Origin of the sequence: Klebsiella sp. NPDC088457, from assembly GCF_044900465.1 — a bacterium.
Classification (GTDB): Bacteria; Pseudomonadota; Gammaproteobacteria; order Enterobacterales; family Enterobacteriaceae; genus Klebsiella.
In genome coordinates this window covers 1-56,678 of sequence record NZ_JBJDNH010000036.1, presented here as the reverse complement: position 1 = coordinate 56,678, position 56,678 = coordinate 1, and the positions used below count along the sequence as shown (strand labels likewise).

Annotated in this window: 53 protein-coding genes, 1 tRNA gene and 1 pseudogene (1 of these 55 running past the window's edge); 32 read left to right on the top strand and 23 right to left on the bottom strand. The window is 58.9% G+C overall.

Annotated elements, in window-relative coordinates; all coding sequences use genetic code 11:
- Both glnE and ACI2JR_RS20665 read right to left on the bottom strand, forming a co-directional pair.
- Positions 1–623, bottom strand: partial view of a bifunctional [glutamate--ammonia ligase]-adenylyl-L-tyrosine phosphorylase/[glutamate--ammonia-ligase] adenylyltransferase gene (gene glnE / locus ACI2JR_RS20670; protein WP_165905719.1) — the 5' portion only. The gene continues 2,215 nt to the left of window position 1, outside the view; 623 of the gene's 2,838 nt are visible here — the first part of the coding sequence; the start codon lies at positions 621–623; its stop codon lies beyond the left edge, outside the window.
- A 21-nt stretch (positions 624–644) separates the two neighbouring features.
- Positions 645–1,943 (bottom strand): inorganic triphosphatase, encoded by a 1,299-nt coding sequence (locus ACI2JR_RS20665; RefSeq protein WP_462479360.1) that lies wholly within the window; start codon positions 1,941–1,943, stop codon positions 645–647.
- Between the two features lie 214 nt (positions 1,944–2,157).
- Between ACI2JR_RS20665 and ACI2JR_RS20660 the strand changes: the two genes are divergently transcribed.
- Positions 2,158–2,778, top strand: a complete 621-nt coding sequence (locus ACI2JR_RS20660; protein ID WP_132729679.1) for a TIGR04211 family SH3 domain-containing protein — start codon at positions 2,158–2,160, stop codon at positions 2,776–2,778.
- 61 nt (positions 2,779–2,839) lie between these two features.
- Positions 2,840–4,081 carry a multifunctional CCA addition/repair protein gene (locus ACI2JR_RS20655; protein WP_132729678.1) on the top strand — a complete coding sequence of 414 codons (1,242 nt, stop codon included), beginning with the start codon at positions 2,840–2,842 and terminating at the stop codon, positions 4,079–4,081.
- Positions 4,082–4,100: 19 nt separating this feature from the next.
- Here the strand turns inward: ACI2JR_RS20655 and bacA are convergent, their stop codons facing one another.
- Positions 4,101–4,922 (bottom strand): undecaprenyl-diphosphate phosphatase, encoded by an 822-nt coding sequence (bacA, locus tag ACI2JR_RS20650; protein ID WP_132729677.1) that lies wholly within the window; start codon positions 4,920–4,922, stop codon positions 4,101–4,103.
- Between the two features lie 311 nt (positions 4,923–5,233).
- Positions 5,234–5,587, bottom strand: coding sequence for a bifunctional dihydroneopterin aldolase/7,8-dihydroneopterin epimerase (gene folB / locus ACI2JR_RS20645; protein ID WP_132729676.1), 354 nt, complete (start codon positions 5,585–5,587; stop codon positions 5,234–5,236).
- Between the two features lie 230 nt (positions 5,588–5,817).
- Here folB and plsY point away from each other — a divergent pair, with 230 nt between their 5' ends.
- Together plsY and ACI2JR_RS20635 are read left to right on the top strand one after the other, a co-directional pair.
- Positions 5,818–6,438 (top strand): glycerol-3-phosphate 1-O-acyltransferase PlsY, encoded by a 621-nt coding sequence (gene plsY, locus ACI2JR_RS20640; RefSeq protein WP_132729675.1) that lies wholly within the window; start codon positions 5,818–5,820, stop codon positions 6,436–6,438.
- Positions 6,439–6,650: 212 nt separating this feature from the next.
- Positions 6,651–8,120 (top strand): MFS transporter, encoded by a 1,470-nt coding sequence (locus tag ACI2JR_RS20635; protein WP_462479359.1) that lies wholly within the window; start codon positions 6,651–6,653, stop codon positions 8,118–8,120.
- A gap of 85 nt (positions 8,121–8,205) precedes the next feature.
- Here the strand turns inward: ACI2JR_RS20635 and ACI2JR_RS20630 are convergent.
- Positions 8,206–8,304 (bottom strand): annotated as a pseudogene (locus ACI2JR_RS20630) (short-chain dehydrogenase); the annotation flags it as partial.
- Here ACI2JR_RS20630 and ACI2JR_RS20625 point away from each other — a divergent pair.
- The 8 genes from ACI2JR_RS20625 (at position 8,258) to ACI2JR_RS20590 (ending at position 14,979) form a co-directional block, all read left to right on the top strand.
- Positions 8,258–9,082: an urease accessory protein UreD gene (locus ACI2JR_RS20625; RefSeq protein ID WP_462479358.1), complete on the top strand. Its 825-nt coding sequence runs from the start codon at positions 8,258–8,260 to the stop codon at positions 9,080–9,082. The pseudogene ACI2JR_RS20630 and the gene ACI2JR_RS20625 sit on opposite strands and share 47 nt — an antisense overlap.
- A 9-nt stretch (positions 9,083–9,091) precedes the next feature.
- Positions 9,092–9,394 carry an urease subunit gamma gene (locus tag ACI2JR_RS20620; protein WP_132729672.1) on the top strand — a complete coding sequence of 101 codons (303 nt, stop codon included), beginning with the start codon at positions 9,092–9,094 and terminating at the stop codon, positions 9,392–9,394.
- Between the two features lie 9 nt (positions 9,395–9,403).
- On the top strand, positions 9,404–9,724 hold the full coding sequence (locus tag ACI2JR_RS20615) for an urease subunit beta (protein WP_462479357.1): 321 nt from the start codon (positions 9,404–9,406) through the stop codon (positions 9,722–9,724).
- The gene (gene ureC / locus ACI2JR_RS20610; protein ID WP_462479356.1) at positions 9,717–11,420 is read left to right on the top strand and encodes an urease subunit alpha; all 1,704 of its coding nucleotides are present in this window, start codon (positions 9,717–9,719) and stop codon (positions 11,418–11,420) included. Before ACI2JR_RS20615 ends, ureC begins: the two co-directional genes overlap by 8 nt.
- 9 nt (positions 11,421–11,429) lie before the next feature.
- Positions 11,430–11,918 (top strand): urease accessory protein UreE, encoded by a 489-nt coding sequence (gene ureE / locus ACI2JR_RS20605; protein WP_132729669.1) that lies wholly within the window; start codon positions 11,430–11,432, stop codon positions 11,916–11,918.
- A complete protein-coding gene (locus ACI2JR_RS20600; protein ID WP_462479355.1) occupies positions 11,919–12,593 on the top strand; it encodes an urease accessory protein UreF in 675 nt (224 codons plus the stop codon).
- A gap of 8 nt (positions 12,594–12,601) precedes the next feature.
- Positions 12,602–13,219, top strand: coding sequence for an urease accessory protein UreG (gene ureG / locus ACI2JR_RS20595; protein ID WP_462479354.1), 618 nt, complete (start codon positions 12,602–12,604; stop codon positions 13,217–13,219).
- 152 nt (positions 13,220–13,371) lie between these two features.
- The gene (locus tag ACI2JR_RS20590; protein WP_462479353.1) at positions 13,372–14,979 is read left to right on the top strand and encodes a purine-cytosine permease family protein; all 1,608 of its coding nucleotides are present in this window, start codon (positions 13,372–13,374) and stop codon (positions 14,977–14,979) included.
- A 45-nt stretch (positions 14,980–15,024) separates the two neighbouring features.
- On the opposite strand, the gene tsaD is transcribed toward ACI2JR_RS20590, so the two are convergent.
- Positions 15,025–16,038: a tRNA (adenosine(37)-N6)-threonylcarbamoyltransferase complex transferase subunit TsaD gene (gene tsaD, locus ACI2JR_RS20585; RefSeq protein WP_462479352.1), complete on the bottom strand. Its 1,014-nt coding sequence runs from the start codon at positions 16,036–16,038 to the stop codon at positions 15,025–15,027.
- Between the two features lie 361 nt (positions 16,039–16,399).
- On the opposite strand from tsaD, the gene rpsU reads away from it, so the two are divergent.
- From rpsU to rpoD, 3 genes are all read left to right on the top strand, one after another.
- Positions 16,400–16,615 carry a 30S ribosomal protein S21 gene (rpsU, locus tag ACI2JR_RS20580; protein WP_001144069.1) on the top strand — a complete coding sequence of 72 codons (216 nt, stop codon included), beginning with the start codon at positions 16,400–16,402 and terminating at the stop codon, positions 16,613–16,615.
- A gap of 239 nt (positions 16,616–16,854) precedes the next feature.
- Positions 16,855–18,600 (top strand): DNA primase, encoded by a 1,746-nt coding sequence (gene dnaG / locus ACI2JR_RS20575; protein WP_132729664.1) that lies wholly within the window; start codon positions 16,855–16,857, stop codon positions 18,598–18,600.
- Positions 18,601–18,751: 151 nt separating this feature from the next.
- Positions 18,752–20,596, top strand: a complete 1,845-nt coding sequence (rpoD, locus tag ACI2JR_RS20570; RefSeq protein ID WP_032690659.1) for an RNA polymerase sigma factor RpoD — start codon at positions 18,752–18,754, stop codon at positions 20,594–20,596.
- Positions 20,597–20,672: 76 nt separating this feature from the next.
- Here the strand turns inward: rpoD and mug are convergent, their stop codons facing one another.
- The gene (gene mug, locus ACI2JR_RS20565) at positions 20,673–21,179 is read right to left on the bottom strand and encodes a G/U mismatch-specific DNA glycosylase (RefSeq protein WP_132729662.1); all 507 of its coding nucleotides are present in this window, start codon (positions 21,177–21,179) and stop codon (positions 20,673–20,675) included.
- 124 nt (positions 21,180–21,303) lie between these two features.
- On the opposite strand from mug, the gene ACI2JR_RS20560 reads away from it, so the two are divergent.
- A tRNA-Ile gene (locus tag ACI2JR_RS20560) sits at positions 21,304–21,379 on the top strand.
- A 119-nt stretch (positions 21,380–21,498) separates the two neighbouring features.
- On the opposite strand, the gene ACI2JR_RS20555 is transcribed toward ACI2JR_RS20560, so the two are convergent.
- The 7 genes from ACI2JR_RS20555 to ACI2JR_RS20525 are packed head-to-tail and all read right to left on the bottom strand — an operon-like array spanning position 21,499 to position 27,255.
- Positions 21,499–21,954 (bottom strand): phosphatase domain-containing protein, encoded by a 456-nt coding sequence (locus ACI2JR_RS20555; protein ID WP_132729647.1) that lies wholly within the window; start codon positions 21,952–21,954, stop codon positions 21,499–21,501.
- The gene (locus ACI2JR_RS20550; RefSeq protein WP_132729646.1) at positions 21,944–22,501 is read right to left on the bottom strand and encodes a histidine phosphatase family protein; all 558 of its coding nucleotides are present in this window, start codon (positions 22,499–22,501) and stop codon (positions 21,944–21,946) included. Before ACI2JR_RS20550 ends, ACI2JR_RS20555 begins: the two co-directional genes overlap by 11 nt.
- A complete protein-coding gene (locus ACI2JR_RS20545; protein WP_462479351.1) occupies positions 22,492–22,905 on the bottom strand; it encodes a hypothetical protein in 414 nt (137 codons plus the stop codon). Before ACI2JR_RS20545 ends, ACI2JR_RS20550 begins: the two co-directional genes overlap by 10 nt.
- A complete protein-coding gene (locus tag ACI2JR_RS20540; protein WP_462479350.1) occupies positions 22,845–23,549 on the bottom strand; it encodes an MBL fold metallo-hydrolase in 705 nt (234 codons plus the stop codon). Before ACI2JR_RS20540 ends, ACI2JR_RS20545 begins: the two co-directional genes overlap by 61 nt.
- Positions 23,546–24,574, bottom strand: a complete 1,029-nt coding sequence (locus ACI2JR_RS20535; protein WP_132729644.1) for an ABC transporter ATP-binding protein — start codon at positions 24,572–24,574, stop codon at positions 23,546–23,548. The genes ACI2JR_RS20540 and ACI2JR_RS20535 overlap by 4 nt, the downstream gene beginning before the upstream one ends.
- Positions 24,562–26,265, bottom strand: coding sequence for an ABC transporter permease (locus ACI2JR_RS20530; protein WP_462479349.1), 1,704 nt, complete (start codon positions 26,263–26,265; stop codon positions 24,562–24,564). Before ACI2JR_RS20530 ends, ACI2JR_RS20535 begins: the two co-directional genes overlap by 13 nt.
- A 12-nt stretch (positions 26,266–26,277) precedes the next feature.
- The gene (locus tag ACI2JR_RS20525; RefSeq protein WP_462479348.1) at positions 26,278–27,255 is read right to left on the bottom strand and encodes an ABC transporter substrate-binding protein; all 978 of its coding nucleotides are present in this window, start codon (positions 27,253–27,255) and stop codon (positions 26,278–26,280) included.
- 134 nt (positions 27,256–27,389) lie between these two features.
- Between ACI2JR_RS20525 and ACI2JR_RS20520 the strand changes: the two genes are divergently transcribed.
- The 10 genes from ACI2JR_RS20520 (at position 27,390) to ggt (ending at position 37,139) form a co-directional block, all read left to right on the top strand.
- A complete protein-coding gene (locus ACI2JR_RS20520; protein ID WP_462479347.1) occupies positions 27,390–28,172 on the top strand; it encodes a DeoR/GlpR family DNA-binding transcription regulator in 783 nt (260 codons plus the stop codon).
- 429 nt (positions 28,173–28,601) lie between these two features.
- On the top strand, positions 28,602–29,300 hold the full coding sequence (locus ACI2JR_RS20515; protein ID WP_462479346.1) for a GntR family transcriptional regulator: 699 nt from the start codon (positions 28,602–28,604) through the stop codon (positions 29,298–29,300).
- Positions 29,297–30,031, top strand: a complete 735-nt coding sequence (locus ACI2JR_RS20510; RefSeq protein ID WP_462479345.1) for an ABC transporter ATP-binding protein — start codon at positions 29,297–29,299, stop codon at positions 30,029–30,031. The genes ACI2JR_RS20515 and ACI2JR_RS20510 overlap by 4 nt, the downstream gene beginning before the upstream one ends.
- Position 30,032: 1 nt before the next feature.
- Complete coding sequence (locus ACI2JR_RS20505; RefSeq protein ID WP_207896651.1) at positions 30,033–30,800, top strand: ABC transporter permease; 768 nt, start codon at positions 30,033–30,035, stop codon at positions 30,798–30,800.
- 25 nt (positions 30,801–30,825) lie between these two features.
- Entirely contained in the window at positions 30,826–31,803 is a 978-nt protein-coding gene (locus tag ACI2JR_RS20500) for an ABC transporter substrate-binding protein (RefSeq protein ID WP_462479344.1), read from the top strand.
- 16 nt (positions 31,804–31,819) lie between these two features.
- Positions 31,820–32,824 (top strand): zinc-binding dehydrogenase, encoded by a 1,005-nt coding sequence (locus tag ACI2JR_RS20495; RefSeq protein ID WP_462479343.1) that lies wholly within the window; start codon positions 31,820–31,822, stop codon positions 32,822–32,824.
- Positions 32,825–32,838: 14 nt separating this feature from the next.
- Positions 32,839–33,249 carry a PaaI family thioesterase gene (locus tag ACI2JR_RS20490; RefSeq protein WP_132729635.1) on the top strand — a complete coding sequence of 137 codons (411 nt, stop codon included), beginning with the start codon at positions 32,839–32,841 and terminating at the stop codon, positions 33,247–33,249.
- Positions 33,246–34,016: a VOC family protein gene (locus ACI2JR_RS20485; protein WP_462479342.1), complete on the top strand. Its 771-nt coding sequence runs from the start codon at positions 33,246–33,248 to the stop codon at positions 34,014–34,016. Before ACI2JR_RS20490 ends, ACI2JR_RS20485 begins: the two co-directional genes overlap by 4 nt.
- Entirely contained in the window at positions 34,009–35,520 is a 1,512-nt protein-coding gene (locus ACI2JR_RS20480) for a class I adenylate-forming enzyme family protein (protein ID WP_462479341.1), read from the top strand. The genes ACI2JR_RS20485 and ACI2JR_RS20480 overlap by 8 nt, the downstream gene beginning before the upstream one ends.
- Complete coding sequence (gene ggt / locus ACI2JR_RS20475) at positions 35,517–37,139, top strand: gamma-glutamyltransferase (RefSeq protein ID WP_462479340.1); 1,623 nt, start codon at positions 35,517–35,519, stop codon at positions 37,137–37,139. The genes ACI2JR_RS20480 and ggt overlap by 4 nt, the downstream gene beginning before the upstream one ends.
- Before the next feature lie 209 nt (positions 37,140–37,348).
- Here ggt and ACI2JR_RS20470 read toward each other — a convergent pair whose 3' ends face one another.
- From ACI2JR_RS20470 to ACI2JR_RS20435, 8 genes are all read right to left on the bottom strand, one after another.
- On the bottom strand, positions 37,349–38,677 hold the full coding sequence (locus ACI2JR_RS20470; RefSeq protein WP_132729631.1) for an HlyD family type I secretion periplasmic adaptor subunit: 1,329 nt from the start codon (positions 38,675–38,677) through the stop codon (positions 37,349–37,351).
- Positions 38,674–40,476 (bottom strand): type I secretion system permease/ATPase, encoded by a 1,803-nt coding sequence (locus ACI2JR_RS20465; RefSeq protein ID WP_132729630.1) that lies wholly within the window; start codon positions 40,474–40,476, stop codon positions 38,674–38,676. Before ACI2JR_RS20465 ends, ACI2JR_RS20470 begins: the two co-directional genes overlap by 4 nt.
- Positions 40,477–40,526: 50 nt before the next feature.
- Positions 40,527–41,090 carry a heme acquisition protein HasA gene (locus tag ACI2JR_RS20460; RefSeq protein WP_132729629.1) on the bottom strand — a complete coding sequence of 188 codons (564 nt, stop codon included), beginning with the start codon at positions 41,088–41,090 and terminating at the stop codon, positions 40,527–40,529.
- A 77-nt stretch (positions 41,091–41,167) separates the two neighbouring features.
- Positions 41,168–43,846 carry a TonB-dependent hemoglobin/transferrin/lactoferrin family receptor gene (locus ACI2JR_RS20455; protein WP_462479339.1) on the bottom strand — a complete coding sequence of 893 codons (2,679 nt, stop codon included), beginning with the start codon at positions 43,844–43,846 and terminating at the stop codon, positions 41,168–41,170.
- A gap of 146 nt (positions 43,847–43,992) precedes the next feature.
- Entirely contained in the window at positions 43,993–44,961 is a 969-nt protein-coding gene (locus ACI2JR_RS20450) for a FecR family protein (protein ID WP_462479338.1), read from the bottom strand.
- A gap of 73 nt (positions 44,962–45,034) precedes the next feature.
- Positions 45,035–45,532 carry an RNA polymerase sigma factor gene (locus ACI2JR_RS20445; protein ID WP_462479337.1) on the bottom strand — a complete coding sequence of 166 codons (498 nt, stop codon included), beginning with the start codon at positions 45,530–45,532 and terminating at the stop codon, positions 45,035–45,037.
- Positions 45,533–45,684: 152 nt separating this feature from the next.
- On the bottom strand, positions 45,685–47,610 hold the full coding sequence (gene dhaR / locus ACI2JR_RS20440; RefSeq protein WP_132729625.1) for a dihydroxyacetone kinase operon transcriptional regulator DhaR: 1,926 nt from the start codon (positions 47,608–47,610) through the stop codon (positions 45,685–45,687).
- 97 nt (positions 47,611–47,707) lie between these two features.
- A complete protein-coding gene (locus tag ACI2JR_RS20435) occupies positions 47,708–48,805 on the bottom strand; it encodes a glycerol dehydrogenase (RefSeq protein WP_462479336.1) in 1,098 nt (365 codons plus the stop codon).
- 596 nt (positions 48,806–49,401) lie between these two features.
- Between ACI2JR_RS20435 and dhaK the strand changes: the two genes are divergently transcribed.
- The 4 genes from dhaK to ACI2JR_RS20415 all read left to right on the top strand — a co-directional run bounded on the left by dhaK (position 49,402) and on the right by ACI2JR_RS20415 (position 54,282).
- On the top strand, positions 49,402–50,472 hold the full coding sequence (dhaK, locus tag ACI2JR_RS20430; RefSeq protein WP_132729623.1) for a dihydroxyacetone kinase subunit DhaK: 1,071 nt from the start codon (positions 49,402–49,404) through the stop codon (positions 50,470–50,472).
- Positions 50,473–50,482: 10 nt separating this feature from the next.
- Positions 50,483–51,115, top strand: coding sequence for a dihydroxyacetone kinase subunit DhaL (gene dhaL / locus ACI2JR_RS20425; protein WP_132729622.1), 633 nt, complete (start codon positions 50,483–50,485; stop codon positions 51,113–51,115).
- 10 nt (positions 51,116–51,125) lie between these two features.
- Positions 51,126–52,547, top strand: a complete 1,422-nt coding sequence (gene dhaM, locus ACI2JR_RS20420; protein WP_462479335.1) for a dihydroxyacetone kinase phosphoryl donor subunit DhaM — start codon at positions 51,126–51,128, stop codon at positions 52,545–52,547.
- A 76-nt stretch (positions 52,548–52,623) separates the two neighbouring features.
- The gene (locus ACI2JR_RS20415) at positions 52,624–54,282 is read left to right on the top strand and encodes a glycerone kinase (RefSeq protein WP_462479334.1); all 1,659 of its coding nucleotides are present in this window, start codon (positions 52,624–52,626) and stop codon (positions 54,280–54,282) included.
- A gap of 117 nt (positions 54,283–54,399) precedes the next feature.
- Here the strand turns inward: ACI2JR_RS20415 and ACI2JR_RS20410 are convergent, their stop codons facing one another.
- A complete protein-coding gene (locus tag ACI2JR_RS20410; RefSeq protein ID WP_462479333.1) occupies positions 54,400–55,173 on the bottom strand; it encodes a siderophore-interacting protein in 774 nt (257 codons plus the stop codon).
- Positions 55,174–55,411: 238 nt separating this feature from the next.
- On the opposite strand from ACI2JR_RS20410, the gene ACI2JR_RS20405 reads away from it, so the two are divergent.
- Both ACI2JR_RS20405 and ACI2JR_RS20400 read left to right on the top strand, forming a co-directional pair.
- On the top strand, positions 55,412–55,966 hold the full coding sequence (locus ACI2JR_RS20405; protein WP_132729618.1) for a PadR family transcriptional regulator: 555 nt from the start codon (positions 55,412–55,414) through the stop codon (positions 55,964–55,966).
- A 254-nt stretch (positions 55,967–56,220) separates the two neighbouring features.
- Positions 56,221–56,678 (top strand): aminotransferase class III-fold pyridoxal phosphate-dependent enzyme (locus ACI2JR_RS20400; protein ID WP_462479332.1); only part of this gene is annotated, 458 nt, incomplete at its 3' end.

Genomic DNA, 56,678 nt, shown 5'->3' with positions numbered 1-56,678 from the left:
TTAATCAGCCGCTGACCGAGGCGGGTAAAGAACTGTGCATTATCGAGCTCGCGGCGCCCGCCGCGGGTGGCACCATGCTCCGGCCAGGCAAAAATCAGGTCGATATCCGACGAGAAATTGAGCTCGCCGCCGCCGAGTTTACCCATCCCGAGGATCAGCAGCGGCTGCGGCTTTCCTTCAGCGCTGCACGGAGTGCCCCATTCGCTGCAGCAGGCGGTATAAAGCCAGTCGCGGGCGGCAACGATGAGGGTCTCCGCCAACGCGCTTAGCTGCTGCAAGCTGCTCTCTTCGCTGACCAGCGACAGCGCCTGTGCCCAGGCGATACGCACCATCATTCGGCGGCGAAACAGGCGCAGCTCGCGCATCAGCGCCGCTTCGTCGTTGACCTCCGCTAATGCCGCCTGTAGCCACTCGGCATAGTGACGCCACTCCTGCGCCTCAGGCGGTGAGTTTTCCAGCTCCGCCAGCCACTGCGGCTGGGCCACCAGGCTCTGCTGGACGAAATCGCTGAACGCCATCACCGACTGCGCCTGCGGACTTAACGTGGATAATGGAAAATCCGCCGGTAGCCGGTCCACAACCGTCTGCCAGTGCTGCTGCAACTGCGAAGAAAGCGCCATTATAGGGGTCTCCCTGGCCTGAAATTATCGTTTTCCACTATGCAGCCAGAACGGTTCCGCGACCAGCGCCTGGCGGCGGAAATATTCAATAACGCTGCTATCCCGGTGTTCAATGGCGCGGCGAACTTCCTGCCAGTTTTCCAGCCAGGCTCCCGCGGCGTCGGCATAGGCGCCGGCTAACATCTGAACGCAGTCGATTTCACGGGCCAGACGCGGCAGCTGGCCATCATAATCGTCGCCCAGCGTTTGCTGGAACGCATTTTTGAGCTCAGCCGCCGCCCGCGAAAGCTGAATATCCGCAAAACGTTTAAACGAGCCGGCGATCTTCTTTTGCCCGTTTTCATTTAAAAACGCGCGCCAGCCGCGGCCCACCAGCCACTCCGTCAGGGTTAGCTTCGCGCTGACCGTGGCGATGCTGAACAGCGCGGCCGGGTCTTTTCCGGCCTCCTCCAGCGCCGCTTCGGCTACGCTGAGCTGCTCACGCAGCTGCGCGGTGGCCTTACGCGGGACAATGCCGCCAAACAGCACCAGCGCATGACGTACCCGCGCGATAGCGCGGAGAATTTGCGCTTTCGCCGCCGGGTTGCCGCGGTTCCAGACCTCATCATGATAGAGCCAGTGCGCCAGCGCGTTCTCCAGCGCCGCTTCCAGCCCCTGCTCAACGCTGGCTTTTGCTGCCACCGGCAGAATGCCGCAGGACCGCAGCGGGCGTTGGTCGTTGCCCTGGGCCAGATGGTAGCCGCGCGCGGCCTTGCTCAGACTCCCCTGACGCAGTACGCCGGTGTCGAGCAGACGACGCGCAAGCGTCAGCACATCGGCCGTATCACCGGACAATAGCTCCAGCTCCAGTTCACAAATCGCTTCCTGATGCTCTGCGGTTTTGACCTCGCCGCGATCGAGGGCGATTTCAATCTGGCTGTCGCCTTCGCTCACCAGCCATTTTTCACGTTCAAAATCGGTGCTGAACAGCGGCTGTACGTTTTGCGCGAGCCCCGCGGGCAGCTCGCCCTGCGGCCAGACCCCGGCAGGCAGACGTTCCAGCGCCAGCTCGGGTTTCTCCAGCGGGATATTATATTCCGGGCGCTGATGCAGCCCGCCCACCACCCGACCGGCGATTTTCAACGTCATTTCGTAACGGCCGCGATCGCCACGGATGCGTAGTCCCATATCATGGCGGCGCAGCCAGTTGTCTGCCGTTTCGTAGTAAATATTGAGCAATGGACCCGCAGGCGTATGCTGGGCATTAAGCGTATTAAGGTGCTGACGTAATGTGTCTACGCCGCCGTCGGAAACGATAAACTTTAATTCGATTTCTTGAGCCATGACTGAATTCTTCCGCTTCTCTGCGCTGTAGGGAAAATACGGCGAACTAACGCCGATATTTTTTGTCAGTAGATAGTATTTTGCGGCGAATCGCCATGCAATGCGCATTTTGCCGGGCCACCTCCTGGATGTTTCCGATTGTGGCAGAAAACTTTGCGTCGCTATGGCGATGCCACTACTATCGTTCAACTTTTTATGATCAAACGATGACCTGATGCCAAAATTACGCCTTATCACTTTTACTTTGCTGGCGCTGAGCGCCGCCACGGCGGTTCATGCAGAAGAAAAGCGCTATGTTTCTGATGAACTGAACACCTGGGTTCGCACGGGTCCTGGCGATAATTATCGTCTGCAGGGCACCATCAACGCCGGGGAAGAAGTCTCTCTGCTGCAAACTAATGACAGCACCAATTATGCACAGATCCGCGACGGCAATGGCCGTACCGCCTGGATTCCGCTGAAAGAGCTGAGCACCCAGCCCAGCCTGCGTACCCGCGTGCCGGATCTGGAAAATCAGGTTAAGACCCTGACCGACAAGCTGAACAACATCGATACCACCTGGAATCAGCGCACCGCAGACATGCAGAAAAAAGTCGCCGGTAGCGATAACGTCATTAACGCGCTGAAAGACGAGAATCAAAAGCTGAAAAATGAGCTGGTTGTCGCCCAGAAAAAGGTCAATGCCGCCAATCTGCAGCTGGATGACAAACAGCGCACCATTATCATGCAGTGGTTTATGTACGGCGGCGGCGTGCTCGGCGTCGGTCTGCTGCTCGGTCTGGTGCTACCGCATCTGATCCCGAGCCGTAAGCGTAAAGACCGGTGGATGAACTAATTCGTCTTCTCTGCCAGACTTACGTATCATCTTGCGCAAAGTGGATACGGGAGAGTCAGGCGTGAAGATTTATCTGGTCGGTGGTGCGGTTCGGGATGCATTATTAGGGCTACCGGTCAAAGACCGAGACTGGGTCGTGGTGGGCGCCACGCCAGGCCAGCTGCTTGACGCGGGCTACCAGCAGGTAGGCCGCGATTTTCCCGTGTTCCTGCACCCGGAAAGCCGGGAGGAGTACGCGCTGGCGCGTACCGAGCGGAAATCCGGCTCCGGCTATACCGGTTTCACCTGTTATGCCGCGCCTGACGTCACCCTTGAACAAGATCTGCTGCGCCGCGATCTGACGGTCAATGCGCTGGCCGAGGACGCAGACGGGGTGATTATCGACCCCTACGGCGGCCAGGCCGACTTACGTCTGCGCCTGCTGCGCCACGTCTCCCCGGCCTTTAGCGAAGATCCGCTGCGCGTGCTGCGCGTGGCGCGCTTTGCCGCCCGCTATGCCCATCTGGGTTTTCGCATCGCCGACGAGACGCTGACGCTGATGCGCAAGATGGCCGACGCCGGCGAACTGGCGCATCTGACGCCGGAACGGGTATGGAAAGAGACGGAAAATGCCCTTGGCACCCGCAATCCGCAGGTCTTTTTCCAGACCTTACGCGACTGCCATGCCCTCGGCGTACTGTTCCCGGAAATCGATGCGCTTTACGGCGTTCCCGCGCCGGCCAAATGGCACCCGGAAATCGATACCGGTCTGCATACGTTGATGACCCTGACGATGGCGGCAATGCTGTCGCCGGACGTTGACGTCCGTTTTGCCACCCTGTGCCACGATCTCGGCAAGGGGCTGACGCCGAAAGAGTTCTGGCCGCGTCATCATGGCCACGGCCCGGCTGGCGTTAAGCTGGTCGAACAGCTCTGCGCTCGCCTGCGGGTACCGAACGATATTCGCGATCTGGCAAAACTGGTGGCCGAATTCCACGACCTGATTCACACCCTTCCCATTCTGCAGCCAAAAACGCTGGTCAAACTGTTCGATAATATCGACGCCTGGCGCAAGCCGCAGCGGGTGCTGCAAATCGCCTTAACCAGCGAGGCGGATGTGCGCGGTCGTACCGGTTTCGAAGCCTGTGATTATCCTCAGGGACGCCTGCTGCTCGAAGCCTGGAACGTCGCCCGTTCGGTAGCAACAAAAGACGTGGTTGCCGAGGGATTTAAAGGCGTGGAAATTCGTGAAGAGCTGACGCGACGGCGCATTCTGGCCGTCGCACGGTGGAAGGAAGAGCGCTGCCCTCAGCCGCAAGACTGAGGGCCAGCGTTACCTGCGCTTAGAAGAAGACCACGTAAACCACCGCCGCGACGATAAAGCGGTAGATGGCGAACGGGATGAACGAGATACGTTTAATCAGCTGCAGGAAGGTTTTAATCGCGATCAGCGCCACGATAAACGCCATGAAGAACCCGACGGCAAACATCGGCAGATCGCCCATGTTCAGGAAGCCGATGCTCTTATACACATCCAGCACGGTCGCTCCCATCATCATCGGCACGGCCAGCAGGAAGGAAAACTCCGACGCCGCATAGCGGCTGACGCCCATCAGCATGCCACCCGAAATGGTCGCGCCAGAGCGGGAGAAGCCCGGCCACAGCGCCAGACACTGGAAGCAGCCGATAATAAACGCCTGACGGTAGGTCAGATCATCAATCCCCACCGCACGCGGCTGTTTTGGCTTCAGCAATTCCGCCGCAATCAGCAACACGCCGCCGACAATCAACGCGTACATCACGTTTATCGGGTTGAACAAGGATTTGATGGCATCGTGGAATATCAGGCCCAGCACCACCGCCGGAAGCATGCCAAGAAGAATATGAATCAGTGATAAGCGACCGCGCCCCTCGCCTTCATGTACCGGCGGTTTACCGAAATGAATGCCAATCAGGCCAAACAGACGGCGCCAGAACATCACGACCACGGCAAGAATGGAGCCTAACTGGATAACCACCTCAAAAGTATTTGCGGTATCACCTTCAAAACCCAGAAGATGACCGACAATAATCATATGACCAGTACTGGAAACAGGCAAAAACTCTGTTAAACCCTCAACCACACCCAATATTGCCGCCACCAGCAGCGAGTGTATATCGCTCATCCAATTAAACCCTTTAAAAAGTAAAATGAAAAATCCAGATCTGAAGAACCCTTCCATCAGGCGTCATGGGTGCAGCCAGTTTGGACACAGATAGCGCTTCACTCCCGCAGCGTACACGTAGTCGGTGAAGAATCAATCATTACGCGTTATCTACCGGCACATTCAAAGGCTAAGGTATCCTGCTGAAAAGTGCTGTACTACAAAATGACAAATAAAATAGCCTGATGGCCGGGCTCTATGACCTGTATAAAGACAATTTGTTTAATGAGTATGACCTGAAAAGTTTTGTTTCAGATTAAGGCCACGTCCAATCACGCCCGATGACGTTCGATAATTACGCCAACGTTCGCCGCCCGGGCCACTGCGCCAGGTTTGCTGACTTTAATCCGCACCCACGGCGACTGAAATTTTTCCAGCAGCAGATCGGCGATTTCTTCCGCTACGCGCTCAACCAGCGCAAAGCGCCCGCCTTCAACGTGGTTGATAACCAGTTCGCTGATATCAGCATAGCTGAGGCAGTCGCGGACATCGTCGCTGCCTGCCGCTTTGCGGTTATCCCACGCCATTTCGATATCGAACACCAGCTTCTGTTCGATGGTTTGTTCCCAGTCGTAAACACCGATAGTGGTGATGACCGAAAGTTGCTCTATAAATACAATATCCATCACGACCTGCCTGCTTTTTGGCTAAACCGGATACCACTTCCGGCGAATTATGCGTATTATCCACAGATGCAAAGACATCCCCTAAATAATTCGCATTGCAGGAAAGCGGCGGCGCGGCACGCGTTCCGGAGCATAGCAGTACTCCGTGGCGACACGGACGAGGACCGCCTGCGCCCCCGTAAGGCGAAGAATACCGGGGACAAAACGACATTTTCACAATGGAACAGCTGATGAGTGCAATCGCGCCTGGACTGGTTATCCTTGCCTACCTCTGCGGCTCAATTTCCAGCGCCATTCTGGTGTGTCGCCTCGCTGGCCTGCCCGACCCTCGCGATAGCGGCTCAGGCAATCCCGGAGCGACTAACGTACTACGGATTGGCGGCAAAGGAGCAGCCGTAACGGTTCTTATTTTTGATGTGCTCAAAGGCATGCTGCCCGTCTGGGGTGCCTGGGCGCTCGGTCTGACTCCGTTCTGGCTGGGCCTGGTCGCCATCGCGGCCTGCGTTGGCCACATCTGGCCGGTGTTTTTTAATTTCCGCGGCGGTAAAGGCGTTGCCACCGCTTTCGGCGCGATCGCCCCGATCGGCTGGGATTTGACCGGCGTGATGGCCGGTACCTGGCTGCTGACCATCCTGCTGAGCGGCTACTCTTCGCTAGGCGCCATAGTCAGCGCGCTCATTGCGCCCTTCTATGTCTGGTGGTTCAAACCGCAGTATACCTTCCCGGTATCGATGCTCTCCTGTCTGATCCTGCTGCGCCATCATGACAACATCCAGCGTCTGTGGCGCCGCCAGGAGAGCAAAATCTGGTCCCGGCTGAAGAAGAACAAAAAAACGCCGGAGCAGAAATAATCTCACGCCCGGCACGCCTCGCCGGGTCCCTTTTCCACGACAATCTTTTTGAATTCCCCGATTTTTCAGCCAATCATCCTGACCCATCCCGATATTAAAGATAATCCTTTCGCTACAATCACTTAGTTATGTCTTATAACCAAAAGTGATTTATTCCCGTTCCTGCCGATGTTTACTCTGAATATCTCGATAAGACACAACAGAACAACATCATGACAGACGTAATTAATGCGGCTCCGGTCGCTGCGACAGGGTCGCCCGGCGGGGAAGTACAATGGATACGCGGCGCGGCCGATGTGTCACGTTTAATTAATGAGGGCAGCAGCGGGCGCAATAATGCGCGTATCGTCATGGGTATCGCCCTCGGCGGTATTTTTCTTGATGCCTACGATCTCGGCTCCCTGGCCTTCGGCCTGAAAGATATTACCCGCGAGTTCAATCTGACTCCTGCCGGTACCGGAATGGTGGCATCGGCGATCACCTTCGGAGCGATCGTCGGCGCGCTGTTGGGTGGCTACCTGACGGATAAAATCGGCCGCTACCGCGTCTTTATGGCCGATATGCTGTTCTTCGTCGTGGCCGCGATCGCCTGCGCGCTGGCCCCCAACGAATACGTTCTGACCGGCGCCCGCTTTGTCATGGGCCTCGGCGTCGGTATCGATCTGCCGGTGGCGATGGCCTTCCTGAGCGAGTTCTCCAGGCTTAAGGGGCCGGGCAACAAAGCGGCCAGCGTCGCCATGTGGTGCCCGACGTGGTATGCCGCCATCAGTATCTCGTATCTGCTGGTGCTCTTTTTCTACGCCGTGCTGCCAGAAAGCCACAGCGACTGGCTGTGGCGGCTGATTCTCGGCTTCGGCGCGGTTCCTGCGCTGGTGATTATCGCCATTCGCAGCCGCTACATGAGCGAATCGCCGGTATGGGCCGCCAACCAGGGCAACCTGCGTGAAGCCGCCGCTATCCTACGCCAGGCGTATAACATCAACGCCCACGTGGCGCAGGATGCGCTGGATAAACCGGCGCCGGTGGTGAAAAAGGCGCAATGGAGCAACTATTTCCGTCTGTTCCAGGGCGTCTATCTGCGGCGTACCACGCTGGCCACGCTGCTGTCGGTGGTCTCATCCTTTGCCTATAACGCCGTCGCTTTCGGCCTGCCGGTGATCATCTCCAGCTTCTTTGTTCAGTCGATGCTGACGACGATTCTGATCTCGCTGGCGCTGAATCTGCTCTTCGCCTTCGTCGGCGGTCTGCTGGCGGTTCGGCTGGTGCCGCGTTTAGGGGCCTGGAAGATGTCTCTGGCGGGCTACAGCTGCCAGCTGGCGGCGCTGCTCGGGCTGGCGCTGATCGGCCGCCCGGACGGTGCGGGCGAGGGTGTTGCCGCAGTGGCGATGCTGGCGCTGTTCCTGTTCGGCCAGGGCTTTGGCCCCGGCGCCCATACCATGACCTTTGCCTCGCTGAGTTATCCGACCTCGCTGCGCGGCGTCGGCGTCGGCCTGAACCAGACCCTGATGCGCAGCAGCTCGACGCTGTCGCTGTTCCTGTTCCCGCTGCTGGTGGCCGCGCTGGATACCCGGGTATTCTGGGTTATCGCCGCCGCGCCGCTGATTGGCCTGCTATCGCTGCTCGCCATCCGCTGGGAACCTTCGGGTTATGACATTGACGCCGAGGATTATCAGGCGCAATAATCTTGCCACTCAACGGCCGTCGTTCCGGCGGCTGTTTTGCCGTTTTTTATGCATAAGCTTTTCATATGATCGAGATGCTTTACGCCCGATCAATACTCATCGCTGCTGTTTTATCTTGATTTTGCAGGGGCGCGACATTGCACAGCACCGTATCACCAGAGAATAAAAAAGGCTGGCAGGCCACGCTGGACCTTCATTTTCAACATCGCGGCGGCAAAACGGTACTCACCTCCGCCCGGCATGTCGGTCCCCTCACCGTCCAGCGCCCCTTTTATCCCGAAGAAGACACCTGTCATCTCTATCTACTGCACCCGCCGGGCGGCATTGTCGGCGGTGATGAACTGACGATTAACGCCACGCTCGATAGCGGCTGCCACACGTTGATCACCATGCCCGGCGCCAGCAAATTTTATCGCAGCGGCGGCGCGCAGGCGTGCCTGCATCAGCGCCTGACGCTCGCCGCGCAGTCAACCCTGGAATGGCTGCCGCAGGACGCGATTTTCTTTCCCGGCGCCCGGGCCAATCTGCACACCGCCTTTCACCTTTGCGCCTCCAGCACACTGCTGGCCTGGGATCTGCTGTGCCTTGGCCGCCCGACGATCGGCGAGACCTTCAGCCACGGCGTCATTGCTAACCGTCTTGAAGTGTGGGTGGATGAATCACCGCAGCTGATTGAGCGCCTGAGCCTGGCCGATGGGCAGCTGGCAAGCGTAGCCGATCGCCCATGGGTCGGGACCCTGTTGTTCTATCCCGCCAGCGAATCCCTGCTGGAAGGGGTGCGGGAACGGCTGGCGGCGCTGGCAAGCTATGCCGGGGCTACGCTGACCGAAGGCCTGCTGACGGTACGATTCTTAAGTGACGATAATTTACTTTGCCAGCGGGCGATGCGTGATATCTGGCAGTTTATGCGCCCGCATCTGACCGGCAAATCGCCGGTGCTTCCCCGAATCTGGCTGACCTAAGAGAACGCTATGGAACTGACACCCAGAGAAAAAGACAAGCTGCTGTTGTTTACCGCCGCGCTGGTGGCGGAACGTCGTCTGGCCCGCGGTCTGAGGCTGAACTATCCGGAAGCCGTCGCCTTAATCAGCGCTTTTATCATGGAAGGCGCCCGCGACGGTAAAACCGTCGCCGCGCTGATGGAAGAAGGCCGCCACGTGTTAAGCCGCGAGCAGGTCATGGAGGGCGTGCCCGAAATGATCCCCGATATCCAGGTCGAGGCCACCTTCCCGGATGGCTCGAAGCTGGTCACCGTCCATAACCCGATTATCTGAGGTATCGCGATGATCCCAGGTGAATACCAGGTGCAGCCCGGGCAGATAGCCCTGAACGTTGGCCGCGCCATCCGCAGCATTATCGTTGAGAATCACGGCGACCGGCCGATTCAGGTTGGCTCGCACTACCATTTTGCCGAGGTCAATCCGGCGCTGAAGTTTGACCGTGGGCAGGCCACGGGCTATCGCCTGAACATTGCCGCCGGTACCGCGGTGCGTTTTGAACCCGGGCAAAAACGCGAAGTGGAGCTGGTCGCCCTCGCCGGCCGCCGTGCGGTGCACGGTTTTCGCGGCGATGTGATGGGCAATCTGGAGGCAAACGATGAGTGATATTTCACGTCAGGCCTATGCCGACATGTTCGGCCCCACCACCGGCGATAAAGTGCGTCTGGCGGACACCGAGCTGTGGATCGAGGTCGAAGACGATCTCACCACCTACGGCGAAGAGGTTAAATTCGGCGGTGGCAAAGTGATTCGCGACGGGATGGGTCAGGGGCAGATGCTGGCGGATGAGTGCGTCGATCTGGTACTGACGAATGCGCTGATTGTCGATCACTGGGGGATCGTTAAAGCCGATATCGGCATCAAAGACGGGCGGATCCTGGCGATCGGCAAAGCGGGCAACCCGGATATCCAGCCCAACGTGACGATTCCCATCGGCGCAGCGACGGAAGTGATTGCCGCCGAAGGCAAAATAGTCACCGCCGGCGGCGTCGATACCCATATCCACTGGATCTGTCCGCAGCAGGCGGAAGAGGCGCTGGTCTCCGGCGTCACCACGATGATCGGCGGCGGCACCGGCCCGGCCGCGGGCACCCACGCCACCACCTGTACGCCGGGCCCGTGGTACATCTCGCGGATGCTGCAGGCGGCAGACAGCCTGCCGGTGAATATCGGCCTGCTGGGTAAAGGCAACGGTTCCAACCCGGACGCTCTGCGCGAGCAGGTCGCCGCGGGGGCTATCGGCCTGAAAATTCATGAAGACTGGGGCGCCACGCCGGCGGCGATCAACTGCGCGCTGACCGTTGCCGACGACATGGATATTCAGGTGGCGCTACACAGCGATACCCTGAATGAATCCGGCTTTGTGGAAGATACGCTGGCGGCGATCGCCGGGCGAACCATCCACACGTTTCATACCGAAGGGGCCGGCGGCGGCCATGCGCCGGATATTATTACCGCCTGTGCGCACCCGAATATTTTGCCCTCTTCGACCAACCCGACGCTGCCCTATACCGTCAATACCATCGACGAACATCTGGATATGCTGATGGTCTGCCATCATCTCGACCCGGATATCGCCGAAGATGTGGCCTTTGCCGAATCGCGTATCCGCCGGGAAACCATTGCGGCGGAAGATGTCCTGCATGACCTCGGCGCCTTCTCGCTGACTTCGTCTGATTCGCAGGCGATGGGCCGCGTCGGCGAAGTGGTTCTACGCACCTGGCAGGTCGCGCATCGGATGAAGGTCCAGCGCGGCCCGCTGACGGAAGAGACCGGTGATAACGACAACTTCCGCGTGAAGCGCTACATCGCCAAGTACACCATCAACCCGGCGCTGACCCACGGTATCGCCCATGAGGTCGGCTCGGTGGAAGTCGGCAAGCTGGCTGACCTCGTGCTGTGGTCCCCGGCGTTTTTCGGCGTTAAACCGGCAACGGTTATCAAGGGGGGGATGATCGCCATCGCCCCGATGGGCGACATCAACGCTTCGATTCCTACCCCGCAGCCGGTGCACTATCGCCCGATGTTCGGCGCGCTGGGCAGCGCGCGCCATCACTGTCGTCTCACCTTCCTGTCGCAGGCGGCGGTTGATAACGGCGTGGCGCAACGCCTGAATCTGCAGAGCGCCACGGCGGTGGTAAAAGGCTGTCGGACGGTACAAAAGGCCGACATGATCCATAACGACCTGCAACCCCATATCACCGTCGATTCTCAGACCTATGAAGTGCGGATCGATGGCGAGCTGATTACCAGCGAACCGGCAGACGTCCTGCCGATGGCGCAACGCTATTTTCTGTTTTAAGGAGTCCGGATGATCTATCTGACCCAACGAGTTGATTCACCCGGTAAAGTGACCGCCAGCGTCACGCTGCCGATCGATGTGCGGGTGAAAAGCCGCAGTAAAGTTACCCTCAACGATGGCCGCGAAGCGGGGCTGATGCTGCCGCGCGGCCTGCTGTTACGCGGCGGCGAGGTGCTGAGTAATGAAGAGGGCAGCGAGTTTGTCGAGATTATCGCCGCTGATGAAGAGGTATCGGTGGTGCGCTGCGCGGATCCGTTCATGCTGGCGAAAGCCTGCTATCACCTCGGAAACCGCCACGTCCCGCTGCAAATCATGCCCGGCGAGCTGCGCTATCACCACGACCACGTGCTGGACGATATGCTGCGCCAGTTCGGTCTCGAGGTGAGCTTCGCTCATCTGCCGTTCGAGCCCGAAGCCGGCGCTTATGCCAGCGAAAGCCATGGGCATAGCCATGGCCACCATCATGGCCATGATCACGCCCACGAGCACAGCCACTAAATGCCGACGCCGGAAAAACGCCTGCGCCTGATGCAGCTTGCCAGCAGCAACCTCCCGGTCGGCGGCTATAGCTGGTCGCAAGGGCTGGAGTGGGCGGTGGAAGCAGGCTGGGTGCCCGATGCCGCCGCCTTTGAACGCTGGCAGCGGCAACAAATGGAACACAGCTTCTTCACCGTCGATCTGCCGCTGTTCGCGAGGCTGTATCAGGCATGTGAACACAACGATCTGCCCGCAGCCCAACGCTGGACGGCGTACCTGCTCGCCTGCCGTGAAACCCGCGAGCTGCGTGAAGAAGAGCGCAATCGCGGCGCGGCCTTTGCCCGCCTGCTGGCCGACTGGCAACCGGATTGCCCGCCGGAGTGGCGCGTCTTGTGCCAGCAAAGCCAGCTCGCCGGCATGGCCTGGCTCGGAGTGCGGTGGCATATCGCGATGGCTGATCTGGCGCTGAGTCTCGGCTACAGCTGGATTGAAAGCGCGGTCATGGCCGGCGTTAAGCTGGTGCCTTTCGGTCAGCAGGCCGCCCAGCAGCTGATTTTGCGCCTGTGCGATCGCTACGCGGCGGATATGGCCTGCGCCCTTGCGGCCCCGGACAGCGCGATAGGCTCATCCACGCCGCTGGCCGCCATTGCCTCCGCCCGACATGAAACTCAGTATTCCCGATTATTCCGTTCCTAGGAGACAGCATGAACAACTACAAACACCCGCTGCGCGTCGGCGTCGGCGGCCCGGTCGGTTCCGGGAAAACGGCCCTGCTGGAAGCGCTGTGTAAAGCCATGCGCACCGCCTACCAGCTGGCGGTGGTAACCAACGATATCTACACCAAAGAAGACCAGCGTATCCTGACCGAGGCGGGCGCCCTCGAGCCGGAACGCATTGTCGGCGTGGAAACCGGCGGCTGTCCGCATACCGCCATCCGCGAAGACGCCTCCATGAACCTGGCGGCGGTAGAAGCGCTGAGCGAGAAGTTTGGTAATCTCGATCTGATCTTCGTTGAAAGCGGCGGCGACAACCTGAGCGCCACCTTCAGCCCGGAGCTGGCGGATCTGACCATCTACGTGATTGATGTCGCGGAAGGGGAAAAGATCCCGCGTAAAGGCGGCCCGGGGATCACCAAATCTGACTTCCTGGTGATCAACAAAACCGACCTTGCACCGTATGTGGGCGCCTCGCTGGAAGTGATGGAGCGCGACACGATGCGCATGCGCGGCGAGCGTCCCTGGACCTTCACCAACCTGAAAAGCGGCGATGGCCTGAGCAACATCATTGCCTTCCTCGAAGACAAAGGCATGCTGAAGCCATAGCCCCCTGCACCATCCGGACGCGCCTGCGCCCGGATGGTGCACAGCCTGCCCTCTCTTTATTCATCGCCTCCCGCCCGCGCCCGCCGGCGCTGCTCTACGAAGTGGCATAAGGTTTGCTAATTCCAGTCATGCCTAACCATTAAGGAATGACTATGTCATCACTGGATATAAAAACGGAGTTACCTGCGCAGAGCGATGCATCCGGCTCGCGGGAAACCCTGGAAGATTACACCCTGCGCTACGCCCCGCTGAGCTTTCGCCGCTGGGGGCCTGGCGTCGTCGCCGTAACCGCGCTGGGCGGCATCGCCTACCTGGCTGACTTTTCCATCGGCGCCAGCATCGGCATGGCATGGGGCAGCACCAACGCCATTTATGCCATCCTGCTGGCGGCGCTGGTGATCTTCCTCACCGGCATCCCGCTGGCGATTACCGCGGCACGCTACAACATCGACCTCGACTTAATCACCCGCAGCGCCGGATTCGGCTATTTTGGCTCGGTGATCACCAGCATTATCTTTGCCGGTTTCACCTTTATCTTCTTTGCGCTTGAAGGCTCGATTATGGCCCAGGGGCTGCTGGTTGGGTTAGGGATCCCCCTGTGGATGGGCTATCTCATCGCCACCCTGATGGTCCTGCCGCTGGTGATCTACGGCATGAAAGCCCTGACCCGCCTGCAGGTGTGGACCACGCCGCTGTGGCTGGTGCTGATGGTGGTGCCGGTTGCCTGGCTGATTGCCAAAGACCCGGCGCTGGTGGACGGATTTATGCACTTCGCCGGCAAGAATAACGCGGCGCACGTTGATTTAACCGCCATTATGCTCGGCGCCGGCGTCTGCCTGTCGCTGATTATGCAGATAGGCGAGCAGATCGATTATCTGCGCTTTATGCCGCCGAAAACGGCAGAGAACAGCAAAAGCTGGTGGCTGGCGGTCTTTTCCGCAGGCCCAGGCTGGGTGGTATTAGGAGCGATTAAGCAGATCATCGGCGCCTTCCTCGGCTTCTATCTGCTGACCCGCTTCCCGGCGGTGCACAATACCGAACCGGTACAGCAGTTCGTCAGCGTCTTTGATAACCTGGTACCCGGCTGGCTGGCACTCACCCTGGCCGTGGTGCTGGTGGTGATCTCGCAGATTAAAATCAACGTCACCAACGCCTACTCCGGCTCTCTGGCGTGGACCAGCGCCTGGACACGCACCACCCGACGCTATCCGGGGCGAATTATCTTCGTTATCGTTAACCTGGCCATTGCGCTGGCGCTGATGGAAGGGGATATGTTCAGCGCCCTGTCGTGGATCCTCGGCTTTTACTCCAACTTTGCCATTGCCTGGGTGGTGGTCGTGGCTACCGATATCACCGTCAATAAGGGCCTGCTGAAGCTGGCTCCGGCGCAGCCTGAATACCGCCGCGGGATGATCCACAACCTCAATCCGGTAGGCGTGGTCTCGTTTGCTCTGGCGGCCGGGCTCTCTATCTGCGCCTTCTTCGGCCTGCTGGGAACCACTCTGGCCCCCTTCTCACCGCTGATTGCGCTGGTCGTTGCGCTGGTGATGACGCCGCTGATGGGCATCCTGACCGGCGGCCGCTACTACATCAAGCAGCACGACGACGGTATTGCCGAACCACGCTATGACGCGCAGGGCAATGCGTCTATCACCGTTTACCAGTGCGTCAGCTGCGAAGAAGAGTACGAACGGCCGGACGTGATGCATTCGCACAAGCATCAGGGCGCTATCTGTTCGCTGTGTAAGAGTATGGAATAAATCAGAAAGGCAGGCCGACGCAACGTCGGCCTGTTATCCGCGGTATTACGCCGCCGGCAGTTCCGCGAGCGGCCAACGCGGACGGACGGTAACGCCCAGATCGGCTTTCGCCCCGGTGCGCAGGCGTACCATGCCAGCGTAGGCAATCATCGCGCCGTTATCGGTACAGAATTCCGGACGGGCGTAGAACACTTCGCCGCCGCGTTTAGTCATCATCTCCGCCAGCTTCGCCCGCAGCGTCCGGTTGGCGCTCACGCCGCCGGCCATCACCAGCCGTTTAAAGCCGGTCTGCTCAAGCGCCCGGCGGCACTTAATCATCAGCGTATCCACGACCGCATCTTCAAAGGCGCGCGCAATATCCGCCCGGGTCTGCTCGTCATCGCCATTATTACGGATAGTGTTGGCGGCAAACGTCTTCAGGCCGGAGAAACTGAAGTCCAGGCCAGGACGGTCGGTCATCGGGCGCGGGAAGACAAAACGCCCTTCGCTGCCCTGGGCGGCCATTTTCGACAGCATCGGCCCGCCCGGATAATCCAGGCCCAGCAGCTTGGCGGTCTTATCGAACGCTTCGCCGGCCGCGTCATCAATAGATTCTCCCAGCAGTTCATACTGACCGATGCCGGTAACGCTGATGAGCTGAGTATGGCCGCCGGAGACCAGCAGAGCGACAAAAGGAAACGCCGGCGGATTATCTTCCAGCATCGGCGCCAGCAGATGCCCTTCCATATGGTGGACCGGGATTGCCGGCACGTTCCAGGCAAACGCCAGCGAACGGCCCACGGTTGCGCCGACCAGTAGGGCGCCGACCAACCCCGGACCTGCGGTATAAGCCACCGCATCAATCTCTTTTGCCGTCAGCCCGGCCTCTTTTAATGCCGCCTGGATCAGCGGCACGGTTTTACGCACGTGATCGCGCGAAGCCAGCTCAGGCACCACCCCGCCGTAATCGGCATGTAATTTCACCTGACTATACAGTTGGTTGGCTAGCAGGCCTTTTTCGTCGTCATAAACGGCGATGCCGGTTTCATCGCAGGATGTTTCAATACCCAGTACACGCATATCTTGTTTTACCTCGCTCTAATACCGCGCAGTTTAGGACCAATGCGGGTTGATGTATACCCTAAGCGTGTCAGGCGGAGGCATCACGGCGCCCTAAAATCGACAATCTGCGCAAGGCCGGGCGGGTACTGGCCTGCGTCGGCAAAAGCAGCCTCTTGATGGCCGGCACGGCGACAGAAACAAAACTTTGTTCGCCCAGGCAGGAACCCTCGTGTATACTCCTCACCCTTATAAAAGTCCTTTCAAAAAAGGCAGCGGTGCTTTACAAAGCAGCAGCAATTGCAGTAAAATTCCGCACCATTTTGAAATAAGCTGGCGTTGATGCCAGCAGCAAACCGAATTAATCAAAGGTGAGAGGCACATGCCGGTAATTAAAGTACGTGAAAACGAGCCGTTCGACGTAGCTCTGCGTCGCTTCAAGCGTTCCTGCGAAAAAGCAGGTGTTCTGGCGGAAGTTCGTCGTCGTGAGTTCTATGAAAAACCGACTACCGAACGTAAGCGCGCTAAAGCTTCTGCAGTGAAACGTCACGCGAAGAAACTGGCTCGCGAAAACGCACGCCGCACTCGTCTGTACTAATCTGTTGAGGGCGCGACAGCCCTCAATTCAGAGCGAGTTGTAGTTGTAAGGCCGTGCTTCCGGAAGGAATGCGCGGCTTATTTTCGTTTATGCATTAGCAGATATACCACATCATTCAGGATGCATCCCGGGCGGCAAGGGCGTGAATCCCCGGCGCTTACGTCAGTAAGTGGCAGGGCGGACAAACCTGGCTAAGATTGGGGCAGTTTGAATCATGCGGTATATACTTTACGGGGCCTATGGCTGGACGAATCCCACGCGTATTTATCAATGACCTGCTGGCGCGCACCGACATCGTCGATCTGATTGACGCGCGGGTAAAGCTCAAAAAGCAGGGCAAGAACTACCACGCGTGCTGTCCATTCCATAACGAAAAAACCCCCTCTTTTACCGTCAACGGTGAAAAACAGTTTTATCACTGCTTTGGCTGCGGTGCGCACGGCAACGCCGTCGACTTCCTGATGAACTACGACAAGCTCGAGTTCGTGGAGACGGTCGAAGAACTGGCGGCCATGCACAACCTCGAAGTGCCATATGAAGCAGGCAATGGACCGAGTCAGATAGAGCGCCATCAGCGGCAAAGCCTCTATCAGTTGATGGACGGTCTGAATGCGTTTTATCAGCAGTCTCTGATGCAGCCCGCCGCTGACCCTGCGCGCCAGTATCTGGCGAAACGGGGTTTAAGCAACGAAGTCATTGCGCGTTTCGCGATTGGCTATGCGCCGCCCGGTTGGGACAACGTCTTAAAACGCTTTGGCGGCAATCAGGAAAACCGCCAGTCGCTTATCGATGCCGGCATGCTGGTCACCAACGATAAGGGACGCAGTTACGACCGCTTCCGCGAACGGGTGATGTTCCCTATCCGCGATAAGCGAGGCCGGGTCATTGGGTTTGGTGGTCGCGTGCTGGGCGATGCCCTGCCGAAATACCTGAACTCCCCGGAAACCGATATTTTCCATAAGGGCCGTCAGCTGTACGGCCTGTATGAAGCGCAGCAGGATAACGCCGAACCACAGCGCTTGCTGGTGGTCGAAGGCTATATGGACGTCGTGGCGCTGGCGCAGTACGACATTAACTATGCCGTCGCGTCGCTGGGTACGTCGACCACTGCCGACCATATTCAGCTTTTGTTCCGGGCGACCAATCAGGTCATCTGCTGTTACGACGGCGACCGGGCCGGCCGCGATGCCGCCTGGCGGGCGCTGGAAACGGCGCTACCGTACATGACCGACGGTCGTCAGCTACGCTTTATGTTTCTGCCCGACGGCGAAGACCCGGATACGCTGGTGCGTAAAGAGGGGAAAGCCGCGTTTGAGGCGCGGATGGAGCAGGCTCAGCCGCTCTCCACGTTTTTGTTCAACAGCCTGCTGCCGCAGGTTGATTTGAGCACCCCGGATGGGCGCGCGCAGCTCAGCACCTTAGCGCTGCCGCTGATAACCCAGGTGCCGGGCGAAACGCTGCGCATTTATTTGCGCCAGGAGTTGGGCAACAAGCTGGGGATTCTGGATGATGCCCAGCTTGAACGTTTAATGCCAAAACAGACAGAAAATGGTGCTCCGCGCCCCGCGCCGCAGCTAAAACGCACGACCATGCGTATACTGATAGGACTGCTGGTGCAAAACCCGGATCTGGCGCCGCTGGTCCCGCCTTTAGCAGGCCTGGATCAGAGCAAAATGCCCGGGCTTGGCCTGTTCAGCGAACTGGTCAGCAGCTGTCTGTCTCAGCCGGGTCTGACAACCGGGCAACTTTTAGAGCAGTATCGCGGGACAAATGAGGCCGCGACCCTTGAAAAACTGTCGATGTGGGACGATATAGCAGATAAAGATATCGCAGAAAAAACCTTCACCGACTCGCTCAACCATATGTTTGATTCACTGCTCGAACTGCGACAAGAAGAGTTGATAGCTCGCGATCGCACGCACGGTTTAAGCAGTGAAGAACGCCGGGAACTCTGGACAATCAGTCAGGAGCTGGCAAAAAAATGAATTGCACGGCTTAAGTGCCGAATATCGTTCGGGAAGCCCCCGACAGCCGCGCTGAGGCGCAGCGGCAATAATATAAGTACGCCCTCGCTTTAAATGTTGGCAGTTTTGTCTGTCGACACCAATCAAACGAATTAAGTGTGGATACCGTCTTATGGAGCAAAACCCGCAGTCACAGCTGAAGCTTCTTGTCCAACGTGGTAAGGAGCAAGGCTATCTGACCTATGCCGAGGTCAATGACCATCTGCCGGAAGATATCGTCGACTCCGATCAGATCGAAGACATCATCCAAATGATCAATGACATGGGCATTCAGGTGATGGAAGAAGCACCGGATGCCGATGATCTGCTGTTGGCTGAAAACAGCAACAACACCGACGAAGATGCAGAAGAAGCGGCTGCACAGGTTCTGTCCAGTGTTGAATCGGAAATCGGGCGGACAACCGACCCGGTGCGCATGTACATGCGCGAAATGGGTACCGTAGAGCTGCTGACGCGTGAAGGCGAAATCGACATCGCCAAACGTATCGAAGATGGGATCAACCAGGTTCAGTGTTCCGTTGCTGAATATCCGGAAGCGATTACCTATCTGCTGGAGCAGTACGATCGCGTTGAGGCTGAAGAAGCGCGTCTGTCTGACCTGATCACCGGCTTCGTCGATCCGAACGCCGAGGAAGACCTGGCGCCGACCGCCACGCACGTCGGTTCTGAACTCTCTCAGGAAGAGATGGATGACGACGAAGACGAAGATGAAGAAGAAGACGACGACAGCAGCGATGACGACAACAGCATCGACCCTGAGCTGGCGCGCGAGAAATTCGCTGAACTGCGTACGCAGTACGAGCTGACCCGCGACACCATCAAAGCCAAAGGTCGTAGCCACGCCGCCGCGCAGGAAGAAATTCTCAAGCTGTCAGAAGTGTTCAAACAGTTCCGTCTGGTGCCGAAACAGTTCGATTACCTGGTTGGCAGCATGCGTAGCATGATGGATCGCGTCCGTACTCAGGAACGCATCATCATGAAACTGTGCGTCGAACAGTGCAAAATGCCGAAGAAGAACTTCATCACCCTGTTCACCGGCAACGAAACCAGCGAGACCTGGTTCAACGCCGCTATCGCGATGAACAAGCCGTGGTCTGAGAAGCTGCACGATGTCAAAGAAGACGTTCAGCGCGGCCTGCAGAAACTGCAGCAGATTGAAGAAGAGACCGGCCTGACCATTGAGCAGGTTAAAGATATCAACCGTCGCATGTCTATCGGGGAAGCGAAAGCCCGCCGTGCGAAGAAAGAGATGGTTGAAGCGAACTTACGTCTGGTTATCTCGATCGCCAAGAAATACACCAACCGCGGCCTGCAGTTCCTCGATCTGATTCAGGAAGGTAACATCGGTCTGATGAAAGCGGTCGATAAGTTCGAATATCGTCGTGGTTACAAGTTCTCCACCTATGCAACCTGGTGGATCCGTCAGGCGATCACCCGCTCCATCGCGGATCAGGCGCGCACCATCCGTATCCCGGTGCATATGATTGAGACCATCAACAAGCTCAACCGTATCTCCCGCCAGATGCTGCAGGAAATGGGTCGCGAACCGACGCCGGAAGAGCTGGCTGAGCGCATGCTGATGCCGGAAGATAAAATTCGTAAAGTGCTGAAAATTGCTAAAGAGCCCATCTCCATGGAAACGCCGATCGGCGACGATGAAGATTCGCATCTCGGCGATTTCATCGAGGATACCACCCTCGAGCTGCCGCTGGACTCCGCTACCACGGAAAGCCTGCGCGCGGCCACGCACGACGTTCTGGCCGGTCTGACCGCCCGTGAAGCGAAAGTGCTGCGTATGCGTTTCGGGATCGATATGAACACCGACCATACGCTGGAAGAAGTGGGTAAACAGTTCGACGTTACCCGCGAACGTATTCGTCAGATCGAAGCGAAGGCGCTGCGTAAGCTGCGTCACCCGAGCCGTTCTGAAGTACTGCGTAGCTTCCTTGACGATTAATCGTCGCCGGAAACAAACAAGCTCCCTGCGGGGAGCTTTTTTTTGCTCTGAATTCACCGCCAGCCGCAACAGCGCCCTACCGTCCTCGCGATGCCAGCGCATCATCCAGTTCACGATACGCCTCCACCAGTTTATCCAGCGTCGCCCGGTTCAGCCCGCTGGGATTAGGCAGCACCCACACCTCCGTATCGCCGATGGTCACCTGCTGCTTACCCCAGCGCGCGCTGCGGACCTGAAACGCTTTCTCAAAGGCCTGCTTACCGAGGATCGCCAGCGCCCGCGGCTGATACTGTTCGATTTTCAGCACCAGCTCACGCCCTCCGCTGCGTAGCTCCTGCAGCGCCACCTCGCTGGCCTGCACCGTCGGGCGCTCCACCAGCATGGTAATCCCGCAGCGCGTATCGAGCAGTTGCAGCTCCTCTTCCGGCTTCAGCAGGCGGTCGGTAAATCCGGCCTGATAAATCACCTTCCAGAAGCGATTTCCCGGATGCGCGAAGTGAAAACCGGTATGGGCAGAGGACTTCCCCGGATTGATACCGCAGAAGACCACCCGCAGGTCCGGCGCCAGAATATCGTTAATCATCTTTCCCCCAGCTCAATACCTAAATGCTGATTATAAAGGATTGAAAATGCATTGTTTATAAAAACAGCAGCCGTGCGTTTTACGCTGGATTGCATCTGCCAGTTACTTTATAATCCCTCGCCACGGCCCCTTAGCTCAGTGGTTAGAGCAGGCGACTCATAATCGCTTGGTCGCTGGTTCAAGTCCAGCAGGGGCCACCAAATTCTACTTAAGAAGCAAATAGTTAAGCCACTCATGCGAGTGGCTTTTTTATTGTCTTTTTTAAATGGCGTCACTTTTTGCGGCGCCATCCGGACTGCGCAAGCGCCGCCATTAAGATTCAGAAATTGCCGGGCGCGCACTGCAGGCAGGTCAGCCCCGCGCGGCGCCAGAAATCCACCACCGCCTGACGGTCGTCGATCGCCAGCCACGGCCGATAGCCATCGGCAACGATCTGCTGCAACAGCCCCTTCTTAACCTCTTCATCCGCCACGCCATCGTCGCCATCCGGGCGCAGATAGAGCCCATCATAGGCAATACCGTGCCGCGCCAGCCACGCCTCGGTATGCAGACGAAACGCGGCGGGACGCCCGCTGCAAATCACAACCGCCTGCTCGGTCGCGTTCAGTAGCGCGACTAATTTGTGTATCGCCGCGTTCGGCGGCGCGTCCGCCATCGCCTCAAAAAAGGGCGGCCACTGTTTCTCGCTCCCCAGCACCCAGTCACGCATTTTTTCAGCGTCAAACTCCGCCAGAGTGCCGTCAATATCTACAATCACGCAGGGTTTAGCGCTCATCGGCTTCCTCCAGAGGCACCATCCGCCACTCATTCGCCTGCTGTCCGGGGGAGATCCACATCGGCACCACGTGACCAGGCCGGGCGCCATAGGGCGTGCCGAGCGCATAGCGGCGCAGCACGCGAAACACTCCGGAATGCGCCACGATTAACGGACGCTCGTACTGCGTCAGAATAGCGTTCAGTGCGCCGGTCACCCGGTGGCAAAACGCTTCCCAGCTTTCCCCGCCCGGCGGCGTCTCTTCGTACGGCGGCTGTTCAGCCCATGGCCGCCGTTCTAAATCGCCCCAGTCCCGCTCGCGCAGGTCATCGAACACCGTATAGGGCGCGCCGGGGAGCGCCAGCTCGGCCGTTTGCCGCGCGCGCAGCAGCGGGCTGACGGCGATGCCGCTCCAGCGATAGCGGCTCAGCAGCGGACGCACTTCCTGCGCCTGCAGTTCGCCCTCTTCGGTAAGCGGTACGTCCGTACTGCCGCCGATTAATTTATCCCGGTTCAGCGCGGTTTCGCCGTGGCGAACAAAGACAAAAGGCTTACAGATTATTGGCATAGTTCCATCTCGATCGTGGGATGAGTCATAATTTGGCAGTTCAGCGCCCGCTGCCACTGATGCGGGTTGTCAATCGCGGTAAACAGCGGCGCGAAATAGCGGCACGATAGCCGGGCGACCAGCGTTTGCAGGCAGCTAAGGGTGGGATGGACGTTCCAGCGGCAGAAGTCGACCTCACCTGCCAGCCACTGCTGGTGCGCAAGCTGATTCAGATGGCCGGTAAACAGGGTACGATGCTGAAAATCATCCCGCGCCCGCAGCGCACCCGCCATGCCGTTCATCCCATCCGGGTCGGCGGCCAGCACCAGCTGCGCATGAGGCGAAAAGACCGGTAGCGCCGGAATCAGCGCCCGCAGCTCCGCGGCGACCCCGGGGTGCAGGCTGCCATCGTCATGCTCCGCCATCTGAACCAGCATGGCGCGACAGGCGGCATCCATGGCGATATCCGGATGGTTTTCGCGCGCCATAAGTAGCGCCAGCTCGGCGGCCCGCCCGGAAGGCGGAACCGGGCATAAGGTAGGCTGCGACAGCAGCGCCCGCAGTTTTGCCGCTGCCGGTATTGCGGTTCATCGTATAAACCGTAGGAGGCATCTACCAGCGCAAAACGCGCCGGAGGCGGAACATCAAAGCGGAACAGCAGAGATTCCATACTGATATCGCCGCTGTAAAACAGGCCGCCGGCGATGTTCAGATGAAACCACATACCGCCCCAGGCGTGGCCGCAGCTACCGGTGGTCACCGCGATCTCGCCGAGGGAAAACTGACCGCGCACCGCCACCGGATGCACATTGCGCCCCGGCGGCAGCGCCTGGGCGGTGACCGCGCTGCAGTAGATCGGAATATGCGCCGGGAGCCGGTTCAGCCCGGCAATATGATCCACATGATCGTGGCTCAACAGGATCGCGTCGATATCCGACGGGACCGGCCACGGCGCCTCATCCGGTTCCAGCGCGCCGCCGGCATCCAGCAGGATACGCTGGCGCGGGGTGCTCAGCAAAATCGCCGCCGGGGCCTTACGGTTTAAGCCGCTGACGATCTCAATCTTCACGCCGCCTCCAGACGCCAGCCCTGCGTCAGCTGCACGCAGACGCTCTGCTGCGTCTGCAGCGGCGCGTGGTGAAAGGCGCTCAGCGATTGCCCGTCAGCGAGGCGCAAATCCACCAGATAACGTTCTCCCTGATAGATGCAGTGTTCCACTTCCGCGCGCAGCCCGTTGTCAGACAGCCGCACATGCTCCGGGCGCACCAGCACCGGCTGCAAAGTGGCAGGATTCGCCGCGGAGAATCCTTCATGCAGCAGCGTGCAGTCCAGCTCCCGACGCTGGCCCGGTATCGCCAGAGAGAGCACCTGCCCCTTGCCGATAAAGCGTGCGACCCAGGCGTTTTGCGGCTGCTGATACAGCTCCTGCGGCGCGCCCCACTGCATTAATGCTCCCTGATGCATCACCGCGATGTGGCTGGCCAGCGCCATCGCCTCCGCCTGATCGTGAGTCACATAGACAAAGGTCGCGCCGGTACGGCGATGAAACTCCCGGAACGTCTGTTCCATCGTTGCGCGTAAATGCCGGTCGAGATTCGCCAGCGGCTCATCCAGCAGTACCACCTGCGGCTCGGAGACCAGGCAGCGCGCCAGCGCCACCCGCTGACGCTGCCCGCCGCTCAGTTCCTGCGGCGAACGCCCGGCATAGGCCCCGAGCTCGACAACCTCCAGCGCTTCCATCACCCGCTTCTGACGGGCGGCGCCGTGCACTTTACGCAGCCTGAGCGGATAGCCCACGTTTTCCGCGACGGTCATATGCGGCCACAGGGCGTAGGACTGAAACACCATTCCCATATCGCGCTGTTCCGGCGGGAGATGGACAGCGTTATCCGCCAGCAGGCGATCGCCCAGCAGCAGGCGTCCGTCGCTAAGCTGCTCCAGGCCGGCAAGAATGCGCAGCGTGGTGGTTTTGCCGCAGCCGCTCGGCCCCAGCAGCGCGGTAAAAGCGCCCTGCGGGATGGTCAGATTGAGATCCCGCACCACGCTCTGGTTGCCAAAGACTTTGCTGAGCCGCTCCAGCTTCAGTTCTGCCATGGAATCACTCCTTTGGGTAAATATCGGCCGAGCGCGCTGAGCAACAGCATCACCAGCGCGACCAGCCCCACCACCAGCACCGAAAGCGCCGACGCCTGCACTTTGTCCCCGCTTTCATCGAGGTTGAAAATCATCACCCCCAGCGTCTCTTTCCCGGCGCTCCACAGCAGCGCCGAAACCGTCAGCTCGTTCACCGCGGAAAGAAACACCAGCAGCGCGCCGGCGAACGCCGCTGGCGCCAGCAGCGGCAGGACAATGTGGCGCATACGCTGCGAGACATTTGCGCCGGCGAGGCTCGCAGCCTCTTCCATCGCCGGATCCAGCTGCAACATGCTGTTGTGCACCGGCTTCAGACAAACGGTGAGGAAACGGGCGAGATAGGCGAAAAAGATAATCGTCAATGTCCCGATTAGGCTGATATTCAGCAGCGGCAGCGGACGGGCGAACAGCAGAATGCAGGCAATCGCCAGCACCACGCCGGGGAGGGTATAGGGAATATCGATGATATTGTGCAGCCAGCGCAGCGGCCGGCGCGGATGGCGCACCAGCAGCCACGCCAGCGGTAGGCTAATCAGCATCAGCACCATCGCTGCGCAAACCGAGAGCAGCATGCTATTGCTCAGCGCTCGCCAGGTGGCGCTCTGCGCATCGATGACCCCGCGCCAGGCGGCAAAGGTCAGGGTGTCGCCATTGAGCGGGACGCCGAGCGTCGGCACCAGCGATGTCGCCAGCAGCGCCAGCAGCGGCGCGACCAGAATCACCAACAGCACGACCCCCAGCAGAATTTCCGTCGCCAGCCGCCATTTCCCCAGCGAAAAGCCCAGCGCGCGCCCTGCCATACCAATCAGCGGTAGGGCGTAACGACGCTGCATATGGCCTTGCACGATAACAATCCCGATCGCCAGCGCGCCCATCAGCACCGACAGCGCCGCCACGTCATTAAGCATCGACGGGCCAAAGCTGGAGAGCGTCTGGTAGATATAGACCGGCAGCACAAATAACGAGATGGGGATCCCAAGCATCGCCGGGATGCCAAAATTGCCGAGCGCGGAGACAAACGCGATGGCCGCCCCGCCCCACAACGCCGTACGGCACAGCGGCAGCACGATATCGAAAAAGACGCGCCACAGCGATGCGCCGTTGAGCCTGGCCGCTTCGATATGCTCTTTCGGCAGGCATTGCAGCTGGGTGCGCAATGCCAGAAACACCAGCGGCGCATGCTGAATGCCGAGCAGCAGAGCGATGCCTTGCGCCGAATAGAGCGGATTGGCGCTGCCAAATCCCGGCGCCAGGCCGATGCTGTTGAGCAGAATGCTGCTCGGGCCGAAGAGCTGCAGCCAGCTCAGGGCGGTGACCTGCGGCGGGATCATCATCGGCAGCATAAACAGGAATACCCACACCGGCTTAAAGCGGATATTGGTCAATGCCAGGCAAAAGGCGAACAGGCTGCCGAGCAGCAGCGAGATCAGCGTTCCCAGCCCGCTGGTATACAGGCTGTTATACAGCGCGGTCCAGGTTGCGGGATTGCTCAGCACGCGCCACAAGCTGCTGTCGCCGCCCAGTCGCCAGTCGAGCAGTGCCGCGATAAGCAGGCGCAGGCTGGGTAGCAGGCTGATCGCCGCGACAAGGCATAATAAGAGCCACAGCAGCCCTTTCATCCGGCTGCCGCTGGCGTTCTGAGGCAGTGTCATCGCGTTCATCAATTAACGGCTGCCAAACAGGTCGGCAAAACGCTTTTTGTTCGCCTCGGTGTCGGCCAGCGCTTTGGCGGCGTCGAACGGCATCAGCTTAATGCTGTCGCGCGGCGGGAAACCCTTCGGCACCGGCAGCGAAGCGTCGGCGGGCAGATAGCCCTGCTGTAGCACCAGCTGCTGTCCCTCGGTCGACAGTAAGAAATCAATAAACGCCTTCGCGGCCTGTGGATTTTTCGCGTTCTTCATCATTGCCACCGGCTCGGTGACGATGCTGACCCCCTCTTTCGGGAAGGTAAACCCGATGGGCGCCCCCTTGGCCTTTTCGCGAATGGCCATGTAATCCACCAGCACGCCGTAGGCCTTACTCCCGGACGTAATGGCGTTCATTACCGCGCCGTTGCCGCTTTGCGGCATCGCACCGTTCGCTTTCAGCTGCTCGTAATATTGCCAGCCCAGGTCGGGGGCGTTCATCAGCGTTGCCTGGTGGATTTGCGCCGCGCCGGAATAAAGCGGGCTGGGCAGCGTGGTCATGTTTTTCAGCTCCGGCTTCAGGAGATCCCGCCACGAGGTTGGCTTGACCGGCGCTTTGGTATGCCAGGCGATACCGGTGGTGATCAGCTTGGTGCCGTAATAGTAGCCGTCTTTATCATACAGCTGGGCATCAAAGCGGCTGGCCTGCGGCGAGCGATACGCGGCCAGTAAATGCTGCTGTTTCAGAGCTTCCATGGTGACGCTGTCGGCGATCAGCAGCACGTCCGGCGCGGCGGCGCCGGCGGCTAACTCGGCCTGCAGACGAGCGGTCAGTTTAGTGGTCCCGTCACGGATCCATTTCACTTCAATGTCAGGATGCGCTTTTTCAAAGGCGCTGACGGTCGTCTGCGCATCTTCGTTGGGCTGGCTGGTATAGAGCGTCAGCGTGGAGGTGGCAAAAGCCGATGCGCTCATGATGGTCAGCATCAGCGCGGCCAGCACGTTTTTTTTATTCATCGTTCCGTCCCCGGTGTTTTCGTTGCGACGATTAAAACAGGGGAATCTGACAAAAATATGACCAACGTCTTTCGTAGTAATAGTTTCACATTGCCGGGTTAGGATGGCCGAAAATAGCGTGGCAGGAAGGGAAAATGACACCGGAAACTCGTCGCAATGCCATTGTCGCCCTGACGACAGAGCGCGGAGAAATCAGTATTGACGCGCTTTCCCGGCACTTTGGCGTATCGTTGCAAACCATACGCAGCGATCTGCGTGACTTAACGGCGCAGGGTCTGCTGCTGCGTCGCCACGGCATGGTCGCGCCTTTCGCACGCGAAAATATCGCCTGGCAGCAGCGGAAGATCGTCAACATCAACGGCAAGCGTTGGATTGGCGAGCAGGTGGCGCGGCTGCTCTGCGGGGCGCAAAGCTGCTTTCTCGGCACCGGCACCACCGTGGAGATGGTGGCGCGTGCCCTGCCGGAGAGCCTTTCTCTCGCCGTCTTCACCAATAACCTGCACGCCGCGCAACCGCTCAGTCAGCTTCCCGGCTGTACGCTGACGATAGCCGGCGGGCGGATTCGCAAGCGCGATCTGGATATTATTGGTAGCGATGCGCTGGCCTTCTTTAGCCGCTACCGGGTCGATATAGGCGTGGTTTCCGTCGGCGGCATCGACGAAAGCGGCGATCTGTATGATTTCAACGATGATGAAGTGGTGGCGCGGCTGGCGTTGACCGCCAGTGCGGATATCACGGTGCTGGTGGTCGACAGCACCAAGTTTGGCCGCACGGCGCTGTGTCGTAACGGTCACGCGGGTGATTTTGACTATGTCGTCAGCGAGCGCCCCCCGACGGCGCAACAGCAGGCGAGGCTGGAACTACGGCGGACGCAATGGCTGTGCCGCGACGCCGTCGAAACGCTGTCCGGCGGATAAGGGCAATAGCCGCTGCCGACTCCAGAGGCTTGCGCTTAAACAGGCTGGCGTCGATCGCGTACGGTTCCATCCGGCGCTGGTGAAATACCGATAATCAGCAGAGACAATAACAACCATTTCAGCCATATCAATATTCCCTGAGCGACAGGAACATGTCCCGCCGGGGTACAGCGAGTGTCGAAATCAGAACGAATAATTTTATCTGCTAATGCGCATATTCTGAATGAAATGGGATGCTCACAGCCCTGCAGATAAAACTCCAGAAAAAATCTCTCTCTCCACTCTGAGCTGCTCAGTACATGCAAATTGTCACATTGCATTCCTGATTTAATTATTAGATCACTCTCCAGCACTGTTTCAGAATGGCCTCGTTAGGATATTCAAAAAGACTCTGTGAGCAGCTCACAGAAATAAATTTAAGAGGCCGGAATGAGCGATTCTTCATCTTTAAGCGAGCGGACTTACCACACTATTCGCCGTGATATTCTGACCTGTCGCCTGTTGCCGGGGGCGCTGGTGACAGAATCCGAACTGATGGAACGCTATCAGTCCGGCAAAAGCACCATCCGCCTGGCGCTGACGCGCCTGAGCCATGAAAAACTGGTCATTTCGCGTCCGCGTAAAGGCTATCGTATCGCGCCGGTGACGGTGCAGGACGTGGAGGAAATATTCACAGTACGCGCCGCGTTGGAACCTCTGGCGGCGCGGCTGGCAGTAGGAAAGGTGGATATTGCACTGCTGAAAACCCTTGAAGCGGAATGTCGGGTGGAAGTCGCTGCGCCACTGTCCACGCGCATTGATGTATTTATGAATGCCAATAAACGTTTTCATTTAGCCATTGCTGAAGCCACGGGAAACGATCATTTAATTCGCACCCTCTCCGGATTAATGGATGAAATGGCCCGGCTGGTGGCACTGGGATTTAACGTGCAGCGTATTAAGCCTGAAATTAAACACGATCATAACGCCATGATTGATGCCTTTATTGAAGGTGATGCCAAACGCGTGGAATTTATTGCTCGTCGCCATATTGAAACTTTTCAGGCGATGACGCTGGAAAAAATCTACGCCACCCTGAGCAAAGAGGGCGCGTTATTACCCGTATTACCACGGGAGATCTTTGGATGAACCCGGCGATTGAATTACGCGGCGTCAGTAAATCATTTACCAGCCAGAATGTGCTAACCAATATTTCCCTGACCATTCACCAGGGGGAAATCGTAGCGCTGTTGGGGGCATCCGGTGGCGGCAAAAGCACGCTCTTAAATCTGATGTCTGGCCTGTTAACAGCAGACAGCGGCAACATCGCGATTCAGGGTACCCCGGCCAGGCAGTTTCAACACTGGCAGCGTATTGCCTATCTGTTTCAGGAAGACCGTCTGCTGCCCTGGCGCTCTGTAGAGCAAAACGTCAATTTTGGTCTGGAAAACAGTGCACTCCGCAAAGAAGAACGCCGCCAGCGGGTGGCTGATGCCCTGGCGCTGGTTGGCCTGTCCCCTTTTGCCCACTACTGGCCGCATCAATTATCCGGCGGGATGCGCAGTCGCGTGGCGCTGGCACGAAGCCTTGTGGTGCAGCCACAAATCCTGCTGATGGATGAACCCTTCTCACGCCTTGATCCACAAACCCGCAGTACCATGCATGACGAATTACTGCGCATTCAGCAATTGACTGGCATGACCGTGGTACTGGTGACACATGATGTGGAAGAGGCGGTGGTACTGGCAGATCGGGTTGTGGTGTTGAAACCCCATCCGGGGCGTATTCACCAGGAAGCGGCTCTGAACCTGTCGCGCCCGCGTATCGCCACCACTCCCGAGGTGAATGAACAGATTCGCCTGTTGCGTCTTGAGGTATGAGATGAAGCATCTGTCACGCTCCCTGAGTCTGCTACTGCAACGGATTATCCTGCTGGGGATTTTTCTTATCGTCTGGTGGCTGGGGTCACAACATCTCCCGGCCTTTGTGTTACCCGGCCCTGCCGCAACCTGGCAGGCGTTGCTGGCCCTGTGGCAGGGGGAAACGCTGCTGCATGACATCGGCGCGACCTTCAGCCGTGTGGTCTCGGGATTTGTGCTGGCGGCACTGGTGGGTACCGTATTCGGGCTGGTGTTGGGAGCCAGCCCGCGGGTGGCGCGTTTTTGCGAGCCGCTGCTGGCGGTATTTAACACCGTCTCCTCGGCCATCTGGGCTATCTTCGCCATTATCTGGTTCGGCATTTCCGATGCCACCACCATTTTCGTGGTGTTTATGACCTCCATGCCGCTGATCCTTACCAATGTCTGGCAGGGGGCGCAAAACGTGGAGGCGCAGTATGTCGAACTGGCCCGCAGTTTCCGCATGAGCCGCTGGCAGACGTTATGCAAAATTTATCTGCCCACCATCCTGCCGTACTTCTTTTCCGGCGCACGCCTCGCCTTTGGCTTCGGCTGGCGCGTGTCACTGGTGGCCGAAACGCTGGGCTCATCCGATGGCATTGGCTATCGCCTGCGTCAGGCCGGGGATCTGGTGCAAACCAGCCAGGTGTTCGCCTGGACGCTGTTGCTCGTCTCGCTGATGTTGCTACTGGAAGGTGGCCTGTTGAAACCACTGGAACGTTACCTGTTCCGCTGGAAAAAACGCTCATAACACTCACTGAACCTGGGGTAATCAAATGAAAAAACTGTTGATTCTATTCACCCTGCTGGTAGGGCTCCTACCGCAGCTCAGCGTTGCCGATGGCAAAGTGCGTATCGGTTACTGGACCTCCGGCGTCAGCCTCGGCTACGGCGCGGTGCTGGAAAGCCAGGACTTCCTGAAAAAACATGGCGTCGATGCCGAGTTTATCCACTTTCCGGATGTGAATGCGCCGCTGAAAGCCCTGGCATCCGGTTCCATTGATCTGGCTTTTGGCGCGCCGGTTGCCGGAGTCTTCAGCGTGGCTGCCGAAGGGTTGCCGGTGAAAATATTTGCCGCCACTCAACCCGCCGATGTGGCGTTTGTGGTGCCGGAAAACTCCCCTATTACTGCCCTGTCACAACTCAAAGGCAAAAAAGTGGGGATGTCTCCTGCCGGTTCTTCCGTGGCCGTGATTGGCAGCACCCTGTTACAGGAAAATGCCGGTATTGCCGCGAACCAGTTTTCGCTGGTAGGCGGCAATGAGTCACGACTGGCGCAGTTCCTGGCGCAAAATCAGGTGGATGCCGCCGCGCTGCGTACCCTGACCGTTAAGCAGTTACCCGATCTGAAATTACGCATTATCAGCACCTTTGCGGATGAATGGAAAAAACTGACGCACAGCGATGCCCTGCCGTACATCGGCGTTGGCACCGTGCGCAGTGAGCTGGTAATCCAACATCCGGAAACCGTGGCTAAAGTCATCGCCGCCCTGCGCGACACTCTCGATTGGGGCCGCGCTCACCCGGATGAGGTGGTGAATATCCTGAAAACCAAAGCCAGCCTGCCGGAAGACCAGGCCCGCGCTTACGTCAGCCTGTGGGATCGCATGAACCAGTTGTCCTTTGAAGCCGCTGACATTGACACCCTAAAACGCGAACACGCCGTGCTGCTCAGCAGCGGAGCGATTAAAGGTGAACTGAACGATGACCTGTTCGACCCGCGTCCTTACCTGGCCTCGAAAAACCTGAAATAACCTGGAGAACAACATAATGAAAGCGCTGGTATTACCGCAACACGGTGGCCTTGAGCAGTTGCAGATTGATGAACATAAAGCCATTCCCCATGCCCAGACCGGGCATGTGGTGGTCCGTGTCGGGGCCTCCTCGTTTAACTATCACGATGTCTTCACCGTACAGGGAATGCCAGGCATTAAAGTCCCTCTGCCGGTAGTGCCTGGGCTGGATCTGGCGGGCACGATTGACAGCCTCGGCGAAGGGGTTACCGGCTGGAACATCGGCGATCGGGTGCTGGTTAACCCGCTGAAACCAGAGGTGGGTCTGATGGGGGAGATGATCGATGGCGGTATGGCGGAGTATGCACTCGTGGATGCCCGTCAGCTTATCGCCCTACCGGAAGGTGTGACCTTTGAGCAGGCTGCGGCGTTGCCGGTGGCTTATGGCACGGCCCACCGCATGTTAATCACTCATAACACCATTAAGGCAGGCGATAAGGTACTGATCCTCGGCGCCAGCGGCGGTGTCGGTACCGCCTGTGTGGTACTGGCGAAACACCTTGGTGCGGAAGTGATTGCCTGTGCGGGCAGCGATGAAAAAGCCGCCGCGCTACGCTCGCTCGGCGCCGACCATGTGGTCAATTACCGCGAACAGGATTTCTCCCGCTGGGCGATTGAAAAATATGGCAAACCTCAGCGCCGCACTTATGACGGCGGCGTCGATGTGGTGATCAACTTTACCGGTGGCGACACCTGGCGATCCTCGCTGAAATGCCTGAAACGGGGCGGCACGCTGCTGGTGTGCGGGGCCACAGCCGGCTATGACCCGCAGGAAGACTTACGCTATGTCTGGAGTTTTGAGCTGAACATCAAAGGCTCCAACAGTTTTTATGCAGAAAACCTCACCGCCCTGCTGGCAATGGTAGCCGCAGGCAGTATCACTCCGCTGATTGATCGAGTTCTCCCTCTGGAGCAGGCCGCTGAAGGTCTACGCCTGATCCGTGACCGTGAAGTGCTGGGCAAAGTGATCGTCACCCCCTGATTCAGGAGAAAAAAATGAACGCACAGAACATCGAACAAAAATTACTGAACGGCCCATATCACCAGTGGCTGGGACTGAAGGTGGCGCAGGCTGGCGAGGGAGAAATTACCCTGATTCTGCCTTTCCGGGAGGAGTTTGTGGTTAATCCGGCCGGAGGTTACATCCACGGTGGTATTCTCGCCACGCTGATTGACCTCGCCGCCGACTGGGCGCTGGTGGCCTGGACCAGCAAAGGCGTGCCCACCCTCAACCTGCATGTGGACTACCATCGTCCGGCCCGCGGTGAACTCACGGTGAAAGCAAAAGTAATTAAACACGGCAAACTGGCATCCAGCGCGGAAGCCTGGGTTTATGACGCCGAAGGCCGGCTGGTGGCCAGCGGGCGCGGTCTGTACGCCACCCCGGCGCAGCAGGGGGCCGCATGAGTCTGAAACTGGATCATCTGGTGATTAACAGTCATTTTGCGCTGGATAACAGCGCAACGCTGTTCCGGGGGCTGGGTTTCACCTTAACCCCGCGGGGCTATCACAGCCTCGGTTCGATCAACCATTTGATCATGTTTGCTGACCACTATCTGGAACTGATTGGCCTACCCGCGCAGGGGGAGTCGCTGCGCCGGGAACTACTGGATAATCCGCCGGGTATAGACGGGCTGGTATTTGCCAGCGACAACGCGGCACAGACGGCAGCCGCCCTACAGGATGCCGGGTTCAGCGTGCAACCGGTACAGAATTTTTCCCGTAACGTCACCAGCGGCGCAGCAACAGGGGAAGCACGTTTCAGTACCGTACGTCTGACGCCTGATAGCTTCAGCGCGGGAAGAGTCTATTTCTGCCAGCATCACACCCCGGAATGGGTGTGGCGCGATGAGTGGCTCCAGCCGGGCCGCATTCAGACGCTGACCGTGGTGGCGCGCGATCCGGCAGCCACCCGCGAAAATTACGCCAGACTGGGTGAAACCAACCTGTTACAGGTGACAAGTTACGCTGCGTGGGAGGCACAGTACGGTGCGCTATTGCCACTTACGGATGACCGTGAAAGCCGGTTTGCCAGTATCCGGATTTCCGGCGCTGACGCCGGGGCAATCGCCAAAGCGGCAGAACAACAACGTTTACCTCTGGAACAACACCACGGATACCTGAGTGTGGCGATCCCTGCCCTGGCGCTGGTGCTGGAGTTTAACCATGACTGATACCTTACCTGACAACCTCGGCGCCTTCCGTCCCGCCCTGCGCCACAGCGATCGGCTGGCGTTTATTACTCCACAAGCTGATGGCTCGCAGCGGGAAATTACCTTCCGGCGGCTGGACAGCCAGGCTGATGCCATCGGCCTCGGTCTGAAGCAATTTAACTGGCCAGCCGGAACGCGCGTGGCCATCCTCGCACGTAACTCCATTGATTATATTGCCAGTCTGCTGGGGATTATGCGCGCCGGTCTGGTGGCGGTGCCGATAAACTTTCGTTTTCCGATAAGCACCATTGAGCGCATCCTGGCGGACAGCGGCAGCCAGCTGCTGCTCGGCGATGAAGATCAGCTTGCTCGCGTTCCCCGCCATCTGCCTCGCGTCAGTTTTGGCGCCGAGCTGGACGCCCTGCAACAACCCGGAGAGCTGAACTGTTTTATCCCCGCTGACGACGACCTCGCCCTGATGCTCTATACGTCCGGATCCACCGGGATGCCAAAAGGCGTGCGCCTGACCCATGCCAGCCACCGCTGGGTGGTGGCCACACGTCTGGCCACCCCGGAACTGACGGATGAACGCGTGCTGATTGCCGCGCCGTTTTACCATATGAACGCGCTGGCGCTGGCGCTGCTGACGCTGGCAAGCCGGGTGACCACGGTGTTGTTGCCGCAGTTTACCGCCCGCGAATATCTCCAGGCCGTGAGCCACTATCGCTGTACCTGGCTCACTGCCGTACCGCCAATGCTGGCGATGATGTTGCAGGAAAAAGATCTGCTGGCGACCAGCGATCTCTCCTGCGTGCGGGTGATCCGTATGGGATCGGCGCCGGTGAGCGACAGTCTCTATCGGTCGCTGCGCCATTGGCTGCCGCAGGCGCGCATCATTAACGCCTATGGCACCACGGAGGCCGGGCCGGTGGTCTTTGCACCCCATCCGCAGGGGCTGACAACGCCCACCGGCTCTCCCGGTTATCCCCATCCGGAGGTCAGTCTACGGCTACGCAACAGTGACGGTACCCTGGCTGATGAAGGCGTGCTGGAAATGAAAAGCCCGGCGCTGATGCAAGGCTACCACCAGCGCCCGGATGTGCCCGTACCGTTTACCGATGACGGTTACTACATTACCGGCGATGTGTTCCACCGCGACGAACAGGGCTTTTTCTGGTTCATCGGCCGTCATGACGACATGTTCGTCTGCGGCGGTGAAAATATCTGGCCGGGAGAGGTGGAGAAATTACTGGAAAGCCACCCTCAGGTACAACAGGCCTGCGTGGTACCGGTGGCGGACGACATCAAAGGTCAGAAACCCGTAGCCTGGGTGATCCCGCGCGCCGGAGCCCCCCTCGATCCCCAGGCACTGAAAAGCTGGGTACTGCACCAGGGGCCAGCATATTTACATCCACGCCATATCTGGCTAACGGAAAGTTTCCCGCTGGCAGGCACCAATAAAATTGACCGCCGGGCATTGCAGTCAGCGGCAGAACAACGCGTACAAAAAAGGGAACAACCATGAGTTTTAACTGGCATAACCCGTATCACACGCCGCGCACGCCGGTATTCGCCCGTAACATCGTCTCCACTTCGCATCCGCTGGCGGCGCAGGCAGGCAACCGCATGTTGCTGGAGGGCGGCAATGCGGTGGATGCCGCTATCGCCACCGCCGCCACATTAACCATCGTAGAACCGGTGTCAAACGGGCTCGGCAGCGATGCCTTTGCGCTGGTATGGGCCGACGGGCGGCTGCATGGGTTGAATGCCTCCGGCCCCGCTCCGGCAGCCTGGGACCTGAACTATTTTCATCGCCGCTACGGTAACGATGCTCATGGGTTGGTAAAACGTCCGGAACGAGGCTGGGACGCCGTCACGGTGCCGGGCGCTGTCGCGGGCTGGGAAGCGCTACATCGGCGGTTCGGTAAACTCCCCTTCTCCCGCCTGATGCACAGCGCCATTGAGATTGCCGAACGCGGCGTCACGCTGGCGCCAATGGTGGCCCGTAAATGGCAGGCTGCCGTACCGCTCCTTACACACCAGCCTGGCTTTGCCGATGCGTTCATGCCCGATGGTCGTGCGCCGCAAACCGGGGAATCGTTTCGTTTTCCGTCTGCCGCGAGGACTCTACGCCTGCTGGCCGACCAGGGCGCCCGGGCCTTTTATGAAGGCGAAGTTGCCGACGCCATTGTGAACTGGTCACAGCAAACGGGAGGTAGCCTGACATTGCAGGATTTACAGGCGTACCAGCCGGAATGGGTCACGCCCATCAGCCAGCGTTATCGCGGTTATGATGTTCATGAGATCCCCCCGAACGGACAAGGTATTGCAGCATTGATAGCGCTGGGGATTCTGCAACAGTTTGATCTTGCCAGCCTGGCGCTGGATGGCGTCGATGCGCAGCATCTGCAAATTGAAGCGATGAAACTGGCCTTTGCCGATGTCTATCGTTACGTGGCCGATCCGGGGTCAATGGAAATCACCCCCCAACAAATGCTGGACAACAGTTACCTGCAACAACGCGCCGCCCAAATTGATCTGACTCGCGCCAGTCTGCCCACGGCGGGAATGCCGCGCACAGGCGGCACCGTTTATCTGACCACCGCTGACGAACAGGGCATGATGGTCTCCTTTATTCAGTCCAACTATATGGGCTTTGGTTCGGGCGTGGTGGTACCGGAATATGGCATCAGCCTGCAAAACCGGGGAGCCGGATTCTCCAGCAATCCCAAATCAGCCAATGTGGTGGAACCAGGAAAACGGCCCTTCCATACCATTATCCCGGCGTTCCTGACCAAAGAGGGCCAGCCACAGATGAGTTTTGGCGTCATGGGCGGCGATATGCAGCCCCAGGGCCATGTACAAACTCTGGTCCGAATGCTGGATTTTCATCAGCAACCTCAGGCGGCCTGTGATGCGCCACGTTGGAAGGTTAACCGGGATTTTACCCTCGATCTGGAAACGGGTTTTGATCCGGCAGTGGCACAACAACTACAATCTCGTGGGCACCAACTTAAAGCCGTGGACGATCCCTATATGGATTTTGGCGCCGGGCAATTTATCTGGCGACTGTCGGATGCGCCAAATCATGGTTATGTCGCCGCCAGCGATAGCCGCCGGGACGGGCAAGCGTTGGGGTTTTGATGTAAAAGGGCTGCTCTTGTCATTTCGCCAGCAGCGGCCCTTCAAATTGGTATGGTGGAATTAAGGATGACTGAATCCAGACGACCAGGACATGGCGCAGCGAACGCTCCGGTTCAGCAGGCCATCTGGCGATGTCTCCAGCAGAAAATTCAACACCGCCCAGGAGATGTCCCGGCCCCCTTTATTCAGCTTACGCGGGCGGATAGCCATCAGGATTCGGTCAATGCCAGATGCAGGCGGTCGGTCAACGGCTTAAGCAGATAGTTCATCAGCGTCCGTTCGCCGGTGCGGATAAAACCTTCTACCGGCATGCCGGGTCGAATGGTTAATCCTTGCAGCTTATCCATGCCATCCCGCGTGACTTTAACGCGCAGCGCGTAATAGGGTTTACCGGTTTGCTCATCGACTAAACGGTCCGCGCCGACCATCGTCACCTCTCCCGCCACGCGCGGCGTGGTGCTCTGGTCAAAGGCGGAAAATAGCAGCTCCACCGGCAGGGCCAAATGCACTTTATCGATCAGCTCGACCGGTACGCGCGCTTCGACTTCCATCGGCGAATCTTCCGGTACAATCTCCATCAGCTGCTGTCCAGCCTGGATGACACCTCCTTCGGTAAACACCGCCATGCCGACCACCGTACCCGCCACCGGCGCCCGGATCTGCGTATCCTGCAGGTCAGCCTGCGCTTTCTCCAGCTGATTTTTCAGCGCGGCGATCTGCGCCTGGCCGTCCGCCAGCTGGGTATTGACCTCTTTGCTGTACTCATCCCGGCGCTGCTGCGCCTGTAATCGCAGCTCGATAGTCTGCCGCCGCAGCCGTCCTATGCTGCCGTGGGTTTGTGCAATTTCCCCCTCCACGCTGGCGAGCTGCCCCTCCATCGACAGCAGCTGATTACGCGCCACATACCCCTTCGCGGCCAGCCCCCGGATGCCGGAGAGCTGCTCGTTAAGTAAACGCTTTTGCTGCTGCTTGCTGTTCAGTAAAGACTCCATCCCGCTCAGTAGCGCCTGGGTACCGGCAACGCCTTCGTCAATAGCCGCCAGTTCGCTGCGTAAGGCCGCGCGGCGATTAATCAGCAGCTGACGCTGGAGCGCCAGCTGCTCCACGACCTCCGGCTCATCCCTGGCGGCGATCAGTTCGGGCTGCAGCGCAAGATCGTTCTCCCCGGTTCTCTCCGCCCGCCAGCGCGCCATCTGCAATTGCAAACTGCGCAGCTGGCTTTGCAGCGCATCGCGCCGGGTTTGCGTAGCCACGGTATTCATCACCGCCAGCACCTGACCAGCCTGTACCTTCTCGCCGTCGCGTACGCGCAGCTGCGCGATCACGCCGCCGCCGGGATGCTGCACGGCTTTGCGGTTCCCCGTCACCACCACGCTGCCGGCAACCGGCACGCCGCGATCGAGCGGCGCGAAGCTGGCCCAGCAGAGAAAACCACCAAATCCGACGATAACCAGCCATACTCCCCAACGTAAATAGGACCGTTCGTTGAAGGTCGCCTCATACCCGGCCAGCTGTTCCGCCAACGTCAGCGCTTTCATGATTTACCCTCAACGCGAACCCGCGGCGGTACCGCGGTATAGCCAACGTTGAAGCCGCCATGACGACCCGCGCCGATCGGCGTCACCGCGCCGGCAGCCGGCGCCCGAGCCATGCCCGGCAGCTTTTTCAACACTTCGGCGCTCGGACCTTCGTGCTGCATCCTGCCGGAGGCCAGCACCAGCAGACGATCGGTAATCGCCAGAATATCCGGTTTATGCGTTACCAGAACCACGCTTTTTCCTTTCTCTTTGAGGGTCAGAATGGCCTGCTGTAGCGCCGCTTCGCCCTCTTTATCCAGATTAGCGTTCGGCTCATCCAGCACCACCAGGGCCGGTAATCCGTAAAGCGCGCGAGCCAGCGCCACCCGCTGGCGCTGGCCGCCCGACAGGCCGCTACCGCCTTCGCCCAGCACCGTGTCATAGCCCTGCGGCAGCCGTAGAATCAGCGCGTGGATACCGGCCATCTGTGCGGCTAACACCACGCGGTCGGCGTCCACCTCGCCAAAACGGGCGATGTTCTCCGCCAGCGTACCGGCAAAGAGCTGAATATCCTGCGGCAGGTAGCCGATATGCGGGCCCAGCGCCGTTTTATCCCATTGATGGATCTCGGCATCGTCCAGCCGCACGCTGCCGGACAGCGGTTTCTGCACGCCGACCAGCTGTTTCATCAGCTGCGTTTTACCCGATCCGGAGGCGCCAACCACGCCGAGAATAGTCCCCGCGGCCAGCGAAAACTGCAGCTGCATTAAGATTGGCTGACGGCTTCCCGGCGCGGTTATCGTCAGTTGCTCAACGCGCAAATTGCCCTGTGGCGCGGGCAGCGCTAAGCGTTCAGGCTGCGGGGGATTCGCTTCCAGCAGCACCTGCAGGCGCCGCCAGGCTTCGCGGGCCGCCAGCCACTGCTTCCAGCTGCCAATCACCTGATCGATAGGCCCCAGTACGCGGCCAATCAGGATAGAACCGGCAATCATCATCCCGGAGGTGATATCGCCCTGGACCGCCAGCAGGGCGCCGCAGCCGAGCATCAGCGACTGCAGGGCCAGGCGTAACGTGCGCGTCAGGGAGGTGATCAGCGCCATTTTCTCGCTACCGCGACTTTGTAAATGCAAAAACTCGGCATGCTGGCAGCGCCAACGCTGACGCAAGGTCTGCAACATCCCCATTGCTTCTATCGCTTCGGCCTGCCGCAGCTGGCCGTTGGCCCGCTGACTGGCATGGAGCGCCACCTTCCCCGCCCGCTCCAGCAGCGGCTGGCTCAGGCGCAGATTGAGCCAGGCCAGGGCCAACAGCAGCGCCGCGCCAAGGGTCGCCAGGAGGCCAAGCCACGGGTGCAGCAGATACACCACCAGCAGATAGAGGGGGAACCAGGGTGCGTCAAAAAAGGCGAACAGCGCGCTGCCGGTGGCGAACTGCCGTAAACTGGTGAGATCGTTTAACGCCTGGCCCGCCAGGACATTACCCGTTTTCAGATTGGTGCCAAACGCGGCGTCGAAAACGCGGGCGTTCAGGCGCATATCCAGCTGCGCGCCGAGGCGGATAACCAGCCCGCTGCGCACCCATTCCATGAGACCAAGAAACAACAGCAGGCCGACAACCATCAGGGTCAGCATGGTCAGCGTCATAAGATTGCCGGACGGCAGAACGCGATCGTAGACCTGCAGCATATACAGCGCCGGCGAGAGCATCAGCATGTTGATGGCGGCGGTAAACAGCGCCACGCACCAGAAGCCGCGTCGGCAGGTTGCTAACGCCGCCAGAATCTCCTGTCGCCCGGCCAGCGGCCCCTGAGTTACGCTCATTCTCTCTCCTGCCTGAACCGTTTCCCCGCCGCGGCGGGGAAACGGATGGGTTATGCCGCCAGCAGATCCGCATGCTCCGCGGTCGCTGATGTGCCCACCACCGCCGCAACCTGATCGAAGGTCGAGTCGATGCTCAGGTTGTACTGCTCAAGGATGCCGCTCAGCGCGGTTTCCAGCGCGCTGGTATCGCCGGACATCAGGCCATACACCACCTCATGCACGACGCCGTCATGACCTTCAGATTGCGCGCTGCTCAGGCCAAGTCCGCTGAAGCTGACGTCCAGCGCCTGGATGTTGTACGGTGAGGAGGAGCCCCCCTGCAGCCCATCGCCGAACGACAGACCATCCAGGGAACCGTACAGCGTGTGCGCCGGATCGGCAAACAGGGTATAGGTTAAGTTTCCTTCCGCCACGAATGAGGTGATATTGTTCGCGGTACTGGTGATCGCATATTGGCTTCCGGACAGCGCACCGCCGTAGAAGCCGCCAGTGTTGCTTTCATCCACATTGCCGTTGGTGTGGTTAACGTCACCAAACGTGGCTGACCATTCAGCCAGATAATCATGAATGCTATAGCTGCCTACAGAGCTGTCGTAATTCACTGAAAATGCCATATTGGTCTCCTGATATTACAGATATCGCGGCCTTTTTGCGTGCCAGGCTCGCCCGAACTGCGCCGCGTTATACGGGGTTAAAAGCGATATTCAATGCCGCCCTGCACGGTACGTCCGCGACCTAAGGTATTACCCAGGGTTTCGCCGTAGCTGACCACATAGGCGCGGTTGGAGACGTTCTCAACGGATCCGCGCAGCGTCAGGTTGTCCGTGACGCGGTAGCTGGCGTAGAGATCAAACAGGGTGTAGCGCGGCCAGTCGGCCAGATAGGGGTAGTTGCTCGGGACGCTGTGATCCTGATATCCCGGGGCAAAACGTACCGTGACGCCGGCATCCAGCTTGCGGTCGAAGGCGCGTCCGCCAAGAGTAAACGAGCCGCGATCGCCCGGCAGGAACGCGGCGGAGCTGAACTGGCTGCCGCCGTCGCAGGTGACGAAGTTATTCGCTTCATCATTATCTTCCCAGTACCAGTTATTGGCGCTGCCGGCCCCCTGCTGTTTTCCGCCCAGCCAGGCTTTCCGCGAGCAGAATTCGTTTTTGCCGATCATGTGCGTGTAGGTAAAATCGGTATAAACGAAACCCGCATCGTAATTCAGCTGATACTCAATCCCGCGGAAACGGGTGCTGTTGAGGTTATTGACATACGCGGTGTTGCCCAGCCCCGGCTGGGTGATGCCAGGCTTCTCGCGGTTAATCGCCATGCTGATATAGTTCGACACTTTGGTATCGAACCAGGCCACTTTGACCGCCAGACGATCCTCCTCCTGCAGCAGACCGGACTTCAGCAGATTCATGCCCACTTCCCAAGCGCGGGAACGCTCCGCCTGCAGGAACGGGTTAGGGTATTGCGTAGAATCGCCATGGGCGCTGCCGCTGGTCAGGGTTTCGGTGATCGCCGGCGGACGCCATGAACGACCATAGGTGGTATACAGCTCCAGCCATTCGACGCCCGGCCTCACCGCCAGCGCCATGGTGGGCGACACCCGGGACTGTTCGCGATCCACCGCCCATTCATGGTAAGAGCTGGAAATAACGCAGCCGCTCAGACGACGCGAAGTGCAGGGATTATCAATGGTGTAGGTGGCTTCGGGGTAGTTCATGCCGGTGGTGCCGCGCAGACGATAGCGGTCATAACGCAGCCCGCCTTCGACGGTTAGCCAGTCGTTATACTCATAGGTCAGCGTGGAGAACAGGCTGAATATCGAACGATTCCCGCCGGGCGTCACGCCCACCATATCCTCTGACGTGGAGCGGCTGGAGGCTTTGTCATAGTAAAATTCAACGCCGTAATCCGCCTTCAGCATATGCGCCGGGGCAAGAGAGAAATGCGAGGTATTTTGCAGCTGCGCGCCATAGGTACGCAGGCGGGTTTGCGTCCAGTAATCGTCAGACGCCGCCGACGTCCCGCTACCGTAGGTATCGCTGCGCGAGTCGGTATCCACGTAGTAGAGCTTGGCGTGCAGATCGAGCCAGTCGCGATCGTACGGCGCAAGGCTGTAATCCAGAGCGACGTTGCGCGCCATCACCACGTCGTAGCCGCTCTGCTTCCAGCCTAACGTCTGGTCATCGCCTTCGCCGATGGCGGTCAGCGTACTGGCCGTCGGCGAGCTCACCTGGGTTTGCAGATAGCTCAGCTGCAGGCGCTGGTTGGCGGGCAGATTCCAGCCGACCTTCGCCATCCGCGACAGCATCTTGTAGCGGCTATCGGTAATCTGATTATTTTTTAACGCGCTGGCATAGCGATCGTAGTTGCCGGTGGCGTTGTTGACGCGAATATCGCCGATATTGCCTTTATTCCCCGGCCAGTAATCGCCCAGATGGCGCTCGCTGGCAGCCAGCAGTATATCCCCCGTCTCATTGCCCCACGCCAGCGCGCCGCTGCCGATAAAGCGGGTACCGTTATCGCCGGTACTGGCGTGTAGCTTGCCTCCCAGCTCTTTACCGTCATAGATAAAATCGCTGGCATTCAGGGTGTTAAACGTGGCGATCCCGCCTAGCGTACCGGCGCTGCCCATCCCGCCGGTGGTGCCTTTTTCAATAGTCACCCCGCTGAGCAGTTCCGGATCGATGTACATCGTGCCGTTCCGTTGACCGTGGCCGCTTTTCTGAAAATTCTGCCGCATCCCGTCGATGTTCATATTGACGCGGCCATAGTCCTGAATACCGCGAATATTCACCGACAGGGAGGGATCCTGCTGGCTGACGCTGGAGTAAACGCCGGCCGTCTGTTCAAGGATATCCGCCGCGTGCCGCGCCGGCCTGTCGTCCAACTGCTTGCGATTGATCACGCTGACGGAGCGGGGCTGCTCATAGACCCAATCATCGGCTAAGTATTTTAAGGGGGCGGTGACGGTCAATGTATCGTCTTTCGGGGCGCCGCTGACGCGGGCTGCATCGCCGCGGCGGGCGCGGAGAATGACCTGGCCGCTATCGGTAAACTCCGGGGCCACGGCGTTGTCGCCAAGCAGCTGATTCAGCGCGACGGCGATCGGCATCGGGCCGTTCAGCGGCTGCGACGTCATCCCCTGTACCGTGCGGTCTTCAAAAGCGATCTGCACGCCGGACTGCTCGCCGAAGCGTAACAGCGCGCTTTGCAACGGTTGGGAGGGAATCGAGAATTTTTTGCTGTGATTTAACGTTTCGACCGCCGGCGATGCGGCATGGCCCAGCGCCGGGGTTGCCAGCGCTAACGTCAGCGATATGGCAAAAGCAAGAGGATGGCGGCTTTTGCAAAAATGGAGCTGTAGCTGATGCATGTGTGTACTCGGCTATTGTTGATAATGGTAATCAATCTCATTCAACAATAAAGACGAACGACATACGCAAACCCGTAAAAATTTTTTAGAAAAAGTAAAAATATAAAAATGGCTAAGGGAAATGCGGCGGAATACGGCCGTCAGACTCAGTACAGCAACGTCATTCCCGGCAGCGTCATCTGCTTCGCGCCCAGGGTCTGGCACAGGGTGGTAATGGCGCGTTCAGGCTGATTGAGGGCGAAAGTGCCGCTGACGATCCGCTTTCTCAGCGTCGGGTTAATCACGATAATCGTTTGGCTCTGATAACGATTTATCTGCGCCACCGCTTCGCGGACCGGCTGTTTATCGATAATCAACCAGCCGCGGCGCCAGGCAAACTGCGCTGGCGCAACCGGGCGTCGCGTCAATTGATTATCGGCATAGTGCGCCCCCTGCTGTTCGGCCAGCACCAGCGTTTGCCCTTTATAGCTGACCCGCACGCTGTGCTCATGTACCGCCACATCCGCGCCGCCGCCAGCGAGATCGACGCTAAACTGCGTACCTAATGCCTGGGTGATGCCGCCCTTCGCTTCTACGCGAAAGGGGCGCGTCTCGCGACGGCTAAGCGGCGCCACGGTAAACCAGGCGTGTCCGGAGAGGAGCGTGATGCGCCGCTCGTTGTCGTTAAAATGCAGGGCGATGGCGCTGCGGCTATCGAGATCCACCCGGCTGCCGTCCGGTAATGTGACCTGGCGGATTTCGCCGACGGCGGTGTAATAATCGGCCTGCCAGCGCAGCCAGGGATCGGGAAGCAGAAACAGCACGGGGAGGAGCGCCAGCAGGACAACAGCGGCCGTCGCCCAGTGGCGCCAGCGGGGTCGGACCGCCGCCCGGGCCGGTAGGGGAACCACGGTGGAGGATGGCGTATTCAGGGACGAGTCAGCCGGGGCAGATCGCGGCAACGCGCCGAGCATCAGCCACAGCTGCTGCGCCTGAATCAGCGCATCGAGATGCTGCGGATCTTCATCCCGCCACGCGGTCATCGCCCGCTCCTCCTCATCGCTCAGCGACCGCTCGGCCATTTTCACAGCCCATAGCGCGGCCTGCTGACGTATTGCCTCACTTAACTGACTCATTTCACTGCTTCCTGACTATCCGGGTTAATCATTAAGACGTTTGAAACAGGTAAAACCCGTAAAAAAAATGCCATTATTTCTGCATTCCGCACAGCAGGGCTGCCAGCGCCTGCGCCAGATGTTTTTCTACCGTGCTGAGCGACACGCCCAACCGCTGCGCAATATCCGCCTGCGCCACGCCCTCAAACCGGCTGAGACGAAAAATAGTCTGCGTCCGCTCCGGCAGGGTCATCAGCTGAACGATAATCCTCTCGGCCTGCTGCTGATCAATCGCGCGTTGTTCCGCATTCGGATCGCCGCTGGGAAAATGGGCCATCTCATCGGCACTGAACGCCGTCGTTTGCCGTCGCTGCAGCTGACGGTAATGATCGAACAGCAAATTCCGGGCAGTACGGAACAGATAGGACTCACTATCCTGAATTTTTCCCTGTGGATAATGCTCGGTGAGCCGGGCAAAGCTCTCCTGCATCAGATCGTCAGCCAGTTGCGCATCATGCAGCTGGCTTTTCAGATACGCCAACAGCGGCTGGGCATGACGCTCAAACAGCACCTGCAGCTCAATATTGGACATTCACTTTTCCCTGAAGGGCTGGCACCAAAGCCACTATAAATCACATAAATGATTCTCATTTTCAACTGTGGCGTTACCGACCCGGACGCGGGGATACTCGAGGAGGGGGGACACGGTAGCAGAGAGCGCCGCCGGGAAAGGCCGCGGCGGCGCTACTCCAGATGTTTACGCTTAAACTGGCTGGCGTCGATATCATACTGCTTCATCTTGCGCCACAGCGTCGTCCGCCCGATATTGAGCAGATGGGACATCTCCTGCACCCGGCCGCTGGTGACGCGGGCGGCATGAATAATGGCCTCTTTTTCAATGGCGCTGAAGGTCAGACTAGCGGGTAACAGCGGCGAGGCGGCGTCGCTGCCCGGCCGCTCGGAAAAGAGATAGTCCGGCAGGTTGCTCAGGCGAATATGGCCGTTGTCGCTGCTGATGGCGACATTTTCAATAATGCTGTTGAGTTCAAAATCATTGCCCGGCCACGAGTAGTTCACCAGCTGCGCCAGGGCGTCATCGTCCACTTTCAGCCGCGACGAAAAGCGCTTCTCCAGGCTGCGCAGGCGGTTGTGCACCAGCGAAGAAATACTGTTGCGCCGCGCCCGCAGCGGCGGGATGACGATCTCAAATGAGTGCAGGGCGTAATAAAGCTGGCGGCTAAAGCGGTTCTGCTCCACCAGGTTGGCAAGATCGACGGTGGTGGTGGCAATCACTTTGACATCCACCGGGATCAGGCGTCGGGCATCGAGACGGGTTAACACCCCCTGCTTAATCACCTGCAGCAGCGCAGATTGCAGCTCCGGCGCCAGATACTCGATTTTTTCGAGGAATAAGGTTCCGCCGCTGGCCAGCTCCAGACGACTCAGGCGGCCGTTTTCATCATCGGTCGGCGCGCTGCCCATAAAATCCTGCCCCAGCACGCTGTCGGCATACAGCTGGCAGTTCACCGCAATATAAGGGCCGCCGGCGCGCTCGCTTTCATTATGAATTGCCTGGCCGAGCAGCTCTTTGCCCACCCCCTCTTCACCGCACAGCAAAACCGGGAAACTGCCCCGTGCCGCCTGGCGGCCAAAATGAATCAGCCGCCGGGTTTCCGGGTCGTCGGATGACATCTGCTCGAAGGTATGACTCACCTTGCCCAGCTGGCTGGTCATCAGCTGGCGCATCTGCTCCACCGGGTGCAGCAGTAAAATAAAGCTGTTGCCCTGCTCTTCGACAATCGGCTTGAGGGTAATGACGGCATCGATAAACTGATGCTGGCTTTCAAAAGTCACTTCGGCATGGCTCAGCGCACGGGCGTGCTTGATCGCCCGGCGCAACAGCGCCGGCAGGGTCACCAGCTCGTGAATATTTTTCCCCTGGCTGGACTGCGCATCAAGATGCAGAAGCGTCGCCGCCTGCACGTTAAGGAACTGCAGCACCCCCTGCTCGTTCCACGCCATCACCCCGTCATCCATGCTTTCCAGCAGGCCATACATCTGGTTGAGATGGCGGTTGGACTCGGCCAGCAGGCTGTCGGTCAGCAGCGAATTGCCCACTTCGCGGGCGATAGCCAGGGTCAGCGACAGGTCAGAGGAGGCCTGCTGGTCGGTTGTACAGCCCAGCGAAATGGAGCCAAACAGGCGGCCGTGGTTATCAAACACCGGCGTCGAACAAAATGACCAGCCGTGGAGCGCCTGTTTAAAATGTTGATCGCCTGAGGTTTTCACCGGCTGCCCCAGCATTGAGGCCAGCGAAAGCGCGCAGCTGCCGATGATGCTTTCCGCGCAGTAGCTGCCGTCAAGGAACCCCAGCTCCGCCAGCTGCGCCAGCGTCTGCGGATCGCCGCAGCGGCTGAGAATACAGGCGGACTCATCGAGGATAAACAGCGCGCAGGGGCGGCTATCCATAAACTCCCAGGCATCTTCCAGCGCGGCCTGACCAATGGTCAGCAGCGCGGTCTTCCGCCGACAGATCGATTCGAAAGTCAGCCCCTGCGCCTGATGCGGCGCCTGCCAGGTTTCCCGCGGCATAAACCTACTGCAGCGCTGCCACGACTGGCTGATAACGGAGGATACTGTTTTACCGGAGTCCTGAGTCTGCGCCGTCATTTCCCTTTCCGCTGTTGAATAATAGATAACCCCTCCGCCCATCACGGGCGGAGGGGAGAAACGCGTTGTACCCTTCATCCACAGCGAGAGCGAGGCGTTAACGCGCCAGCCACTGCTGGCCGAGCAGATCGGCCGTCAGAATGGCGGCGTACACGTTGTCGGCCGTGACCGGGAAAGGCATGTTATGGATAGTTTCGCCTTCCGCGCAGGTAGCCTTCGCCACCGCCATAATTTTGCTTTCGATGCCCTCTTTGACACCCATTTGCGCCAGCGTCATCGGCAGGCCCACTTTCTGGCAGAAGTTCAGCACCGTTGCAATCTCTTCCATTGGGCTGTTCTGCAACACCAGCTGCGCGAGGGTGCCAAACGCCACTTTTTCGCCATGGTACAGGTAGTGACACTCTTCCAGAATGGTAAAGCCGTTATGGATCGCGTGCGCGGCGGCAAGGCCGCTGCTTTCAAAACCAATGCCGCTGAGGTAGGTATTGGCCTCGACAATACGCTCCAGCGCGTCGGTCACCACGCCGGCCTGAGCGGCAAGGCGCGCTTTTTCGCCTTCAGCCAGCAGCGTATCATAGCACAGGCGGGCCAGGCTTAATGCCGCCGCCGTGGACTGACCGCCGGCCATGCTGGTCGCTCTGGCATCAAAGCAGGCCTTCGCCTCAAACCAGGTGGAGAGCGCATCGCCCATCCCGGCGACCAGCAGGCGCACCGGCGCTTTGGCGATAATCGCCGTGTCCATCACCACCATATCCGGGTTTTTCGGATAGATCAGATACTCTTCAAACTCACCGGCTTCGGTGTAAATAACCGACAGCGCGCTGGTCGGCGCATCGGTAGAGGCGATGGTCGGGATCACCACCACCGGCAGCTTCTGGTAATAACCAATGGCTTTGGCGGTATCGAGCGTCTTCCCGCCGCCTATCCCCACCACGCCGCGGCAGCCGTGCTGTTGCAAAATCGCGATCAGGCGATTGATTTCCGCATGGCTACATTCGCCATTAAACCGTTCCGCGTGGCAGCTGATGTCGTGGCTATGCAGGCCGTTGAGCACCTTGTCACCCGCCAGCTTCATGACCACCTCATCGGCAATCACGAAAAAACTGTCCGCCAGGTTTTTGGCATACTGACCAAATAGCGTGGAGGCATCAGGTCCCTGAAGATATTTGGCCGGAGATTGAATAACTCTTAGCATTCCTTTCACCCTCAAATAAGTGCATGTTTTACATGATAAGCTCTGGCGTCATCCTGTTCGGCCTTCTGCTGATGGCGGGAACGGGAGCGTATCCGGAGCGATGCAAATACTGTAGGGCGCGCGGCGAACAAAAAAATTTTTGCCGATTTTGTTCTGATATGAAACAGAGAACAATTTTACGCGTTCCATTTTGGAACATTCATCGCGGAAAAACGACGGGATTGCGATCCCGATCCGCCCGTTTAACGCAAAGTCGGACAACCAACCGGATAACACCCTAACTCAGCCGTCCATCGCAGCATAAAATGAGCAGAAATAGCGGCCTCTTCGCTCACTTATCGCGGACAGAACGAGGGCGAAAAAATCGCCTCAGGTCGCATTTTTCTCTTTATCCGGCCAATAATGTTTCATTACGGAACAAAAAATAATAATCACGTTCCGTAATGAAACCTATTTTAACGACGTTTTCTTTTGCGCTAACTCAGCCAGAATCTCTACATCGTCGGACTGTTCTTCACGCCGGACGACATCCCTACACGATGACCGCCTCCGTGCGCAGAGAGGCCGCATCGCATCACTCCGACGGAGCATGAATAATGAAAAAACTGATTAACCGTGTCGAAGATGTACTGAGTGAACAACTACTTGGCCTCGCTAAAGCCCATCCTGAATTAACGCTGCATCAGGAGCCGGTATACGTCACCCGCGCCGATGCGCCGGTGGCCGGAAAAGTGGCGCTGCTCTCCGGCGGCGGTAGCGGGCACGAACCGATGCACTGCGGCTATATCGGCCAGGGTATGCTTGCCGGCGCCTGTCCGGGCGAGATCTTTACCTCGCCGACGCCGGATAAAATGTTCGAGTGCGCGCTGCATATCGACGGAGGCGAAGGCGTCCTGCTGATCATCAAAAACTACACCGGAGATATTCTCAACTTCGAAACCGCCACCGAGCTGCTGCACGAAAGCGGCGTGAAGGTCACCACCGTGGTGATCGATGATGACGTCGCGGTCAAAGATAGCCTCTACACCGCCGGGCGGCGCGGAGTGGCGAATACCGTGCTGATTGAGAAGCTGGTTGGCGCCGCCGCCGAACGCGGCGATTCGCTGGAAGCCTGTGCCGAGCTGGGCCGCAGACTTAATAACCTCGGCCACTCGATCGGGATCGCGCTGGGCGCCTGCACCGTACCGGCCGCCGGGCAGCCGTCATTCGAATTACAGGATAATGAGATGGAGTTCGGCGTCGGCATTCACGGCGAGCCGGGCATCGACCGCCGTCCCTTCAGCTCGCTCGATCGTACCGTCGATGAAATGTTCGACACCCTGCTGGAAAACGGCACCTACAGCCGCACGCTGCGCCAGTGGGATAACGTCAAAGGCAGCTGGCAGGATGTTCAGCAGAGCAAGCAGGCGCTGCAAAAGGGCGATCGCGTCATCGCGCTGGTGAATAACCTCGGCGCCACCCCGCTCTCTGAGCTCTACGGCGTATACCACCGCCTGGCGGCACGCTGCGAGGAGAACGGTATCACGATTGAACGCAACCTCATCGGCAGCTACTGCACCTCGCTGGATATGGTGGGCTTTTCCCTCACCCTGCTGCAAGTCGACGACGATACGCTGGCGTTGTGGGACGCCCCGGTCCATACCCCGGCGCTGAACTGGGGCCATTAAGGAGCACACCATGTCACTGAACAGAACCCAAATCGTTAACTGGCTCTATCGCTGCGGCGACATCTTCACTACGGAGAAAGATTTTTTGACCGGGCTGGATAAAGAAATTGGCGACGCCGACCACGGACTGAATATGCATCGCGGCTTCAGCAAAGTGGTGGAGAAACTGCCGTCGATTGCCGATAAAGACATCGGTTTTATCCTCAAGAATACCGGAATGACGCTGCTCTCCAACGTCGGCGGCGCCAGCGGCCCGCTGTTCGGCACCTTCTTTATTCGCGCCGCCCAGGTCACCCAGGCCCACCAAAGCCTGACCCTCGACGAGCTGTATCAGATGATACGCGAAGGGGCCGACGGCGTGGTGAACCGTGGGAAAGCGGAGCCCGGCGACAAAACCATGTGCGACGTCTGGCTGCCGGTGGTCGACTCGCTGCGCCAGTCCAGTGAACAGCACCTGTCGGTACAGCACGCGCTGGATACCGCCGCGCAACAAGCCGAAACCGCCGCACATGCCACCATCACCATGCAGGCCCGTAAAGGCCGCGCCAGCTATCTCGGCGAGCGCAGCATCGGGCATCAGGATCCGGGCGCAACCTCGGTGATGTTTATGATTCAGGAGCTGGCTGCCGCAGCCAAAGAGTAAGGATAAAGCGATGGTAAACCTGGTTATTGTTTCTCATAGCGCCCAGCTGGGCGAAGGTGTCGGAGAACTGGCCCGGCAGATGTTAATCGGCGACGGCTGTAAGCTGGCGATCGCCGCCGGTATTGACGATCCTGAAAACCCGATCGGCACCGATCCGCTCAAGGTGATGGAGGCGATTGAATCCGTTGCCGATACTGACCACGTGCTGGTGATGATGGATATTGGCAGCGCCCTGCTCAGCGCCGAAACCGCGCTGGATCTCCTCGATCCGGCCATTGCGGCGAAAGTCCGTCTGTGCGCGGCGCCGCTGGTTGAAGGCACGCTGGCGGCCACCGTCAGCGCCGCCAGCGGATCGGATATCGAGAAAGTGATCCGCGACGCGATGAGCGCGCTGGAGGCCAAACGCGTACAGCTGGGATTACCATCGCCCTCAGCAGAGAGCCCAGCGGCCGCGGCAAACGCCGACGATCGTAGCGGGCAGTCCCTCTCCGTGGTGATTAAAAACCACAACGGTTTACACGTTCGCCCGGCATCACGCCTGGTGGCGACATTAGCCGGCTTTAATGCCGAACTGGTGCTGGAAAAAGATGGCAAATGCGTATCGCCGGACAGTATCAACCAGATTGCGCTGCTACAGGTACGCTGCAACGATACCTTAAGGCTGCTGGCCCGCGGGCCGGATGCCGAAGCGGCGCTGGCGGCGTTCCAGGCGCTGGCGGCAGAGAACTTTGGCGAGCGGCCGGACGCCGCTCCGGCTGCTCGCGCGCCGTCTGTCGCGCGCGTCCGGGGGACAGCGCTACTTTACCCGCTGCCGCACGCCGCGCCGCTGCGGCAACACGGCGCGGATAACGCCCAGGAGCAGCGGCGCCTGAAACAGGCCATTGACCAGACGCTGGCGGACCTCAACGCGTTGACCACTCTGGCGGAGGAGAATTATTCCGCCGATATCGCCGCCATTTTTTCCGGCCACCATACCCTGCTTGATGACCCGGACTTATATGACGCCGCCTGCGATCTTATGCGCGATGAACAGTGCGGCGCCGAATGGGCGTGGTATCAGGTGCTGGCCGATCTCAGCCAGCAGTATCGTCATCTGAGCGATACCTACCTGCAGGCGCGCTATATTGATATTGAAGATCTTCTCCACCGGACGCGATGTCATCTGCAGGGCCGTAGCGAAGCGCCGCTGGCGGTCAGTGAGCCGACCATTATCATCGCCGACGATATCTTCCCCTCCACCGTACTGCAGCTGGAGCGCCGGATGGTGAAAGGAATCTGCCTGCAGGAGGGAAGCGAGGTGTCCCACGCCGCGATTATCGCGCGCCAGGCCGGTATCGCCTGCCTGTGTCAGCAGGGAGAGGCGTTGAAAAACGTGCGCAGCGGCGAAGCGCTCACGCTTGATGTCGCCGGGAAGCGTATTATCCGCGGGTAAATAGTCTGTACCCCTTCTTAACGCCGGAGGCACCGCCTCCGGGGATTGTGTTTTCGCTCAACCTCCAGGAACCGTTATGTCTCAATTCTTTTTTAATCAGCGCGCCAGCCTCGTCGACGAAGTCATTGAAGGGACGATTATCGCCAGTCCGTGGAATAACCTGGCGCGGCTGGAGAGCGACCCGGCGATTCGCGTGGTCGTTCGTCGCGATCTGAACAAAAACAACGTTGCGGTGATTTCCGGCGGCGGCTCCGGCCATGAACCTGCCCACGTCGGTTTTATCGGTAAAGGGATGCTCACCGCCGCCGTCTGCGGCGATATTTTTGCCTCCCCGAGCGTCGATGCGGTGCTGACCGCGATTCAGGCGGTCACCGGCGAAGCGGGCTGCCTGCTGATCGTTAAAAACTATACCGGCGATCGCCTTAACTTCGGCCTCGCCGCCGAGAAAGCGCGCCGCCTGGGCTATAGCGTCGAGATGCTGATCGTCGGCGACGATATTTCGCTGCCGGATAATAAACATCCGCGCGGGATCGCCGGAACCATTCTGGTGCATAAAGTGGCCGGTTACTTTGCCGAACGCGGCTACAACCTCGCCACGGTGCTGCGCGAAGCCCGGTACGCGGCGAACCATACCTGTAGCCTCGGCCTTGCCCTCGCCAGCTGCCACCTGCCGCAGGAAGCCGCAACCGCGCCGCGCCATCATCCGGATCGGGCCGAGCTGGGTATGGGCATTCACGGCGAACCCGGCGCCTCGGTCATCGCCACCCAAAACAGTGAGCAGATTGTGCAGCTGATGGTGGAGAAGCTGAGCGCCGCCCTGCCGCAAACCGGCCGCCTGGCGGTGATGATCAACAACCTCGGCGGGGTGTCGGTGGCGGAAATGGCGATCCTGACCCGCGAACTGGCCAGCACGCCGCTCCATCAGCGCATCGACTGGCTGATGGGCCCGGCGTCGCTGGTGACGGCGCTGGATATGAAAGGCTTCTCAATAACCGCTATCGTGCTGGAAGAGAGTATTGAAAAGGCGCTGCTTTCCGAAGTGGAGACCGCCAGCTGGCCCACGCCGGTACAGCCGCGGGCGGTCTGCGTGATGCCTTCCGCACTGCGCAGCAGCCGCGTGGAGTTCCAGCCTTCAGAAAATAGCGCAGTGGCGGACTATGTGGAGCAGATCACCGGCACGCTGTCCGCGCTGGAGACGCAGCTGAATGCGCTGGATGCGAAAGTCGGCGATGGCGATACCGGATCGACCTTCGCCGCCGGCGCGCGTGACATTGCCGACCTGCTGCACCGCCAACAGCTGCCGCTCGCCAGCCTTGCCACCCTGTTTGCCCTGATCGGCGAACGCCTGACCGTGGTCATGGGCGGTTCCAGCGGCGTGCTGATGTCGATCTTCTTTACCGCCGCCGGGCAGAAACTGGAGCAAGGGGCCAGCGTGGCGGAGGCGCTGAACGCCGGTCTGGCGCAGATGAAGTTTTATGGCGGGGCGGATGAAGGCGATCGTACGATGATCGACGCCCTGCAGCCGGCGCTGGCGTCGCTGCTTGCCGCGCCGGAGAATTTACCGGCGGCCTTTGCCACAGCAGAAGCGGGCGCCGAGCGCACCCGCCATGCCAGCAAGGCTGGCGCCGGACGCGCATCGTACCTCAACAGCGACAGCCTGCTGGGCAATATGGACCCGGGCGCCCACGCGGTGGCGATGGTGTTCAAAACGCTGGCGGAAAAACAGCGCGGGTAAGCGCTCTTTCTTCTAATAACCGCATAAACATCCCCGGCGGCAGCGCTTAGCCGGGGCCGGGCGCCCGGGCAAGGCGTTGACGCCGCAGCCCGGGGATCGCTCCTGCCGCACCCCGGCCTATTTACTGTGCCAGTATGCCTGGGAGCGCACCAGCTGCGGGTCAATCTCGTCATTTTCAAACCGGCCGAGCAGCGATTTCACCACCGCGCCCTCGCCGGTCAGCCAGATAAAGTAATCTTGCGCCGGAACGCTTACCTGCGCCAGGCGTTCAGCCAGCGCTGACGATTGATGGCCGACGATCCACTCAATATTGAAACCCTGCAGATCCGCCAGATAGTCTTGATAAGATTCGTCGCCAATCGTCACCAGCGCCGTTACCTGCGGGGGCGCGGGCAGACGGCTGAGTCCCAGCAGACGACGGCGTAGCGCGGGCATCCCGGATTCATCACAGACATACAGCTGCCAGGCGTAATCTTCCGGCACCACCAGCGAGCCACGCGGGCCGCCGATAACCAGCTTATCGCCGACCTTCGCCGCCAGCGCCCAACTGCTGGCGACACCGCCGTCATGAATAAAAAAGTCATACGCCAGTTCATGACGCCCGGCATCGTACAGCGGTGTGTAATCACGCGTCGCCGGGCGGACGCCCTCGCCCCAGTTAATGCCCTCTTCCGTCACCTCCGGCGGCACAAACGCGGCGCCGGCTTCCGGGAAGAAGAGCTTGGTATGGTCATCAAACCCCTGAGAAACAAAGCCATCCAGCGCATCGCCGCCCAGCACAATACGCTGGAAGGCGCTGCCGATACGCTCAACGCGCAGCACGGTTAACTCACGGAAACGCAGTTCGTTGCGCACGCGCTGTGGGTACTGAGGTGCTTTCGTTTTTATCATCGTCGGTCGCCTTCGTGAAATTTATAGATATATCTAAATTTTGTGTAAATGATAATGATTGCCATTAAAAAAGAATGCAAGTTTTTTTTGATATAGGCATAACAAAAAGCAACAAAGTGCAAAATATAAAAATTAATCAAACAAAATCAAATAATTAAAAAATAAACCTTTCTCCGTGTTGCTTAGGAAGCATATTTAGATATAGATTAGATATATCAAAAATAAACAGGAGTTAACGATGCGACATCATCATGAAGAAGGCCGCGGGTCCCGCGGACACCACCCTGAACATGGCGAGCACGGCGAACATGGCCGTAGAGGCGGCGGCCGCCGTCAGCGGTTCTTTGGCCACGGCGAGCTGCGCCTGGTGATCCTCGATATCCTCACCCGTAACGCCAGCCACGGTTACGAACTGATTAAAGAGATCGAAAATCTGACTCAGGGTAACTACAGCCCGAGCCCGGGCGTCATCTACCCAACGCTCGATCTCCTGCAGGACCAGGGACTGATCGCCGTCGAAGAGGAAAATGGCCGCAAAAAAATCGCCATTACCGAAGAAGGCAGCCGCCTGCATGCGGACAACCAGGAGCAGCTGGGCCAGATTCAGGCACGAATGCAGGCCCGGATGGTCGGCTACGAACTGCGTAAAAATCCGCAGATGAAGCGGGCGCTGGAAAACTTTAAAGCCGTACTGGATATCAAAGTGAACCAGCAGCCCAGCAGCGATGCGCAGCTAAAGCAGATTATCGCCATCATCGATCGCGCGGCGATGGAGATTTCCCAGCTCGATTAATCGGTAGTCTCGCCCTCTGCCCTCATATCGGGCAGCCTGCACCGCCGCGACGCAGGCGGCGGCACGCCTGACGGTGAGTTTGTTGTGCCGGTTCAGGAGTAAAACATGCCAAAAATATCGCCGTGAGATTAAATCTTGCGCAATTGCGCTTTCACGCTGCGTTTATCCCGATTTTCAGCTCCTCCACCGAAGTGGCGTAATCCCTGCAATACTTAATTCAGTATCATGTGATACGCCCGCCCCAGGAGCTCACTTTGAACAGGTTACCTTCCAGCGCATCGGCTCTGGCCTGCAGCGCACACGCACTGAATCTCATTGAGAAGCGCACGCTTGATCATGAGGAGATGAAAGCACTCAACCAGGAGGTCAGGGAATACTTTAAAGAACATGTCAACCCGGGGTTTTTAGAGTACCGAAAATCGGTCACCGCTGGCGGGGATTACGGAGCCGTAGAGTGGCAGGCGGGAGGTTTAAATACGCTTGTCGACACGCAAGGACAAGAGTTTGTCGATTGTCTGGGTGGCTTTGGAATTTTTAATGTAGGGCACCGTAATCCAGTTGTGATTTCCGCCGTCGAGCACCAGCTCGCTAAACAACCTCTGCATAGCCAGGAGCTACTTGACCCGCTGCGGGCCATGCTGGGCAAAACGCTGGCCGCGTTAACGCCCGGCAATCTGAAATACAGCTTCTTCAGCAAGAGCGGTACGGAGTC

Excerpts from the sequence above, each read along its gene's own strand:
- ACI2JR_RS20600 (WP_462479355.1), top strand. The coding sequence starts at position 11,919 with ATGCCGACGCCGGAAAAACGCCTGCGCCTGATGCAGCTTGCCAGCAGC.
- ACI2JR_RS20505 (WP_207896651.1), top strand. The coding sequence starts at position 30,033 with ATGAAGCATCTGTCACGCTCCCTGAGTCTGCTACTGCAACGGATTATC.
- ureG (WP_462479354.1), top strand. The coding sequence starts at position 12,602 with ATGAACAACTACAAACACCCGCTGCGCGTCGGCGTCGGCGGCCCGGTC.
- ACI2JR_RS20415 (WP_462479334.1), top strand. The coding sequence starts at position 52,624 with ATGTCTCAATTCTTTTTTAATCAGCGCGCCAGCCTCGTCGACGAAGTC.
- ACI2JR_RS20660 (WP_132729679.1), top strand. The coding sequence starts at position 2,158 with ATGCCAAAATTACGCCTTATCACTTTTACTTTGCTGGCGCTGAGCGCC.
- ACI2JR_RS20455 (WP_462479339.1), bottom strand. The coding sequence starts at position 43,846 with ATGCATCAGCTACAGCTCCATTTTTGCAAAAGCCGCCATCCTCTTGCT.
- ACI2JR_RS20480 (WP_462479341.1), top strand. The coding sequence starts at position 34,009 with ATGACTGATACCTTACCTGACAACCTCGGCGCCTTCCGTCCCGCCCTG.
- ACI2JR_RS20620 (WP_132729672.1), top strand. The coding sequence starts at position 9,092 with ATGGAACTGACACCCAGAGAAAAAGACAAGCTGCTGTTGTTTACCGCC.
- ACI2JR_RS20550 (WP_132729646.1), bottom strand. The coding sequence starts at position 22,501 with ATGCCAATAATCTGTAAGCCTTTTGTCTTTGTTCGCCACGGCGAAACC.
- ggt (WP_462479340.1), top strand. The coding sequence starts at position 35,517 with ATGAGTTTTAACTGGCATAACCCGTATCACACGCCGCGCACGCCGGTA.
- dhaM (WP_462479335.1), top strand. The coding sequence starts at position 51,126 with ATGGTAAACCTGGTTATTGTTTCTCATAGCGCCCAGCTGGGCGAAGGT.
- ACI2JR_RS20435 (WP_462479336.1), bottom strand. The coding sequence starts at position 48,805 with ATGCTAAGAGTTATTCAATCTCCGGCCAAATATCTTCAGGGACCTGAT.
- ACI2JR_RS20525 (WP_462479348.1), bottom strand. The coding sequence starts at position 27,255 with ATGAATAAAAAAAACGTGCTGGCCGCGCTGATGCTGACCATCATGAGC.
- dhaK (WP_132729623.1), top strand. The coding sequence starts at position 49,402 with ATGAAAAAACTGATTAACCGTGTCGAAGATGTACTGAGTGAACAACTA.
- bacA (WP_132729677.1), bottom strand. The coding sequence starts at position 4,922 with ATGAGCGATATACACTCGCTGCTGGTGGCGGCAATATTGGGTGTGGTT.
- ACI2JR_RS20500 (WP_462479344.1), top strand. The coding sequence starts at position 30,826 with ATGAAAAAACTGTTGATTCTATTCACCCTGCTGGTAGGGCTCCTACCG.
- ACI2JR_RS20535 (WP_132729644.1), bottom strand. The coding sequence starts at position 24,574 with ATGGCAGAACTGAAGCTGGAGCGGCTCAGCAAAGTCTTTGGCAACCAG.
- tsaD (WP_462479352.1), bottom strand. The coding sequence starts at position 16,038 with ATGCGTGTACTGGGTATTGAAACATCCTGCGATGAAACCGGCATCGCC.
- ACI2JR_RS20495 (WP_462479343.1), top strand. The coding sequence starts at position 31,820 with ATGAAAGCGCTGGTATTACCGCAACACGGTGGCCTTGAGCAGTTGCAG.
- folB (WP_132729676.1), bottom strand. The coding sequence starts at position 5,587 with ATGGATATTGTATTTATAGAGCAACTTTCGGTCATCACCACTATCGGT.
- ureC (WP_462479356.1), top strand. The coding sequence starts at position 9,717 with ATGAGTGATATTTCACGTCAGGCCTATGCCGACATGTTCGGCCCCACC.
- dhaL (WP_132729622.1), top strand. The coding sequence starts at position 50,483 with ATGTCACTGAACAGAACCCAAATCGTTAACTGGCTCTATCGCTGCGGC.
- ACI2JR_RS20665 (WP_462479360.1), bottom strand. The coding sequence starts at position 1,943 with ATGGCTCAAGAAATCGAATTAAAGTTTATCGTTTCCGACGGCGGCGTA.
- ureE (WP_132729669.1), top strand. The coding sequence starts at position 11,430 with ATGATCTATCTGACCCAACGAGTTGATTCACCCGGTAAAGTGACCGCC.
- rpsU (WP_001144069.1), top strand. The coding sequence starts at position 16,400 with ATGCCGGTAATTAAAGTACGTGAAAACGAGCCGTTCGACGTAGCTCTG.
- ACI2JR_RS20485 (WP_462479342.1), top strand. The coding sequence starts at position 33,246 with ATGAGTCTGAAACTGGATCATCTGGTGATTAACAGTCATTTTGCGCTG.
- plsY (WP_132729675.1), top strand. The coding sequence starts at position 5,818 with ATGAGTGCAATCGCGCCTGGACTGGTTATCCTTGCCTACCTCTGCGGC.
- ACI2JR_RS20590 (WP_462479353.1), top strand. The coding sequence starts at position 13,372 with ATGTCATCACTGGATATAAAAACGGAGTTACCTGCGCAGAGCGATGCA.
- ACI2JR_RS20530 (WP_462479349.1), bottom strand. The coding sequence starts at position 26,265 with ATGACACTGCCTCAGAACGCCAGCGGCAGCCGGATGAAAGGGCTGCTG.
- rpoD (WP_032690659.1), top strand. The coding sequence starts at position 18,752 with ATGGAGCAAAACCCGCAGTCACAGCTGAAGCTTCTTGTCCAACGTGGT.
- ACI2JR_RS20520 (WP_462479347.1), top strand. The coding sequence starts at position 27,390 with ATGACACCGGAAACTCGTCGCAATGCCATTGTCGCCCTGACGACAGAG.
- ACI2JR_RS20470 (WP_132729631.1), bottom strand. The coding sequence starts at position 38,677 with ATGAAAGCGCTGACGTTGGCGGAACAGCTGGCCGGGTATGAGGCGACC.
- dhaR (WP_132729625.1), bottom strand. The coding sequence starts at position 47,610 with ATGACGGCGCAGACTCAGGACTCCGGTAAAACAGTATCCTCCGTTATC.
- ACI2JR_RS20460 (WP_132729629.1), bottom strand. The coding sequence starts at position 41,090 with ATGGCATTTTCAGTGAATTACGACAGCTCTGTAGGCAGCTATAGCATT.
- ACI2JR_RS20545 (WP_462479351.1), bottom strand. The coding sequence starts at position 22,905 with ATGGCGGAGCATGACGATGGCAGCCTGCACCCCGGGGTCGCCGCGGAG.
- ACI2JR_RS20410 (WP_462479333.1), bottom strand. The coding sequence starts at position 55,173 with ATGATAAAAACGAAAGCACCTCAGTACCCACAGCGCGTGCGCAACGAA.
- ACI2JR_RS20445 (WP_462479337.1), bottom strand. The coding sequence starts at position 45,532 with ATGTCCAATATTGAGCTGCAGGTGCTGTTTGAGCGTCATGCCCAGCCG.
- mug (WP_132729662.1), bottom strand. The coding sequence starts at position 21,179 with ATGATTAACGATATTCTGGCGCCGGACCTGCGGGTGGTCTTCTGCGGT.
- ACI2JR_RS20405 (WP_132729618.1), top strand. The coding sequence starts at position 55,412 with ATGCGACATCATCATGAAGAAGGCCGCGGGTCCCGCGGACACCACCCT.
- ACI2JR_RS20465 (WP_132729630.1), bottom strand. The coding sequence starts at position 40,476 with ATGAGCGTAACTCAGGGGCCGCTGGCCGGGCGACAGGAGATTCTGGCG.
- ACI2JR_RS20450 (WP_462479338.1), bottom strand. The coding sequence starts at position 44,961 with ATGAGTCAGTTAAGTGAGGCAATACGTCAGCAGGCCGCGCTATGGGCT.
- ACI2JR_RS20515 (WP_462479346.1), top strand. The coding sequence starts at position 28,602 with ATGAGCGATTCTTCATCTTTAAGCGAGCGGACTTACCACACTATTCGC.
- dnaG (WP_132729664.1), top strand. The coding sequence starts at position 16,855 with ATGGCTGGACGAATCCCACGCGTATTTATCAATGACCTGCTGGCGCGC.
- ACI2JR_RS20510 (WP_462479345.1), top strand. The coding sequence starts at position 29,297 with ATGAACCCGGCGATTGAATTACGCGGCGTCAGTAAATCATTTACCAGC.
- ACI2JR_RS20490 (WP_132729635.1), top strand. The coding sequence starts at position 32,839 with ATGAACGCACAGAACATCGAACAAAAATTACTGAACGGCCCATATCAC.
- ACI2JR_RS20635 (WP_462479359.1), top strand. The coding sequence starts at position 6,651 with ATGACAGACGTAATTAATGCGGCTCCGGTCGCTGCGACAGGGTCGCCC.
- ACI2JR_RS20615 (WP_462479357.1), top strand. The coding sequence starts at position 9,404 with ATGATCCCAGGTGAATACCAGGTGCAGCCCGGGCAGATAGCCCTGAAC.
- ACI2JR_RS20555 (WP_132729647.1), bottom strand. The coding sequence starts at position 21,954 with ATGAGCGCTAAACCCTGCGTGATTGTAGATATTGACGGCACTCTGGCG.